Source organism: Pseudonocardia humida (genome assembly GCF_023898865.1).
GTDB classification, from domain to species: Bacteria; Actinomycetota; Actinomycetes; order Mycobacteriales; family Pseudonocardiaceae; genus Pseudonocardia; species Pseudonocardia humida.
The window spans coordinates 1-56782 of sequence record NZ_JAGSOV010000057.1 but is presented as its reverse complement, the minus strand read 5'-3'; the positions used below and the strand labels follow the sequence as shown (position 1 = coordinate 56782).

Sequence of the window (56782 nt, the reverse complement as noted above, 5' to 3'; positions counted from 1 at the left end):
CGGGCCACCGACCTCGGCCAGCAGCCGCAGGGTCTCCGCGGCGGGCCGACCGGCCGCCGTCAGCTCCTCGTCGAACGCGGCCAGCCCGGCCACCGCCGCCGCGGTCGGTGCGGCGGCCCGCTCGTCGACCCCGGCCACGTGGTCGATGGCGAGCTCCGCGGCGGTGCGCAGCAGCCCGATGTCGTCAGCACCCATGTCGTCGATCGTGCCCGCCCACCGTCGGTGAGCGCGCGCACCGTCAGGCCGGTGCCACGTCCACCCGGGTGTCGGAGAAGGTCGGCGCGTTGCCCAGGTCGGCGAACTCGACGGGGTTCACCGCGTTCACCGTGGTCAGCCCCTTGGCCTGGGCCCGCCAGCCGCCCATCGACGACAGCACGACCCCCTCGGCCACCTCGTCGGACACCACCGCCCGCACGACGAACTCGCCGCGCTCGTTGAACACCCGGATCAGATCGCCGTCGGCGATCCCCCGAGCGGCGGCGTCGCGGGGGTGCACCAGCGCGGTCGGCTCGCCCTGCCTGCGCTGCTGGACGGCCAGGTTCGCGTAGCTGGAGTTGAGGAACGCGTGCGCCTTGGGCGAGATCAGGCTCAGCGGGTAGGCGGGCGAGGCGGTGCGCGGCGGGATGTAGTGCGGCAGCGGGTCGACCTCGCCGCCGGGCTGGAACTCGGTGGAGCCCTGGCGGAACAGCGGGAGCACGAAGTTGCCGCCGGCGGCCGCGGCGGAGGCGAACTCCTGCTTGCCCGACGGTGTCGGGAACCCGCCCTCGGCGTGCGGGGCGTAGTGGTCGGCGTCGGGCAGGTTCAGCCGCGCCCAGCCCGTCTCGGCCAGGGTCTGCGGGGTGATCCCGGCCAGCGCGGGCGCCGACCAGTCGTAGGCGTCGACGATCATCTGCTCGTCGGTGCGCCGGAAGAAGGGGTCGTCGAAGCCCATGGCCGCGGCGAGCCTGCGGAACAGCTCGGTGTTGCTGACGGCCTCGCCGACCGGCGGGATCGAGGGCCGGTTGAGCCCGAGGTAGAGGTGCCCCCAGGAGAACATGACGTCGAGCTGCTCGAGCTGGGTGGTGGCCGGCAGCACGATGTCGGCGTAGAGCGCGGTGTCGGTCAGGAACTGCTCGCTGACCACGGTGAACAGGTCCTCGCGGGCCAGCCCGGCGAGCAGCCGCTCCTGGTCCGGGCAGACGATCACCGGGTTGGCGTTGTAGACCGTCAGCGCGTGGATGCCGGGGTCCAGACCCATCTCCCCGGTCAGCGCCCGACCCAGGTGGTACTGGTTGACCACCCGGGTGCCGGGGCGCAGCAGATCGGGCCGGGTCAGCGCGTCCCAGTTCACCGGGAACGCCCACAGCGGCAGGGCCAGCAGGCCGCCGCCGGGCCGCCGCCAGGCCCCGACCAGCCCGGGCAGGCAGGAGATCGCCCGGACGGTCTGCCCGCCGCCCGATGCGCGCTCGATGGCCACCCCGATCCGGATCATCGACGGCTGCGCGGCGGCGTACTCGCGGGCCAGTGTGCGGATGTCCGCGGCGGGGATCCCGGTCTCCCCCTCCGCCCACACCGGCGTCCAGTCGCGGGCCCGCTCGGCCAGCTCCTCGGCCCCGACGGTGTGCTCGGCGACGTACTCCGCGTCGGTCAGCCCTTCGGCCAGGATCACGTGGATCATCGCCATGGCCAGCGCGCCGTCGGTGCCCGGCCGGATCGGGATGTGCCAGTCGGCGCGGCGCGCGGTGCGGTGGCGCACCGGGTCGATCACCACGACCTTGGCTCCCCGGCGCTGGGCCTCCAGCACGTAGGGCCACAGGTGCAGGTTCGTGGAGACCATGTTGCAGGCCCAGATGACGATGTAGCGGGAGTGCACGAGGCTCTCCGGGTCGACGCCCGCGGTCGGGCCCAGGCTCATCACGTAGGCCGTGGAGGCGCCGGAGTCGCAGAAGGTGCGCTCGGCGACGGTGGCGCCGAGCTTGTTGAAGAAGGGGTCGCCGACGTTGAGGCCGTTGATCGTGCCCTGGGTCCCGAGGTAGCTGACCGGCATGATCGCCTCGGGGCCGTGCTCGGCGGCCACCGCCGTGAACCGGTCGGCGACGGTGGTGATCGCCTCGTCCCAGCCGATCGGCTCGAAGCGGCCGCTGCCCTTGGGCCCGGTCCGGCGCAGCGGTGTCGTCACCCGGTCCGGGCTGTACACCCGGTCGGTGTAGTTGTTGACCTTCACGCACAGCCCGCCGCGGGTGAACGGGTGCTCGGGGTCGCCGCGCACGCCGGTCGCCCTGCCGTTCTCGACCGTGACGAGCATCGAGCAGCCGTCCGGGCAGTCGTGCGGGCACACCGCGCGTCGCACACCGGACCCGCCCAGCTCGCTGACGTCGGTGAGGGGCAGGTCGGCGAGGGTCATGGCGGCTCCTGGCGTGGTGGTGTCCGGGAACCCCCAGCGTCGCCCGCCCGCACGCGGGCCCGGTTAGGCCGTCAGCGCCCGGTTGTTGGCGACCAGCGACCTGACCATCGCGTCGCGACCGTTTGACCGGGCCGCAACGCGCTGGGAACCTGCTGGTGGTGCGCTGTCCCACGGCACCGACGGGGAGCGCGGAGGTGGTGGCGTGGTCCTGGCCGCGGGATCGGCACCCGGCGACGGGCGCGTGCGCGCGACCCGTCGGTTCGACGAGTGGCGCGAAGCGATCCGCCACGACTTCGTCGCCCTCGACATGGCCCCGGACCGCCGCTTCGGCGAGTTCACCGGCGAGGTCCACAGCGCCACCGTCGGTCACCTGCAGGTCTCCCGGGTCCGCTCGGTGCCGCAGGTCTGCCGGCGCACCCCCGGCCTGGCCGGCGCGGACTCCCGGGAGTTCCTGCAGGTCGGGATGGTCACCCGGGGCATCGGCGTGCTCACCCAGGACGGCAGGCGCACCGTGCTGGCGACCGGCGACTTCGCCGTCTACGAGACCGGGCGCCCGTTCTCCTGGAACCTGAGCCACCGCTGGGAGCTCGACGTGTTCACCTGGCCGCGGGCCGCGATCGGGCTCACCGCCGCGGAGTCCGCCGGGGCCACCGCGATCCGGCTGCCCGGCGGGCACGGCCTCAGCGGCATCGTCGGCGGCGTCCTGCGGGGGCTGCTCACCGCGCCCCAGCTCAGCCCGGCCGGAGCCGTGCGGGTCGCCGACGAGGTCGGCGAGCTGGTGGCGACCCTGGCGATCGAGCACGCCGAGCCGTCGGCGCCGCCCGACGCGCCGCAGCGGGCCCTGCTGCGGGAGGTGTGCGCCCACATCGACGCCCACCTGGCCGACCCCGACCTGGGCCCCGACACCATCGCGCGGGCGCACTTCGTGTCGACCCGTCAGCTGCACCGGCTCTTCGCGGCCACCGGGGAGACCGTGGCCCGGCGGATCCGCCGGCTGCGCCTGGAGCGCTGCCGCCGCGAGCTCACCGACCGGCGCCGGGCGGGCGACTCGGTCACCGACATCGCCCGCCGGTGGGCCTTCGCCGACCTCGCCGCGTTCAGCCGGGCGTTCCGCACGACCTACGGCTGCTCGCCCAGCGACTACCGCGCCCGCCTCGCCCCCGCGGGGTGAGGCCCGCGGACTCCGACGACCGCGGCCGGGGCCGGCCCGCTGCGGGTCGAGCCCGCCGGGGTGACGCGCCGGGTCAGAACGGCACCGACGCCGAGTGCGCGGCACGGACGGCCCGCCCGATGCGGTCGCGCAGGCGGACGCCGTCCGGGGCCGCCTCCGCGGCGGGCCGCTCCCCCGGCTCGGCGGCGGGCACGTCACCGCCGGCCTCGGGCGGTGGGGACGGCTGCCTGCGGTAGGGGGCGGCGTCGGGTGCGGCGGGCATGGCGGGTCCTCCGGTGTCTGCGGGCGGTGGCGGCGCCACCCGGCCTCGCATCGGAGGGTCAGGGCAGCAGCGGCACCGCTCGACAGCGCCGGTCGTCGACCGAGAGCTGGTCGGCCGCCAGCAGGCACAGGCAGAAGCCGGGGCGCTGCTCGGGGCTCCTGCTCACCCGACCAGTGCACCACCGCCGCAGCCGGAGCCGCAACCCGCTCCCGACGGCGAGGTCACAGTCGCCGTCCTTGACGGCGTGCGCAAATGACCGGACATTGAAGGGGATTCTCCCGCGAGTTGGGAAGACTGCGACGCACCCGAGGAGGCCGGCCACGTGATCGGGCTGCTCGCGGCCGGCCTGGGACTCCTCGTCGGGGGCGTGATCGGCGGCCTGGGCGGCGGGGGCGGCGTGCTCACCGTGCCGGTGCTGGTCTACCTGCTCGGCCAGCCGGTACCGGACGCCACGACCGGCAGCATCGTGATAGTCGGGGCGGCCGCGCTGGTCGGCGGCCTCGCCCGCGCCCGCAGCGGCGACGTCGACTGGCCGACCGGGCTCGGGTTCGGGCTGGTCGGGATCCCCACGGCGGTGCTGGGCTCGCTGGCCAACCGCGCGGTGCCCGGACCGGTCCTGCTGCTGGGCGTCGCCGCGCTCACCCTCACCGCCGCCGCGGCCATGCTGCTCGACGCCCGTCGGCACCCGGCCGGGCCCGTCGACGAAGCCCCGTCCGGCGACGTCCGGACGGGGGGAGTCGCCACCCGGCGCGCGCGAGCCCTCGTGCCGATCGCGCTGTGGGGCGCAGGCACCGGGTTCCTCACCGGCCTCCTCGGGGTCGGCGGCGGCTTCCTGGTGGTGCCGGTGCTGGTGGTCGTGCTGCGACTGACCACGCCGCGGGCGATCGGGACGTCGCTGGTCGTCATCGCGGTCAACGCCGCGGCGGCACTGGCCCCGCGGATGGGCGGGCCGGAACCGGACTGGACGGTGGTGGGCCCGTTCGCGCTGGCCGCCGTCGTCGCCACGCTCGCCGGCAAGCTGGTCGCCGACCGCCTGCCCGGACCCACCCTCGCCCGGGCGTTCGCGGTAATGATCGGCGCGGTCGGCCTCGCGGTCGGGGTGCAGAGCATCTTCGCGCTCCTCGGGTGAAGAGCGCTCGACCCGAGGGCACCCGCGATGACCCCCGTCACACCGGGCTGGACCTCGACCCGAGTTGAGGTCGCAGGCTCGTGCCATGCCCGAGTACTCGCTGCCCGACCTGTCCTACGACTACGGCGCCCTCGCCCCGCACATCGCCGGCGAGATCATGGAGCTGCACCACTCCAAGCACCACAACACCTACGTCACCGCGCTCGACCAGACCCTCGAGAAGCTCGCCGCCGCGCGCGAGACCGGCGACTACGGCTCCATCGTCGGACTGGAGAAGACCCTGGCGTTCAACCTGGGCGGGCACGTCAACCACTCGATGTTCTGGCAGAACCTCTCCCCCGACGGCGGCGACAAGCCCACCGGCGAGCTCGCCGCCGCCCTGGACGAGCACTTCGGCTCCTTCGACGCCTTCCGCGCCCACTTCACCGCCGCCGCCACCACCATCCAGGGCTCCGGCTGGGCCGTACTGGCCTGGGAGCAGCTCGGCGGTCGGCTGCTGGTCCACCAGCTCTACGACCAGCAGTCCCAGCTGCCCGCCGGGCAGACCCCGATCGTCCTGCTCGACATGTGGGAGCACGCCTTCTACCTGCAGTACCGCAACGTCAAGCCGGACTACGTCGGCGCATGGTGGAACGTCGTCGACTGGGCCGACGCCGCGGCCCGCTTCGCCCGTGCGACGGGTCGCGAAGAGCGATCGTGACCCGGGCGCCGCTGGCGGCCGAGCACCCCGTCGCCGACGCGTTCCGAGCCGCGTTCCGGGCCCACCCGGCCGGGGTCGCGATCATCACGGCGCTGTCGGCGGACGGTCCCGTCGGCGTCACCGCGTCCTCGGTCGCCTCGGTGTCGGTGCGGCCGCCCGCGGTGTCCTTCTCACTGACGGCCGGGGCTCGCGCGACTCCGGGCATCGTGGGGGGCACGTCCGTGCTCGTGCACCTGCTCGACGCCGAGGACGCGCCGCTCGCTCGCCGGTTCGCTGCGCCCGGCGTTGATCGGTTCGGTCCGGGGACGCAGTGGGAGCTGACCGACGAGGGCGAGCCCCGCTTGCGCGGGGTCGGGACGGCGCTGCGGTGCCGCGTGCACCGCGTGCTCGATGTCGGGGACTCGGTGTTGGTGGCGGCGTTCGTCACCGGCGTGTCGGGGGCGGGCCATCGGGGGCGTCGTCTCGTCTACGCCGAGCGGTCCTTTCATTCGCTCGCTCCCGTGAGTGGTCCTGCTGCGATGACGAACGAATAGCGTGGTTGCCGCAGCCGGGGCCGAGGCCCCACCGGAGGTGCCGCCGGAGGCGAACAAGACCCGCCACCACACCTGGGCCGAGGCCACGGAGCACAACCGTGCCGGAGGCGCCGTAAGCGGTGCGCCCGACCGGGCGAACGCGCGGGACGATCAGCTCGCGAGCAGGCGCTCGCTGGCCTCGTAGACCTGCGCAGGCGGCCCGACCAGCAGCGGGTCGGGGGTGCCGACCGCGTCGAGGTCCTTGGTCGGGTAGTCCAGTCCGGAGAGCACCCAGCTCAGCGCGGCGATCCGGCCGCGCTTCTTGTCGTTGCTGCGCACCACCGTCCACGGTGCCGCGGGCGTGTCGGTGCGGGCGAACATCTGCTCCTTGGCCCGCGTGTAGTCGTCCCAGCGCTCCAGGGCGGCCAGGTCGACCGGGCTGAGCTTCCACTGCCGCAGCGGGTCGATCACCCGGATGGTGAACCGGGTGCGCTGCTCGGCGCGCGACACCGAGAACCACAGCTTGACCAGGTGGATGCCGCTGTCCACGAGCGCGGACTCCAGGCCGGGGACCTGGGTCGTGAACTCCTCGTGCTCGGCGGGGGTGCAGAACCCCATCACCGGCTCGACGACCGCGCGGTTGTACCAGGACCGGTCGAACAGGATGATCTCGCCGGCCGCCGGGAGCTGGCTGAAGTAGCGCTGGAAGTACCACTGCCCCTGCTCGCGCGCGGTGGGCTTCTCCAGCGCCACGACCCGGGCGCCGCGCGGGTTGAGGTGCTCCATGAACCGCTTGATCGTGCCGCCCTTGCCCGCCGCGTCGCGGCCCTCGAACAGCACGACGACCCGCTGGCCGGTGTCCTTGACCCAGGACTGCATCTTCAGCAGCTCGATCTGCAGCGCCCGCTTGCGCACCTCGTACTCCTCGCGGGGCATCCGCTCGGCGTAGGGGTAGTCCTGGCGCCAGGTGTCGATCTCCTGGCCGTCCGGGCCCAGCAGCAGCGTCTCGTCGTCGTCGAGCTCGCGCACGGTCAGCCCGTCGAGCCCGGTCAGCAGGTCGGCGGACTTCAGCGCGGCCCGCAGTTCGTGGCGGCTGCGCTGGGAGTGCCCGGCCGCCCGCGGCGTCCACCGGAACGACTCCACCACCTGGTCTGCTGACGTCACCCTGGTCCTCCCCGCGGTTCCGGTGCCCGGACGGCACACCTCGGTCGATCCTGCGCGGCGGGCGCCCCGACCGCCAGCGCAGGGTCGGACGGGCCCCATGGTTCAGCCGATGTTCACCCGCCACGGACCCGCCCCGCACAGGTGGGCCGTCGAGCGGGCAGGACGACCGAGCCGGGTCCTTCACAGGCGATGGCTCCTCTGCGAACGTCGGGGCATGGACTCCCGCCGCCCGGTCCGGTTCGCCGTCGTCGGCGCCGGGAGCCGCGGCTACGGCCACAGCGCCCGCATCGAGCAGGCCGGCGGGACGGTCGTCGCCGTCGCCGAGCCCGACCCGCGGCGGCGGGCGATCCTGGCCGAGCGGTTCGGCGTCGACGCGCGCTTCCCGGGCTGGCGCGAGCTCGCCGACGCCGCCCCGGCCGACGTCGACGCGGTGGTCGTCGCCACCCAGGACGCCGACCACGCCGACCCGGTGGAGCGCTTCGCCGCGCTGGGCCTGGACATCCTGTGCGAGAAGCCGATGGCCCCCACCGAGGCCGACGCCGTGCGCATGGCCGAGGCCGTCGAGCGGGCGGGCGTGCTGTTCGCCGTCTGCCACTCGCTGCGCTACACCGACTACACCCGCGCCCTGGTCGACCTCGTCGCGTCCGGGCGGATCGGGCGGGTCGTGTCGGTGCAGCACCTGGAGCCGGTGGGCTGGTGGCACTTCGCGCACTCCTACGTGCGCGGCAACTGGCGCCGCGAGGACGAGTCGTCCTCGCTGCTGATGGCCAAGTGCTGCCACGACCTCGACTGGCTCGGCCACGTCATCGGCTCGCACCCCACCTCGGTGGCCTCGTTCGGCCGGCTCAGCCACTTCCGCCCGGAGAACCGCCCGCCCGGCGCCGGCACGCGGTGCACCGACTGCGCGGTCGAGCCGGACTGCTCCTACTCCGCGCTGCGGCTCTACCCGAGCCGCCTGGGCGAGAGCGGCTGGGACCGGTGGCCGCTGGCCGTGCTCACCCCCACCCCGACCGCCGAGACCGTGCGCGCCGCGCTGGAGGAGGGGCCCTACGGGCGCTGCGTCTACGACTGCGACAACGACGTCGTCGACCACCAGGTCGTCGCCCTGGACTACGCCAACGGCGTGACCGCCACCCACACCGTCACCGCCTTCACCGACATGGGCAACCGGCGCACCCGGATCTTCGGCACCGACGGCTGCATCGACGGCGACGGCGCGAGCCTGACCGTCCACGACTTCCGTCGGGGCCCGCGCGCGCCGGTGCAGGTCCTCACGCCGGGCGAGACCGACTTCGACCCGGTCTCCGCGCACTCCGACGGCGACCGCAACCTGGTGGCCGCGTTCGTCACCGCCTGCGCCACCCGCGACCCCGCACCGATCCTGTCCGGGCCCCACGAGTCCGTCGGGAGCCACCGGATCGTCTGGGCCGCCGAACGCGCCCGCCGCACGGGGACCGTGGTCCACCTCGACGCGCAGTGATCGACGGGCTACTCGGGCGGCAGGGTGCGGACGTGGGCCAGACCGAGCCCGACCCACCGGTCCAGGTCGTCGTCATCGGCCGCGGCGTCGAGGTCGACCCGCAGCCACCCGGCCATCTCCCGCCCGCGCATCACCACCCGGCTCGCCCGCGGATCGGCGAGCAGGTCCTGGGCCCGGGCCGGGTCGACGCGCAGCATCAGCCCGCCGCGGCCGCTGGCGGTCACGGTCAGGTGGCCGGCCACCATGAACCCGAGCCCGCCGAACATCGGCTTCTCCACGACGTCGGGTTCGGCGGCCAGGATCTCGCGCAGCCGGTGGACCAGGTCGAGGTCGTACGCCATCGGCGCAGTATCGACGCGCGGCGGTATCGACGCGCGGGCGGGGCGATCAGCCGGCGGGTGCGCCCAGCGCCCGGCGCACGGCCGCCCCGACCGCGACGGCGTCGTCGATCCCGACCGCGGCGACGAGCCGCGACGCGGCGGCCCTGCGGGCGCGGGGGTCGCTGCCCGGACCCGCGGTCGCCACGGCGTCGGCCGTGCGGCCGGTGCCGGCCAGCAGCAGGACCGGACGCCCGCGGTCCACGCTGTGCTCCAGGTCGAGGTAGGCGATGTCCCCGCCGTTGGCCAGCAGCGTCACCGACGGACGCGTTCCCGCGACCGCGCCGGCCACGTCGGCCAGCCAGGGGGACTCGTCGCCCCACGCCGTGCCGGGCACGAGCACCGCGTGGGTGTGGTGGCGGTCCAGGGCCACCGCGTCGGCGCTGGGCGGCGGGTGGCCGGGGGCGACGACGGTGCCCTCGGCCGCCACCCCGATCAGCGGGAACACCGCGCCCGCCGCGGCCCGCGCCCGACCGACCGCCCGCATGACCCCGACCTCGGTGGCCCCGTCGACGACGGCCGCGCCCAGACCGGCCACCACCGGGAGCACCGCGTCGCGCAGCAGGGCCCCGAGCAGGCGCTCGTGCTCGTCGTCCATGTCGCCCGCGCCGCCGACCAGGACGAGCACCGGCACGCCCAGCGGGACGCCCGCGCCGGCGAGCACCGCGGCGATGTCGGGCACCCGGGCGACCCGCAGGACCGCGGGTCCGTCGCCGCCCATGCCCTCCCCCGTCGTCGCGCCGGCCCGAACTGTAGCCAGCGCCGACGGCCCGGACGTGATCACCACGCGGTCGGGTCGGGGGTCGCGGTCGGCGGTCTCAGGCGGCCTTCTCCAGGATGTGCACCCCGCACGCCGAGCCCAGCCCGATGACGTGCGCGAGCCCGATCCGGGCGCCCTCGATCTGGCGCGGGCCCGCCTCGTCGCGCAGGTGGGTGGCGACCTCCCAGACGTTGGCGATGCCCGTCGCGGCGATCGGGTGGCCCTTGGACTGCAGGCCCCCCGAGACGTTGACCGGCATCCGCCCGTCGCGCCACGTCGCCCCGGAGTTGAAGAAGTCGACCGCGCCGCCCCGCTCGCACAGCATCAGGTTGTCGTAGTGCACCAGCTCCGCGGTCGCGAAGCAGTCGTGCAGCTCCACCAGGTCGAGGTCCTCCGGGCCGACCCCGGCCTGCTCGTAGGCCCGGGTCGCGGCGTTGCGCGTGAGGGTGTTGACGTCGGGCAGCACCTGGCAGGCCTCCTGCCAGGGGTCCGAGGTCAGCACCGACGCCCGGATCCGCACCGCGCGGCGGCGCTGGTCGGGGTCCAGGGTGCGCAGCTTCGCGCCGCTGACCACCACGGCCGCCGCGGCGCCGTCGCAGTTCGCCGAGCACATCGGGCGGGTGTTCGGGTAGGCGATCATGACGTCGTTCATGATCTGTTCCAGGCTCATCCGCTTCGAGTACGCGGCCAGCGGGTTGAGCGTGGAGTGCGCGTGGTTCTTCTCGCTGATCCGCGCGAACAGCTCGAAGTCGGTGCCGCCGTAGCGGTGCCCGTACTCCATGCCGACCTGCGCGAACACGCCGGCCATCGTCTCGGTGCCGATGAACCCGTCGATCGGGGCGACCGCGCCGAAGCGGCCCGAGCGCTGCCACGGTCCCTCCTGCTCGGTGCGCGGGCGCGCGCCGAGCAGGCCCGCGCCGGACAGCTTCTCCACCCCGACGGCCAGGCCCATGTCGGCCTCGCCCGCCTTGATCGCCATGCACACCGTGCGCAGCGCGGTGGCCCCGGTCGCGCAGGCGTTCTGGACGTTGTAGACGGGGATGCCGGTCTGCCCGATCTGCTTCTGCACCTGCTGACCGATGCTGCCCGCGCCGCCGAGCAGGTTGCCAGCGGCCAGCACCTGCATGTCGGCCATGGCGACCCCGCCGTCGGCCAGCGCGGCCAGCGCGGCCCGACCCGCCAGGTCGACCAGGTCGAGGTCGGGGTGCTTGCCGAACTTCGTCATGTGGATGCCGAGGATCCACAGCTCGTCGGACATGCTCAGGCCTCCACCGGTGCGAATCCGTAGTTGACCGCGTCCACGCCGGTCCCGTCCGTGCCCGCGACGTATGTCGTCAGCGCGACCTTCATCCCCAGGTGCACGTGCCCGGGGTCGGGCGGCACGCCGACCAGGTTGCCGCGCACGCTCGTGCCGTCGCAGTCCACCAGCGCCGCCACGAACGGCACCGGCACCCCGGGCGCGGCGAAGGTGACGATCGTGAACGCCCGCACCTCCCCGGTCCGCGCGACGGGCACCGGGCTGAAGTCGCGGGTGCCGCAGGCCGCGCAGGCGATCCGGCGGTCGAAGTAGCGGGCGCCGCAGCCCGCGCACTCCCGCGCCACCAGGTGCGGCTCGTCGCCGAGGACCAGGTAGTCGACGAACGGGATCTGATCGGCCATCCGACCGGGCCTCCCTCCGCAGCAGCAGCGTCGGTGCTGTCGCCGGTGCGGCCCGCAGCCGGGCGCACCCCATACCACCACGGCGCCGGGCCGCGGTCGAGATCCTCGGTGATCCGCCCCCGCGCGGGCGCCGCGCGCGGCATGCTGGGCGGGCTCGGTCACGCGACGTCGCCGGGGTAACGACGGAGAGTGCGCCGGCGACCACAGTCCACAGCCGGACGGGGAAGGCGGTGACGATGGCGCACGGACCGGGTGCGGGCCGGCGGCGAGCCGCACTGTGGGTCGCGCTCACGGGCGCCGTCTACGCGACCGGTGTGTCCGGCTACCTGAACCTCCGCCAGCTCACCGACGACCCGCGCACCCTGTCCTGGCCCGAGGCGCTCTACCGGGGAGCGCGACTGTTCACCCTCAACGTCGACCTGCCCGAGGGCACGCAGGCGCCGTGGTGGCTGTGGGTCGCCGCGCTGCTCGCGCCCCTGCTGCTGGCCCGCGGGGTGCTCGTGCTGTTCCGCGACCGCATCGGCGGCGCGCTGGTCCGGTTCGCCGCGCGGCCGGCGCTGGTGGTGTTCGGCGCGGGTGAGCGGGCCGCGGCCCTGGTCGCCGCGTCCACCGCCGGCGCCGACACCGGGCCGGCGTGGCGGCGGGCCTGGCGCAGGCGGTGGTGGCGCCGCGACGTCGTGGTCGTCGTCGACCCCGACCCGCAGGCCCTGGAGAGCATCGACGGGCCGCTCGTGCACACCGTCGTGGGCGACGGGACCGGCCCCGGGTCCCTGCGCGCCGCGGCGGTCGCGCGGGCGGCCGAGGTCGCGGTGATCACCGGCGACACGGTCCGCAACTCCGCGGTCGCCGCCGCGCTGCTGGGCCTGGGCCCGCCCGTGCGCGACATCCACGTCGAGGTCGACGACCCGGGGCTGGCCGGCACACTCGAACAGGGCGGCGTGCGCACCGGGGTCGCGGTCAACACGTTCAACGCCGCCACGCTCACCGCGACCGACGTGCTCGACGAGCTCGACCTGGTGCCCGACCGACCGCCCGCGCGCGCCGGCGAGCCCGGCGAGGCCGTGCTGCTGTTCGGGACGGGCCCGCTGGTGGACGCGTTCGTGCTGGAGCTGTACCGCCGCCAGCGCGTCCGGCTGCTCGACGCGCCGTGGGCCCCGCCGCCGCGCATCGCGGTGTTCGGCCCCGACTCCGCGGTGCGCTGCGCCGGGCTGGCCCGGCTGCTGGGCAGCGAGCTGCAGCTGCTCGAGCTGGAGCCCTTCGAGGTCCAGCTCGCGCAGGCCGTCGAGCTGGACCCCGACACCACCCGCCACCTGCACCGCTACCGCCCGGTGCGGCAGGTGGTCGTGGCCGTGCCGACCGACCTCGCGGGCGGTGGCATCGCGCTGACCCTGGCCCGCCATTTCGGCCCGCCGGTGCCGGTCGCGCTGGTCACCGAGTCCGCGTCCAACCCGTTCGGCGAGGAGATCGCCCGGCAGGCCCGCCAGCGCCGCGACACGCTGTCGTCGCTGCGGCTCCACCCCGCCCCCGAGCGGGCCTACACCCTGCCCGCCCTGCGCGCGAACCGCGACGTCGCACGGTTGGGCCGCGCCCTGTTCGAGGCCGAGCCCCGCGGTCCGGTGCCGGCGCGGAGCAGCGTCGCGACGTGGAACGCGCTGGACGAGGCCGACCGGCGGAGCTGGACCGGGAAGGCGGAGGAGCTGCTGGAGCGCACCGCGTCCCGGGGCGCGCCGCTGCGCCGCAGCGCGCTCGTCCCGGTCGACTCCCCCGAGCTGGCGCTGCTGCACGCGCTGGGGGTCGAGCGCCCGGCCGCGCTCGTCCGCGCCGGCCTGCGGATCGACTTCACCGACCCGACCGCGCTGCGCGCCGCGGCCGACGCGCTGGGCGAGTCCGACCGCGCGTTCGAGGTGTGGTGCGAGGTCGCCCGCCTGCGCACCGACGCCGCGCTGCTCGGCCGCGACCACCGCGCCGTCGACCCCACCGACGACGTCGACCGCCTCGTCCTGCTGCGACGCGCGGTGCTCGGCGACACCGACGCGCGACGGGCCCTGCCGCCCGCGGGCGGACTCGACGTCGGCGACCGCCCGGTCGTGCTGCTGGGCGACCCGGACCAGCTCGACGAGCAGGCCCACCACCTGCTCACCACCGCCCTGGACCAGCGGCTCGACCCGCCACGGGTCTTCGCCACCGGCACGGCCCAGGATGCGGCCGGGTTCGGGACGGGGGTGGCGGCCGTCGCCGGCGACGACCACCGTCGCGGCCGCACCCGCCTGCTGGACCTGCTCGGGGCCGCCGTCCGGGCGCGGCATGCCGCCGCCTCGGTCCGCGTCCTCGTGCTGCCCGGGGCGGCGACCGACGAGGTGCTGCTGGCCCGCGCCATCGGCGCCACCGTCGGCTGGGTCCAGCTCCCCGGTGGCCCCGACCTGGCCCGCACCCTGCTCAACGGGGCCGTGGGCGTCGTCCCGCTGCCGGTCGACCGGACGACCGTGCGCGCGTTCCTGCACCCGGGCCGCTGGCCCGGCCCGGCCGACGAGCGCGACGGGATCGCCGAGGAGCTGCACCGCCGCTACACCGCCCGCCGCCGCGACCGGCGCGCCATCAACGACCCCTCGATGCGGCCGTGGTCGAAGCTCTCCCCGTGGCTGCGCGAGTCCAACCGGGCCGTGGTCGACGACATCACCACGAAGCTGGCCGCGGTCGGGCTGCGCATCGACCCCGGCGCCCCCGGCCCGCTGCCCACCGGTTGGCCGTCGACGGTGACCGCGGACCAGCGCGAGTTCCTCGCCGAGATGGAGCACGGCCGCTACACCGCCGAGCGCCTGCAGAGCGGCTGGACGCTGGCCGCCCGCGCCCCCGCCCGGTTCGCCTCGCCGTGGCTCGTGCCGTGGTCGGAGCTGGACGAGGACGAGAAGGACTACGACCGCTTCACCGTCTCCGTGCTGCCCGAGGTGCTCGCCGCGTGCGGCATCGGTCTGCGCACCCTCTGACGCGCCCCCGCGAGGCGGGCGCGGGCGCGCTCACGCAGGATCGGGGTGCACAGCCGCCCGAACCGGAGGAGACCCCGTGCCCGACCCCGTCGCGATCGTCACCGGTGCCGGCAGCGGACTGGGCCGCGTGATCGCCGCCGCCCTGCTCGCCGACGGCTGGCGCGTCGGCCTCGCGGGCCGGCGGGCCGAGCCGCTGGCCGCGACCGCGCAGGGCCACGACGACGCCGCGCTCCCGGTGCCCACCGACGTCGCGGACCCCGCCTCGGTCGCCGCGCTCTTCGGCGCCGTCGTCGACCGCTGGAGCCGGCTCGACCTGCTGGTCAACAACGCCGGCGGCTTCGGCCCGGCAGGCACCCCCGACGAGATCGGCGTCGACGCGTGGCTGGCCACCGTCGACACCAACCTGACCGGCTCGTTCCTGTGCGCCCGCGAGGCGTTCGCGGTGATGCGCGCCCAGCGGCCCGGCGGCGGCCGCATCATCAACAACGGCTCGATCTCCGCGCACGCGCCGCGCCCGGGCAGCATCGCCTACACCGCCACCAAGCACGCGATCACCGGCCTGACGAAGTCGCTCTCGCTCGACGGGCGCCCGTTCGGCATCGCCTGCGGCCAGATCGACATCGGCAACGCCGCCACCGACATGACCGCAGGCATCGCCACCGGCGCCCGGCAGGCCGACGGCTCGGTGCGCCCCGAGCCCACGTTCGACCCGGTGCACGTCGCCGACGCCGTCCGCTACATGGCCGGGCTCCCCCTCGACGCCAACGTCCAGTTCCTGACGATCACCGCCACGGCGATGCCCTTCATCGGCCGGGGCTGACCCGGCCGGTTCAGCCGGGCCGGCGCGCCTCGATCAGCACGCGGCTCGACCAGGCGACGAACGAGCCGTCGGTGCGGATGCGGTCGTGCAGGCCGCGCAGCTGCCGGTCGTCGCGCTCGACGTCGAAGTCGGGCACCCACCAGATCACCTTGCGCAGCAGGTGCACGACGGCCGCGATGTCGAAGAACTCGACCCGCAGCCGCTCGCAGCGGACGTCGAGCACCTCCAGCCCGGCCGCCCGGGCCTGCGCGGCCTCGACCTCGGGGTCGCGGTCGTGCCGGTCGACCGCCGGCAGCGGCCCCCGCATCCACTCGATCAGGTCGAGCATGCTCGCCGGACCCACGTGCTGGGCCAGGTAGCGCCCGCCTGGGCGCAGCACCCTGGCGATCTCAGCCCACCACGGCCGCACCGGGTGCCGGCTGGTCACCAGGTCGAACCGGGCGTCGGCGAACGGGAACGCCGGCGCGTCGGCCACCGCGACCACGGCGACCCCGCGGGGTCGCAGCAGCCGGGCCGCCCGCGCCGCGTTCGGGGGCCAGCCCTCGGTGGCCACCATGACCGGCGGGTAGGCCGGCACCCCGGCCAGCACTTCACCGCCGCCGGTCTGCACGTCCAGCGCGGCCGCCACCCGCGGCAGCCGGTCGGCGATCGTGCGCTGGTAGCCCCACGAGGGCCGCTGCTCGGTGGCCCGGCCCTCGAGCCAGGAGAAGTCCCAGCCCTCGACCGGCGCGGCCGCGCCCTCGGCGACCAGGTCCTCGTACGTGCCCATCGACCGATCCTCCGACCGCCCCCACCTCGGCGCCACCGAGTTCAGGGGCTCGGTGGGATCAGCCCGGCACCGAAGACCGCGAGCCCAGCGCGACCGGCATCGTCTCGTAGCCGCGCAGCACCCGGGTGCCCCTGCGCCGCGCCGTCCCCGCGGGCGCCAGCCCCTCGAACCGCTCGAACAGCGCCCGCAGGGCCACCTCCCCCTCCATCCGCGCCAGCGCGGCGCCCAGGCAGTAGTGCACGCCGCTGGAGAAGCTGACGTGGTCCTTGGCGTTGGGCCGGGTCACGTCGAAGGCGTGCGGGTCGGCGAAGACCTTCGGGTCGCGGTTGGCCGCCGCCAGCAGCGTCACCACCAGCTCCCCCTCCGCGATGTCCACGCCCCCCACGGTCGTCGCCCGACGGGCCCGGCGCGCGGTCCGCTGCACCGGCGACTCCACCCGCAGCACCTCGTCCACCGCGTTGGGCCACAGCTCGGGCCGCCGGGCCAGCAGCGCGCGCTGCTCGGGGTGGGCGAACAGGAGCGCGGCGCCGTTGCCGATCAGGTTGACCGTGGTCTCGAACCCGGCGCCGAGCACGAGGCTCGCGGTGGCCACCAGCTCGGTCTCGGTCAGCCCGCTGCCGTCGTCGTCGGTCAGCCCGACGAGCGTCGAGAGCAGGTCGTCGCCGGGATCGCGGCGCAGCCTGCGCAGGTGCCCGCGCATCCACGACTCGATCGCGCCCAGGTTGGCCTGCACCTCCTCGAACCGGGCCCGGTCCAGGCCCAAGTCCAGCGAGGCGGCCGCGCCGTCGCCCCAGGCGAGGAACTGCTCGCGCATCGACACCGGCACCCCGAGCATCTCCGAGATCACCGTGACCGGCAGCAGGCTGGCGTAGCCCGCGACGAGGTCGACGCGGCCCCCGCCGCCGCGCCCGGCGCGCTCGAGGTCGTCGAGGAGCTCGCCCGCGATGACCTCGGTGCGCTCGCGCAGCGCGGCGACGGCCCGCGCCGTGAACGCGCGCGTGACCAGGCGCCGGTAGCGGGTGTGCGTGGGCGGGTTGACCGCCAGCATCGACGGCGGGTCGAGCGGCCCGATGTGCGGCGAGGGCCCGGCCAGCCGCAGCGCCAGCCGCAGCGACGCCGGCACCGGCATGTCCTGGGCCAGGACGCCGAAGTCGTCGCTGCGCAGCACCGCCGTGCAGATGTCGTGGTGGACGCTGAGCCTGCTCAGCGCGCCTACCGTGAACGGCGCGTCGGTGCGCAGCTCCTCGTACCGGGCGTAGGGGTCGGCCTGCTGCGCCGGGTCGACCAGGAGCCGGGCGTCGGGGTTGCCTGCGCGGGCCCGCCGCGCCGTCGCCACCCGCATCACCCCGTGCGTCGCGGCCCACCGGACCGTGCTGCGGATCGTCATCGCCCGCTCCCCCGCTCGCCGTCGTCATCGGTGTCGCCATCGGTGTCGTCGATGGTGTCGCCGTCCATCGTGGCCACCGCACCGACCGGCTCCAAGGGCGTCGCGCACCGGTTTGCGCCCGGTGCTGGTGCGGTTCGCACCACCTGCGTACCGTGGTCCGGTGGCCTGGACGCGCCCCGCCGAACCGATCCGCAGGCTGCTGCGCCGCGGGGCCGAGATCGCGCTGGACGCCCCGCCGGAGTGGCTCACCGAGATCGAGGACTCCACCCTGGCCGGTCCGGGCATGCGCCAGGTCGCCGACGACCCCGTGCTCAACGCGGCCATCCGGCGGACGCTGCGCTCGAGCCTGCGGCACTGGGCGCTGTCCAACCAGCGCGACCCGGGCGCGCCGGTGCCGGCGAGCATCGGTCCGGACACCCCCGGCATCGCCCGCGACCTGGTCCGCCGCGGGCTCGACGAGTCGGTCCTGCACGCCTACCGGCAGGGCCAGAACGCGGCCTGGCTGCGTTGGATGTCGGTCGCGTTCACCCTCACCTCCGACCCCGACGAGCTGCGCGAGCTGCTCGACGTCTCGTCGCGCTCGATCGCCGGGCTGGTCGACGCCACCGTTGCGGCGATCTCGGCGCAGATGCGCTCCGAGCGCGACGCCATCGCCGGGGGCACCCACGCCGACCGGCGGGAGGTGGTCTCCCTCGTGCTCGACGGCGCACCCATCACCCCGGACCGCGCGTCGGCCCGGCTGGGCTACCGGCTCGACCGCTCGCACACCGCCGCGGTCGTCTGGAACGACACCGACGACTCCGACCTCGCCGACCTCGAACGCGCCGCCGAGGCGCTGGCCGGCCCGGACCGGACCGCGCGCCCGCTCGCCGTGGTCGCCCGCGCCGCCACCGTCTGGGCCTGGATTCCCGGCCGTCCCCCGTCCACCGACGGCCTGCACGCCGCACTCGCCGGGCTGCCCGGCGTCCGCGTGGCCCTCGGCCCGACCGCCCACGGCGTGGAGGGCTTCCGCCGCAGCCACCTCGATGCCCTCACCACCCAGCGCCTGATCGCCCGCCTGCGCTCCGACCAGCGCGTCGCCGCGTTCGACGCCGTGCAGCTGGTCTCGCTGGCCACCACCGACCCCGAGGCCGCCGACCGCTTCGTCACCGACACCCTCGGCGACCTCGCCACCGCCCCACCCGAGCTGCGCCGCACCGTGCGCACCTACATCCACGCCCGCTGCCACGCCGCGCAGGCCGCCGCGGCGCTCTACACCCACCGCAACACCCTGCTGCGCCGCCTCGCCCGCGCCGACGAGCTGCTGCCCCGGCCGATCCGGGAGAACAGCGTGGCCGTGGCGGTCGCGCTGGACATCGTGCACTGGCACGGCAGCGGATCCCGTGTCGTCACTGCCGGTGATCCTGCTGTCGCCCTTCGCGGCACGACGCTCCGGGGCCGGCCGAACATCACCCGATAGCCGACATCGCAGCCACCTTGCGCGCGCAATCACCACGCCGTCGCCGTGGCGGCGGAGACGACCGTCACCCGACCATCGGTCGAGGTGGGCAGCCCGTCCGCCCGAGCGGCGGATGCGGATTGCGACATCCGTCGCGGCGCGGGCCGCCACGCACGGTGCAGGACGACCGTCAATGGTCCGTGGTGTCGCGCGGATCACCACTCCTACCCCTCCGGCGATCATTCGATCACCCTCGCGCCGCACCGCTGCCGCGCAGAGAGGAGGTCGCACCGATGCGCTCCCCCGACGCGATGGTGCTTCGTCCGGTCCCCCGCGACCACGCCCCGGTCCGTCGTCGAACCGGGTGGGCGGCGTCGGCCGCCGCGCTGGCCGTGGTGCTGGCCGGCTGCGGCGGGGCCTCCCCGGCCCGGGCCACGGCCGATCGGCCGGTCCTGTTCCCGGTGACGTTCATCAACGTCGTGCCGATCCAGAGCCTCACCTACACGCCGGAGATGATCGCCGACATCACCGGGCTGTTCGAGCGCGAAGGGCTGCGGGTCGAGTTCCAGTACGTCCAGGGCTCGGCAGGCGCGATCCAGAACGTGCTCGGCGGCACCGGGCTGGTCACCCGCATCGGCGACAGCGAGGCGATGGCGGCCATCGGCGGGCGCGGCGACGCGGTGACCGCCGTGGCCCAGCCGTCGCAGCGCTCGACGCTGCGCGTGGTGTCGCTGGCCGACGACCCGGTGCGCACCCCCGCCGACCTGCGCGGACGGGTGGTCGGGCTGGCCTCGCTCGGCGGGGCCAGCGAGGCCCTGGTCGACACGCTCGCCGCCGCGGGCGGGGTGGCCGAGAGCGACGTGCGCAAGCAGACCGTCGCGCTCGGCCCCGGCGTGCTCGACAACGTCCGCAACGGTCGCGTGGACGCCTACGTCGACACGATGGACAACGCGATCCTGCTGCAGCAGCAGGAACCCGACGCGGTGGTGCTCGACCCGTTCGACTCGACGGCCTCCGGCACCCAGATGTACATCGCCTCGCAGCGCGCGCTGGCCGACCCCGCCCGGCGCGACGCGGTGGCCCGCTACCTGCGCGCCATCCGGGCCGCGATGCAGACGGTGATCGAGGACGAGTCGCTGGACCGCACGCTGGAGCAGCTCGGCACGCACTACGACATCCCCATCCTGGGGCAGCCGGAGCTGGCCAAGGCCACCCTGCGCGACTACATCGCCAGCTGGCAGGCCAACGGCGACCTGCTGCGCACGGTGCCGGAGCGCTGGGAACGGATATACGACGAGTCCGCGCGGGTCGGGCTGGTGCCCGCCGGGCTGGAGCCGGCCGACTGGTTCACCAACGACCTGCTCACGACGACCCCGTCGTAGCCGCCCCGGGGCGGCCAGGGCTTGCCCCGGGAGCCCCGGCGTGGGAGGACAGCACGATGAAGATCCTGGTGCCGGACACCGTCCCCCTCGACGACGCGGCGATCAGCGGCGCCACCGTCGTCGTCTACTCCGCCACCGAGCCCGTCCCCGAGGAGCACACCGACGCCGAGGCCCTGGTGGCCTGGGGGAACTCCGCCGACCAGTTGCGCGACGCGGCCGGCAGGCTGACCGGGCTGCGGTGGGTGCAGGACCTCGCGGCCGGCCCCGGGGCCACGCTGAGCGCGGGATTCGCCGCCGACGTGCCGATCACCTCCGGCCGCTCCCTGCACGACGCGACCGTCGCCGAGCACACGCTCGCGCTCGCCCTCGCCGCCGCCCGCCACCTGCACCTGGCGGTGCGGGCCCAGATCGGGCACCGCTGGGCCCGCGAGATCGGCGGACTGCAGCCGCTGGACAACTCCCGGGGCCTGACCACCCTGCGCGACGCGCGGGTCGTCGTCTGGGGCTTCGGCAGCATCGGCAAGACCGTCGCGCCGCTGCTGCGCGCGCTCGGCGCCGAGGTCGTGGGCGTGGCGCGCTCGGCCCGGACCGTCGACGGCTACCAGGTGGTCGACGACGTCGACGCGGTGCTGCCGACCGCCGACATCCTGATCATGATCCTGCCCACCGCCCCGTCGACCGACAAGGCGCTCGACGCCCGCAGGCTGGCGCTGCTGCCCCCGGCGGCGTGGGTGGTCAACGTCGGGCGCGGCAGCACCGTCGACGAGCAGGCCCTCCTCGAGGCCCTGCGGGGCGGCCGGCTGGCCGGGGCCGCCCTCGACGTCACCGCCACCGAGCCGCTGCCGGCCGACTCGCCGCTGTGGGACGAGCCGCGGATCATCATCACCCCGCACGCGGCCGGGGGACGCCCGCTCGGGGCGGCGGCGCTGATCCAGCAGAACCTGGACGCGCTGCAGGCGGGCGAGCCGCTGACGAACCTCGTGGAGCGCTGAGCGGCGGGTGCTCACGCCACCGGGAATTGAGCGCGGGGCGCTCATGTTTACTCCAGTGACGGCCGGAGAGGTCCGGCCGGAAGCAGGAGGAGGCAGAGACACCATGAGCACGCTCTCGCTGTGGAGCCGCCCGTTCGCGTTCGACCGCGAGTTCGACTCGCTCGTCCGCCGGGCCTTCAGCCAGGCTCCCGGTGGCTTCACCCCCGCCGCCGACGTCACCCGCGACGGCGACGACGCCCTGGTCCGGCTGGAGCTGCCGGGCCTGGACGTGCAGAAGGACGTCGAGGTCTCGGTCGACGGCGACCGGCTGGTCGTGCGCGGCGAGCGCCGTGACGAGCACGACGAGGACCGGGACGGGCGCACCGTCCGCGAGGTCCGCTACGGCTCGTTCCGCCGCACCTTCACCCTGCCGGCGCACGTCGGCGCCGACGCGGTCACCGCGTCCTACGACGCCGGCGTCCTGACCGTCCGGGTGGCCGGCGCGCACGCCGACGCGCCCGGCGCGCGGCGCATCCCGGTGACCGGGTCCGCCCCGGCCGCCGTGGAGTCCGGCGAGGGGACCGCGTCCGAGGCGGCCTGACCCGCAGTCGAACGGGCCCGTCCCACCGGGGACGGGCCCGTCGTCGTGCACGGGGCACCCAGGGGCTCGCCCCTACCGTCACGGGTGGGCAGGGCCCGGGGGACGCCAGGGATCCGGCCGGCGCTCGGAGGAGTCCGCAGGTGGCTCTCGACCGGTGTTGATCTCGCTCGCCGGCGCTCCGGAGCTTCCTCGCAGGGTCTGTGTGGTCCTCGCAGATGCGGCAACCCCTGCGAAGACCACACCCCTCTGCGAGGACGCCCGCCCCCCGCCCTGGGACCGTCCGGGCCCGGTCGAGGGCCGCGGGAGCGGCACAGCCGGTCACCTCGGTCCGGCCGGATCAGCGGGGAGCCCGTCCGGATCGGCGAGCCGTCGCGGCGGTTCAGCGCATCAGCGCGTCCACCACGTGGGCGCCGATGCCGACCGCTTCATAGTGCTCGCGGCAGAGCGCGATGTAGTCGAACACGTCGAACGTGCCGTTCGGCTCGCCCCGCTCGTCGAGCCAGATCAGCGGCCCGGTGACGTTGAAGGTGACCTTCATCGGCTGCTCGTGCTCGTAGGCGACCAGCGTGTGCGCCTCGCCCGGCGCCTCGTAGACCCAGTCGCCCGCGGTGGCCACCCAGTCGTGCTCCAGGTAGCCCCACTTGCCCGAGATCGTGTAGGCGAAGACCTGCTGCGGGTGGTAGTGGCGGTTGACCAGTCCGGCGCCGCGCGCGTAGAGGACGTCGCACCAGCGGTTCTGGCTCGGCGAGATCCACAGCGGCCGCGAGCCCACCGTCTCGGAGAACGGCACGTAGTAGCGCTCGTCCTCGGTCGGCGCGTCGGCGATGTAGGCCTCGGGCAGCGCCCCGGGCCGGAACACCTGCTCGATGGGCGTGAGGTCGCGCCAGAACTCCCGCTGCGGTGCGGTCCCGGTCAGGTCGGTGCTGGGTGTCTCGGCCACGTCGCGCTCCCCTTCCGCTCGCCCTCGGCTGCGAGGGTCGACCCCACGCTCGCGCCGGTCCGCACCGGCCGTCAACCCGGGCCGGACGGCGCGCCCGGACCGGCCGGGTGGGCGCGGCGGTCGCGCTCAGGCCGGGCCCACCGCCATGCCGTCGCCGAGCAGCGCCCCGCGCAGCTCGCGCAGCGTGCGCGTGAGCAGCCGGGAGACGTGCATCTGGGAGATGCCCAGCTGGGTGGCGATCTGGGTCTGGGTCCGGTTGCCGAAGAAGCGCAGCATCAGGATCGTGCGCTCCCGCTCGGGCAGGGCGTCCAGCAGCGGGCCCAGCGCGTGCAGGTCCTCGACGTGGTCGAGGGCGGGGTCGGGGCCGCCGAACCGGTCGCCGGTGCCGGTCTCGGGGTCGAGCAGGGCGTCCAGGCTCGTCGCGTGCCTGCTGTCCTGCGCCTCCAGCGCCTCCACGACCTCGGCCACGTCGACCCCGATGCGCTCGGCAAGCTCGCTGGGCTTGGGCGGGCGGCCCAGGCTCTGCGCCAGCGGCCCGAGCGCCTGGTTGATCGCCACGCTGAGGTCCTTGAGCCGGCGCGACACCCGCACCGCCCACGTGCGGTCGCGGAAGTGGCGCAGCATCTCGCCGCGCACGCACGGCACGACGTAGCCCAGCACGTCGTCCGGGGACAGCTCCGGGTCCCAGCGGTCGATCGCCGTGATCAGGCCCACGGTGCCGACCTGGACCAGCTCCTCGCGGGCGGCGGGCACCGCGGCGGCGTGCCGGTTGGCGATGTTGCGCACGACCGGCAGCAGGGCCAGCACCACCTCGTTGCGCAGGCCGGCGCGCAACGGGTCGGACGCGGGGAGCTCAGCCATCCGCCGCAGCAGGGGGCTCAGATGGGCGTAGCCCGACCCGCGCTGCGGGGCCGGGCGTAGCTGGGTGGCACCGGCTGCGGACACGTCGCCTCCGTGCTCGGCGAGGGGCGGCGATTCTGCACCCGGTGCGCGCTGTGGTGGGCCCGCGAGCTCGACTGTAGTTCGATGTCGGAGAAGGCGCGCCCCGAACGGACGACCGCGGGCGCCGACCGGTGCCCGATAGGGTCTCGCGGTCGCAACGACAGCCGGACGGACCTGGAGGACGGGCGATGCAGGAACCGCGGGGGCAGGCGGGTGCGGTCCGCGACGCCGTGGCCGGCCTCGGTCTCGAGCATGGCGGCGCCGGGCACGACGGGATCGTCGAGTACGACGGGAGCAGGCGCGACGGGGCCGGGCACGACGGGGCCGGGCCCGGCCGGACCGAGCCGGTGCGCGCATGGTCCATCGCCGAGCGGCTGGCCCGCACGCTGCGCGTGCCGGCCACCGGCCCGCGCGAGCTCGTCACCACCGTCACCAGCGAGGCGGTCAGCCTGGTCGAGGCGGCCCACAGCTGCGGGGTCATCGTCACCGGGCAGCGCGGCGACATGGAGATCGTCGCCACGACCGACGCCGTTCCCCGCACGCTCGACGAGCTGCAGCAGGACCTCGGCTCCGGCCCCTGCCTCACCGCGGCGCGCAAGCAGATCGTCGTGCGCCTGCACGACGTCCCCGCCGACACCCGGTGGCCCCGGTTCCGCGAGGTCGCCTCGGAGCTCGGCGTCGCCACCATGCTCTGCCTCCCCCTCTACGTCGACGACGACGTGCTGGGCACGCTGAGCCTCTACGGCACCGAGCCCGGCGCGTTCCGCGAGGGCGCCGAACCGGTGGCCCGGCTGCTGGCCGCGCTGACCGCGATCGCGCTGGCCGAGTCGCGGCTGGCCGAGCAGATGCGCGTGGCCATGGCCAACCGCGACCTGATCGGGCAGGCCAAGGGCATCCTGATGCGCGAGCACCGGATCACCGCCGAGGAGGCCTTCACCCTGCTGCGGCTGCGGTCCCAGCACACCAACACCAAGCTGGTGGACGTGGCCCGCCGGGTCAGCGAGACCGGGACCCTGGACGGGTGAACCCGCTCGGGTGAGGTTTCGGGTCGGCGCGCCGAGGGGAGTCCGGTCGGTAGCGACGCGAGAGGTCCGCTCATGCCCGTCCCGCACCCGTCCGGCCCGGACGACCACCACCTGTCTCCCCGCGAGCGCAGCGCGCTGGAGCGCATCGAGCAGGACCTCGCCGGCAGCGACCCGGCCTTCACCCGCCGCATGCGCGGCGACGGCTACACCACCGTGGCCCTACCCCGCGGGCGGCGCCCGGCGGTCGTCGCGGCGGTCATCGGGGTCGTCCTCGTGCTGGTCGCGGCGCCGCCGTCGTGGTGGGTGCTGTTCGGCCTGCTCGCGCTGATGGGCGTGGCCACGTGGGTGCTGGTGCGCCCCTCGGACCCGGCCCGCTGAGGGTCACCCGGGCGGGTTCACCCGGCGCCGGTGTTCTCGATGTCCTCGAAGATCAGTGACGTGCGGGTGGACAGCACGCCCGGGATCGCCTGCAGGCGCTCGAGCACCACCCGGCGCAGCGCGTCGTTGTCGGCCGCCCGCACCAGCAGGATCACGTCGAACTCCCCGCCGACCAGGGCCATGTGCCGGACCTCCGGGATCGCCCGCAACCGCTCGCGCAGGTCGCGCCACACGTGCTGGCGCACCGACAGGGTCACGTAGGCCGAGGTGCCCAGCCCGACGCGCACCGGGTCGACGGTCGCGGTGAAACCGGTGATGACTCCGGTGGTGGTGAGCCGCTGCAACCGGGCGTAGGCGGCGGCGCGGGAGATGTTGACCCGTTCGGCGAGCGCGCGCACCGACAGCCGCCCGTCGGCCCGCAGCGCGGCCACGATCCGCCGGTCGACGTCGTCGACCGCGCGCCCCGCGGCCCCCGGCTGCGCCATCCGTCTCGTCCCTCCCCGCCTGGCACCGGCTCCCCTGGACGAACGGTCGCCCCCCGGTGCCACTGCGACCATCCGTCCGCGACCCGGGCCTGATTGTGGTCGATCGACCGGTCGGCCGGACAGGATTCGGCGCATCGTCTTCTCAGCTCGATCGGCGCAGCGGGAGGTGGCCTGGTGGAGACCGGGACGGTCCGGTTCATCGAGCGGGACGGCGGGTTGGCGCCCGGTGCGGGTGCCCCGCCGCCCACCGCCGAGCTGCTGGCCGGCTACCGGGCCATGGTGCTGGCCCGCAGGCTCAACGAGCAGGCCGGAGCGCTGGTGCGCCAGGGCAGGCTGGCCGTCTACCCCTCCTCGCGGGGCCAGGAGGCCTGCCAGGTCGCGGCGGTGTCGGTGCTGGAAGCGCGGGACTGGCTCTTCCCCACCTACCGCGACGCCGCCGCCATCGCGGCCCGCGGGGTCGACCCGGTCGAGGTGCTGACCATGCTGCGCGGCGACCGGCACTGCGGGTACGACCCCGTCGCCCACCGGGTGGCGCCGCAGGCCACGCCGCTGGCCACCCAGCTGCCCCACGCCGTGGGCGTCGGGCACGCCGCTCGCCTCAAGGGCGAGGACACCGTGGTCATGGCGCTGTGCGGGGACGGCGCGACCAGCGAGGGCGACTTCCACGAGGCGTGCAACTTCGCGGCCGTGTTCGCCGCCCCCGTGGTGTTCCTCGTGCAGAACAACAAGTACGCGATCTCGGTCCCGCTGGCCCGCCAGTCGGTCGCGCCGTCGCTGGCGGCCAAGGCCGTCGGCTACGGCATGCCGGGGGTGCGGGTCGACGGCAACGACCTCGCCGCGCTGACCGTCGTGCTGGGCGAGGCCGTGCGGCGCGCCCGCGAGGGCGGCGGTCCGACCCTCGTCGAGGCCGACACCTACCGCGTGGAGGCCCACACCAACGCCGACGACGCCAGCCGCTACCGCGACGACGACGAGGTCGCCGAATGGGTTCGGCGCGACCCGCTGCTGCGCCTGCGGGCCCACCTGCTCGCCGAGGGCGCGCTGACCGACGCGCTGGAGGCCGAGTGCGCCGCCGCGGCCGAGGAGCTGGCCGCCCGCGTCCGCGACGGGATGAACCGCGAACGCGCCGCCGATCCCGACGAGATGTTCGCGCACGTCTACGCCACGCCCACCGCGCAGCTGGTCGAGCAGCGCGCCGGGCTGCGCGCCGAGCTGGAGCTGGAGGGGTCGTGACGGGGGCGCGGAAGCGGACCATGGCGCAGGCGATCAACGACGCGCTGCGCGACGCGATGGACGCGGACGGCACGGTGGTCGTCTTCGGCGAGGACGTCGGCCCGCTCGGCGGGGTGTTCCGGGTGACCGACGGGCTGACCCGCGACTTCGGCGAGCAGCGCTGCTTCGACACGCCGCTGGCCGAGTCCGGGATCGTCGGCCTGGCCGTGGGGATGGCGATCAACGGGCTGCGCCCGGTGGTGGAGATGCAGTTCGACGCGTTCGCCTACCCGGCGTTCGAGCAGGTCGTCAGCCACGTGGCCAAGTTCGCCAACCGCACCCGCGGACGCGTCCGGCTGCCGCTGGTGATCCGCATCCCCTACGCCGGCGGGATCGGCGGCGTCGAGCACCACTGCGACTCCTCCGAGGCCTACTACGCCCACACCCCGGGGCTCACCGTCGTCACCCCGGCCACCAACGCCGACGCCTACGGCCTGCTGCGGGCCGCGATCGAGCTGCCCGACCCCGTGGTGTTCCTGGAGCCCAAGAAGCACTACTTCCACACCGAGGAGGTGGACTCCGCGGTGGCCGTGCCGCCCATCGGGCGGGCCGTCGTGCGCCGGGCGGGCCGCGACGCGACGCTGATCGCCTACGGACCCTCGGTGGCGGTCGCGCTGTCGGCCGCCGAGCAGGCCGCCACCGAGGGCCGCGACCTGGGCGTGGTCGACCTGCGCTCGATCGTGCCCTTCGACGACGAGACGGTGTGCGCCGAGGTGCGCCGCACCGGCCGGGCCGTCGTCGTGGCCGAGGCGCCCGGCTTCGCCTCGGTCGCCGCCGAGGTCGTCGCCCGGGTCACCGAGCGCTGCTTCCACCACCTGGAGGCCCCGGTGCGCCGGGTGACCGGCTTCGACGTGCCCTACCCGCCGCCGAAGCTGGAGAAGCACTACCTGCCCGGCGTCGACCGCGTCCTCGACGCGGTCGACGAGCTGCAGTGGGACGCCGCGTGAGCCGGCGCGTGTTCACCCTGCCCGACCTGGGCGAAGGGCTCACCGAGGCGGACCTGGTGCGGTGGCTGGTCGCGGTGGGCGACGCGGTCGAGGTGGACGCGCCGGTGGCCGAGGTCGAGACGGCCAAGGCGGTGGTGGAGGTGCCCACGCCGTACGCGGGGACGATCGCCGAGCTGCACGGCGAGGAGGGCGCGACGCTGGCCGTCGGGGCGCCGCTGGTGTCGGTCGAGGACGGCGCCGACGCCGGTGCCGACCCCGGTGAGCTCGACCCGGCCGCCGAGGCGTACCGGCGGGAGGAGCGCGCGGGGTCGGGGAACGTGCTGGTCGGCTACGGCACCGTGGAGGCGCCGCTCCGCTCCCGGCGGCGCCGGGCGGCGGCCCGACCGCAGCCCGCCCCCCAGCGCGGCGCGGAGCGCCCGGCCGTCAAGTCGCCGATCGTGCGCAAGCTGGCCCGCTCGCACGGCATCGACCTCGCCGCGCTCACCGGCTCCGGCCCCGGCGGGCTCATCGTCCGCGGCGACGTCGAGGCCGCCATCGCCGCGGCGCGACCGCCCGCTCCCCCGCAGGCCCGGGACGCCCCGGACGCCGGCGCCGACCGGGACGCTCGCACGGGCCTGCCGGTCCGGGCGCGCGTGCCGCTCACCGGGGGGCGCCGGACCACGGCCGCGGCGCTGACCCGCAGCCGCCGGGAGGTCCCGGAGGCCACCACCTGGGTCGACGTGGACGCCACCGCGCTGCTGGAGTTCCGCGCCGCGCTCGCCGACGACCGCCCGCGCCCGGGCGTGCTGGCCGTCGTGGCCCGGTTCGCGGTGGCCGGGCTGGCCGCGTTCCCCGCCCTGAACTCCCGGTTCGACCCCGATCGCGGGGAGGTCGTCGAGCTGGACGGGGTCAACCTCGGCATCGCCGCGCAGACCGACCGCGGCCTGCTCGTGCCCGCCGTGCGCGGTGCCCACCGGCTCGGCATGCGCGCCCTGGACGCCGAGATCCGCCGGCTCACCGCCGCCGCGCGCGACGGCTCGGCCACCGCCGCGGAGCTGACCGGCGGCTCGTTCACGCTGAACAACTACGGCGTGCTGGGCGTGGACGGCAGCGCCGCGATCGTCAACCACCCCGAGGTCGCCATCCTGGGCCTGGGCCGGATCCTGGCGCGGCCATGGGTGGTGCGCGGCGAGGTCGTGCCCCGCAGCATCACCCAGCTCTCGTTGGTCTTCGACCACCGGGTCTGCGACGGCGGCACCGCGGCGGGGTTCCTGCGGTTCGTGGCGGACGCGATCGAGGACCCGCTGTCGGCGCTGGCCGAGCTGTAGGGATCGCGCTCACCCCTGCGCGGTGCGCACCTCGGCGGTGTCGCCGCGGCGCACCGTGCCCGGGCGGTCGATGTCGGCGTACACGCCGGCGCACGCCCACCGGCCCATCCCCTCGATGGTGCGCCGGTTGAGCCGGGCGATCGTGCGCAGGGTGTCGCGGTCCTCGGGCAGCTCGCCCTGGGCGAGCGTGGTCATCACGCACCGCATCGTCGACATCCGCACCGCGATGCCCGCGCCGCCGACGTCGATCGCCCCGCCCACCCACTCGTCCTCGGCGAAGGCGGCGTCGGGCACGTCGAGCAGCACGTTGGGCCGGTAACGGCGCGGGTCGAACGACGAGCCCGGCGCGGCCGCCGCGAGCGCGCGCAGCGTGGCCGTGGTCAGCACGTGCAGCACGGCCAGGTCGACGAAGCTGCCCTTCGGCGCGAGCGCGGCCAGCTGCAGGGTGCTGACCGGCTCGCCGTCGGTGTGCGAGGACGTCGTGCCGGTGATGAACTCCGCGGGCGCGAGCCCCTCGATCTCCGGCCACTGCTCCTCGAACACCGGCTTCTCCGGCGCCGTGGCCGTCAGCCGGACCGGGCGCCCCACGATCGCCGAGACCGCCTCGTCGACGGCCGGGTCGTCGCTGCGCCGCGTGCCGCCGTCGGGGAAGGTGATCGCCACCGGCGGCAGGGGCTCTCCCTCGCGGGGCTCCTCGACGTAGGCCGCGCGCAGGTCGAGCAGCCGGGCCCACTTGCGCGGGTGCTTGGCGCTGGCGACCGTGCCGTCCTCGGCGTCGATGACGGCGTACCCGCGGTCGCCGATGACTCCGGCCGGGCCCAGCACCGCCTGCTCCAGCGTCTCGCCCAGCATCGACTTGACGGGGTAGCGGTGCAGGGAGCGCACGGTCGCGGTAGCGGTCATGGGATTTGTCTACCCGGCGGCGCTCCGGTTGTCGCGGTCCGGCGCGCGGCTCAGCGGCGCGAACCGGCGGACGCGAGCGCGGCCCGCCAGAGCTTCCCGGCGGCGCGCCCGCCCGGGATGCCGTCGACCCCGGGCCACTCCTGGGTGTTCTGCGGCTGCAGGAAGGAGAAGCGGTAGGGCGCCTCGGCCACCGCCAGCTTCATCCCGCCGCCGAAGTAGTACCAGGGGAACGTGACGTCGCCGACGACCTCCAGGGGCGCGTCGAACAGCACGACCGAGCTGCCCCGGTCGAGCTCGGCGGCCAGCCCGGCCCGCCCGGTGCGGCGCTCGAGCTCGGCGAGCTGGCCGCTGGTCAGCGCGCCGCGGCCGGCGGCGGTGAAGCGCAGGTGGCCACCGACGACCTCGAGCACGCCCGGGGTGCTCCCGGTCGAGCCCATGATCAGCCAGGCGGCGGTCCGCGGAGCGTCGTTGTGCAGCATCTGGAGTTCCCCTTGTCGACCCGGCGCGGGGTGCGTCCGGTGAGCACGACGGTGCCCGAGCGCGCTGAAGGTCCGCTGAAGGCGGTGCGGTGCGTGCGCCAGCGTCCGTCCCGGGTCGAACTACCGGTTCCGAGGTCGTCGAAAGGCGAGCTGCGCGCCCGGCGCTCATGCCCCCGGGCGCGGGTTGTCGGCCAGGTAGGCGCGCACGATGTCGTCGAACGACTCCTCGGGCACCAGGCCGAGGCCTTCCGCGCGCGGGGTGCGGAGGACGGCGGGCCAGCTGCGCACGATCGGGGCGATCGTCGGGTCGTCGGTCCAGTCGATCAGATCGGCGGTCTCGGGGCCGGCGACCCGGGCCAGGGCCCCCACCATCTCGGCCGGTGTGGTGCTGAGTGCGGGCAGGTTCATCGCGGTGCGGCTACCCCATGTCGCGTCGTCGACGGACGCCGCGCACAGGATCCCGTCCATCGTGCGGCGGGGCGACGAGAGGGCGACGGGGGTGTCGGCGGGCACCGGGCAGACGGCGCGCTGGCCGGCCAGCGGCTCGCGGACGATCCCGGACAGGAAGCTCGACGCCGCGGCGTTGGGCCGGCCGGGTCGCACCGACACCGTCATCAGCCGCACCGACCGCCCGCGCAGGAAGCCCTTGCGGGTGTAGTCGGCGACCAGCTGCTCGCCGATGAACTTCTGCACGCCGTAGCTGGACTGCGGGCGCGGGAGCGTGTCGTCGTCCACCACGCCGAGCGGGCCGATCGCCGGGTCGCTGCCGAACACCGCCAGCGAGCTGGTGAACACCAGCACCGGTGGGACGCGGTGGCGGCGGGTCCACTCCAGCAGCGCGCGGGTGGCGTCGAGGTTGGTGCGCATGCCGAGGTCGAAGTCGGCCTCGGCGGCGCCGCTGACGACCCCGGCGAGGTGGAACACCGCGTCGACCTCCCCGATGCCGCCGGTGTCACCGCCCCCGTCGAGCACGGCGTGCAGGTCGCCGACGACGGCGCGGACGCGGGTGTCGGCCACGAGGTCGGACGGCGGTTCGACGATGTCGACCAGCAACAGCTCGTCGACGTCCGCCGGCTCGGCACCGCCCACCGCGAGCGGCCCGGCCAGCAGCCGCCTCGCCAGCATCGCGCCAAGGAACCCCGCGCCCCCGGTGATCACCACCCGGATGCCCATGCCGCCTCCCCACCGATCGGAGCCAGGACCCGCCGAGCCTACGATCCGGGCCCGCATCGTGCTGACGTCGCAGGTCTACCGCACCTGACGGCGAGGACGGCACTGCCGGCCCGCTCCATCCCGGACCGGCGCTACCTCACAGCGGTCCACCTCGTCCGGCGCATGTGGGCGTGCTCGGTGGCACCTCCCTGGAGGCCGCTACCAGGCCCGTGACTTGATCACTCGGTGGACGCACATCCGTCCTGCCCCACGTGTTCGCCCTCGCCTGCGGTCGACTTCGGTAGCGCTTCTCGATCACCGAGCAGCCACGGCGCAGCCACCACGAGGCGAGCCGGCACGCGGCGCGCCCGAGGCGACCGCCTGTCGGGCGGACACCATGCGGCGAGCGAAGCCCTCGCCGCGACCTTCACGTCCCGGCGGTCGCCGTTGCGGGCAGAAACCTTCGGGACTTGCCGGGACCGTTTCCGGACGGCGCACGACGACATCGGTTGATCCGGGCCAGATGCTGACGTCCGCTGACAAGTTCCGACGGTTGGAGGCCGATCGAGCTGGGCAGGCTGCGTCGACCCCATCTCCCACCCGGACCACTCGCCGATCTCGTCCGCGAACTCCACGACCTCCACGCGCGTGCGGCGCAACCAGACGTGTTGCGCAGCATCGGTGTGGACGCCTACCAGGGGCACCTCATCCAGCGACCGGCCGCACCCGAGGTCCTTCGATCCCTCATGGCAACGGGCGCGCTGCCGGTGCTCAGCAGCCACCTCCGCTGAGCGGCCGGGTCGGGACCGCGGCCACCGGACGGCAGGATCTCCCCGTCCGGTGACCGCGTCGACTGGTGGTCCCCGCTCGCTCAGGCCGGGACGCGGGAGAAGAACTCCGATATCGCCTCGGCCATCAGCGCCCGGTAGGACGCCCCGGAGAGCACCACGTCGACCATCGTCATCGACGTGTGCGTGTGCCCGCGCGCCTGGACCAGCCGCACCTGGTTGCCGGCCCGCTCCAGGGCCTCGCCGTAGGCGTTGCCCTCGTCGCGCAGCGGGTCGAACTCGCCGGTGACGATCACCGCGGGGGGCAGGCCCGCCAGGTCCGCGTGGAGCGGTGCGATGCGCGGGTCCTTGCGGTCGGCCGGGTCGACGTAGTGGTCGAAGAACCACTCCATCAGCGGCTTGGTCAGCACGTAGCCCTCGGCGTTCTCGGTGTAGGAGGGCCGGGACATGTCGCTGTCGGTCACCGGGGTGAGCAGCAGCTGGCCGGCCAGCTCCGGACCGCCTGCGTCGCGGGCCTGCTGGGCGACCACCGCGGCCAGGTTGGCCCCGGCCGACCAGCCGGCCACGGCCAGCTGCCCGGGGATGCCGCCGAGCTCCGGGACGTGCGCGGCGACCCACTGCAGCGCGGCCCACGCGTCGTCGTGGGCGGCGGGGAAGCGGGCCTCGGGGCCGTGCCGGTAGTCGACCGACACGATCGCCACGCCGCTGCGCGCGCACAGGTCGCGGCACAGCGGGTCGTCGGAGTCGTGGCCGCCCAGCACCCAGCCGCCGCCGTGGTAGTACACGACCAGCGGGTGCGGGCCGGGGGTGTCGGGCCGGTAGATGCGGTAGTCGAGGTCGCCCGCCGGTCCGGGCAGCACCCCGTCGACGATCTCCCCGACCTCGGGCCCGGTGGGGCGGTCGGCGCTGGTCGCGTCCATGAACGCGCGGGCATCGGCCGGCGTCATCGACTCCAGCGGCGGCAGCCCCAGCGAGGCCATCATGTCCAACACCATCGCCACGTCGGGCTGGAGGCGGCGGATGACGCCGTCGTTCTCCTGCTCGCGCTCGGCGCCGTTGAGCCGGAATCCCAGGTAGCCCTTCTCGCGGACCTCGTCGCAGACCGCGCGGTAGGCGTCGACGCCGCCGATGTAGGCCAGGAACACCCGCGGCTTGCCGGGCACGTTCGCGCCCATGTACCAGGAGTTGGCCGTGGGGTGCAGGGTGATCGCGGCGCAGTCGCCGTTGTGCAGGCCCCAGCCGTCCTCGGCGGTCTGCGTCGGCTCGATCGTGGTGAAGCCGGCCTCGCGCATGTCGCGCAGGCAGTCGGCGACCCACTCGACGTGCTGCTCGATCGACACCGCCATGTTGGACAGCACCGACGGGCTCTCCGGGCCGGTGATCAGGAACAGGTTCGGGAACCCGGTGCTCTGCAGGCCGAGGTAGGTGTGCGGGCCGTCGGCCCACTTGTCCTTGAGCGTCTGCCCGCCCACCCCGGTGATGTCGACGCCGACGATGGCGCCGGTCATCGCGTCGAAGCCGGTGGCGTAGACGATCGCGTCGAACTCGTAGGAGGCCTCGGCGGTCTCGATGCCGGTCTCGGTGACCGTGGTGATCGGCTGCTTGCGCAGGTCGACCAGCGTGACGTGCGGCTTGTTGAACGTCTCGTAGTAGCCGGTGTCCAGGCAGGGCCGCTTGGTGCCGAAGTAGTGGTCCTTCGGGCACAGCGATTCGGCGGTCTCGGGGTCGCGCACGATCGACCGGATCCGGTCGTGCATCAGGTCCCGCACCATGTCGTTGGCCTCGGGATTGGTGCCCATGTCGGCCCACAGGGCGAGGATCCCGCCCAGCGTGCCCTCCGCGACGGCGGCGTCGAAGCGGGCCTTGCGCTCCTCGGGGGTCAGCTGGGCGGCGGTCTCGGTGGCCGGCTCGCGCGGCACGCCGATCCGCGACCACTTCGCCCGGTCGCGGTAGCCCTCGCGGTCGGTGGCGATCTCCTCGAGGCTCTGCTGCGGGGGCGGGCCGTTGTGCGCGGGGATCGAGAAGTTCGGGGTGCGCTGGAAGACCGTCAGCTCGGCGGCCTGCTCGGCGATCAGCGGGATCGACTGGATGCCCGACGACCCGGTGCCCACGACGCCGACCCGCTTGCCGGTGAAGTCGACGCCCTCGTGCGGCCAGCGGCTGGTGAAGTACACGTCGCCGCGGAACCGGTCGGCGCCGGGGATGTCGAGGTCCTTGGGCACCGACAGGCAGCCGGTGGCCATCACGTAGTACCGCGCGGTCAGCCCCGGCCCGGGGTCGGTGCCGATGCGCCACAGCCGCGCGGTCTCGTCCCAGGTTGCCTCGGTCACCTTGGTGGAGAACCGGATGTCGCGGCGCAGGTCGTAGCGCTCGGCCACGAACTGCAGGTAGCGCAGGATCTCCGGCTGCGCGGCGTACTTCTCCGACCAGGTCCAGGCCGACTCCAGGTCGGGGTCGAACCCGAAGGTGTAGTCGGTGGTGGGGATGTCGCAGCGGGCACCGGGGTAGCGGTTCCAGTACCAGGTGCCGCCCACGTCGTCGGCGGTCTCGAGCACGGTCGCGGTGAAGCCCAGCCCTCGCAGCTTGTGCAGCATGTAGAGCCCGGCGAAGCCGGCCCCGACGACGACCACGTCGACGTCGGGCTGGGTCGGCGCCCCGTTCGTTTCGGCCATTCCTGCTCCTCTTCTCCGACCGCAGCTCTGCGGCGATCACCGTGATCGTGGTTCCGACCGCGCGGAACACCGGATCCGGTGGATGGATCAGCCGTACTGAGGCGACTCTAGAGGAGTTCGGGCCGCATCTGGAGTAGTCGAGCGGCCCTTGGCGACCGCGATGCGGTCGCCGCGCCGCGTGCTCCTGACCGGGAGGTGAGGCTCGCCCTACGAGAGGTGCACCCAGACGCCCTCGGACGGCACGCCGGCCGTGGTGGCCACCACGAGCTGGTACCAGCCGGGCGGGGCCAGCCCGGCCGACGCCGGCAGCGCCAGCTCGACGGTGGTGGCGCCGGTCGGGCGCATCGGCAGGTCGACCAGGCGCTGCTCGACGTCGCAGGAGTGGGTGGTCGCGCCGGGGCGCAGCAGGCTGGCCTCGCGCAGCGACTCGACGTCGTCGACCCGGGCGGCGACGGTGTCGCCGTAGTGCAGGCGCTCGGTCTCCGGCTCGACGGTCGGGCGGGGGCCGGCGAAGAGGTAGGGCGGCCAGAACACCTCGATCCGCAGCTCCTCGTCCTTGCGCTGGGGGTTCGAGCCCGCGGTGACGACCCGGCCGTCGGGCACGAGCAGCGCCACCGAGTGGTAGAGCCGGTCGACCCGGGACGCGGCCGCGCCCCGCCAGGTGCCGGTGGCGGGGTGGTAGATCTCGGCGTGCGGGGAGGCGTGGTGGTGGCTCTCCTCCATCCCCGACCCGCCGCTGACCAGCACCGTCCGGTCGGGCAGCAGGGTCGCGCACAGGTGCATCCGCGGGTGGTGCAGCGGCGGGGCGGGCGCGTAGGTCGGGTGCGTGGCGGTCAGGTCGACGATCGCGGCCGACCCGGTCGTCCCGATGGCGTGCACATCGGCTCCGCCCCCGCCCACCACCATCACCTTCTGGTCCTGGGCGGGCGGCAGCAGCACGCTGGCGGCCTGGTTGCGGAACTGCGGCTCGGGCAGGCCGTCGACCCGGACGACGGACCCGGTGACCGGGTCCCACACGGCCGGGCGCTGGCCGTTGTTCGCGCCGTACTGGGCACCGCTGTAGAACAGCCTGCCGTCGGCGAGCGCGAACAGGTGCCCGTACATCGGCCACGGCGGGGAGGTGGGCAGCGCGGTCCAGCCCGCCCCGTCGAAGCGCTCGGGGACCAGGCTGAGGAACCCGTCGGCCCCCAGCCCGGACACGGCCAGCACGTCGCCGTCGGCCAGCGCGACGAGCGTCGGGTACCAGCGGCCCTCCCCCATCGCCTGCTCGGCCACCCACTCCCCCGCGCGGCCCGTCGGGCTCGCCGCCGAGGCCGGCCCGCCGGCCGGGTCGAACACGACGCACTGCCGCAGCCCGACGAACGGGTCGTAGCGCTCGGTGCCGCCCGCGGCGAGCACCCGCCCGTCGGGCAGCTGGGCGTGGCCGCAGCAGAACAGGTCGACCGGGGTGTCCGGGGCGCTCATCGCGGGCGTGGGGTAGTGCCAGACCCGCGTGCCGTACCGCCGCTCCGCCGCGGCGTCGGGGTCGTTGCTGGAGCCGGCGAACAGCAGGACGTCGCCGGTGTGCAGCAGCACGGCGTGCACGGCGAGGACCTGCGAGTCGGTCTCCAGGATGCGCCAGACGCCCTCCGCGGCGGCGGCGCCCAGGTCGGTCTCGACCGGCACCACCCGCACGAGCCCGGCGTTCGGGCCGACCGGGTCGTCGACGGCGAGCACGACGAGGTCCGGGCCCCCGTCGCCGTCGCCGTCGCCGTCGCCGTCGCCGTCGCCGTCGCCGTCGCCGTCGCCGTCGAGCAGGGTCACCGCGCAGCCCTGGTTCTCGTGGAACCGCCACCCGGGCACCGTCCGCCAGGGCCCCCACCCGTCGGCCGGTCGCCCGCGCCCGTCGAGCCGCCACCCGACGCAGTAGTGGGCGTCGTTGCGGCCCTCGGCGACGTCGACCACGCACACCAGCAGCTCCGGGGTGCCGTCGCCGTCGAGGTCGCCGACGGTCACCCCGACACCGGCGTTGGCGGTGCCCACCCAGTCGGGCACCGCGACCCACGGGCCCCACCCGCTCGCCGTGCCGTCGCCGGCCAGCGCGGCCGTGCGGTACAGCCCGACGTTGGGCCCGACCGGGGCGTCCGCGATCAGCAGCACCAGTTCGGGGCGGCCGTCGCCGTCCACGTCGGCGACCGCGCAGTCGGCGCCGTGGTTCTCCCAGAACGGCCAGTCCGGAACGGTCTGCCACGGCCCCCAGCCACCGGTGGGCGCGCCGTCGCGGTCGAGGCCGCGGGCGACGCGCACCAGCCCGACGTTGGGCCCGGCCGGGGCGTCGACGACGAACAGGACGAGGTCCGGTGCGCCGCTGCCGTCCAGGTCGGCCAGCGCGATCCCGCCGCCTGCGTTCTCCCAGAACGGCCAGTCCGGCACCTCCTGCCACGGCCCCCACCCGCTGGTCACCTCGCCGTCGACGAACCCGCGCCCGACCCGGTAGCGACCGGAGTTGGGGCCGGCCGGCGCGTCGATCGCGAAGACGACCAGGTCGACGAGGCCGTCGCCGCTGAGGTCGGCCACGGCGACGCCACCGTCGACGGTGGTGGTGCCGGGCCAGCCGGGCACCGCGGTGAACTCCGTGAGCATGTCCGACTCCCCCGCCGACGGTTCCGGGCCCGGCGGGTCCGAGTGCACCACAGGAGGCCCGCCGCGCCCCCGGAGATACCCCACGGCCCGCCGCGCGTCCAGCCGGGTCCTCGACCTACCGGGCCCGGCCCCTCACACGGCGGGGGCGTCCACCCCGAGCAGCTCCAGCGCCGCCGCCGCGTTGGCGCGGGCCGCTCCGTGGGTCGCGAGGTACGCCCCGGCGTGGCGGGGCCGCCAGACCGGCAGCCCCATCTCGACGACGACGGCGTCCGGCCGCTCGGCGACCAGCCGCTCGATCAGCCCCACCATCCACGGGTACCGGTGCGCGTCGCGCACGACGACCACCAGCGACCGGTCCGCGGCCCGGGCCAGCAGCTCGCCCGGGCGCGGGTCAGCCGCGTCGACGTCGAGGACCTCGCCGTCGTTCGGCGACAGCCACGGCGCGATGCCCCACGGAACCGGTCCGGCGGCGATCGTCGCCGGGGCGTGCAGCTGCAGGACGAGCGGGCGGCGCAGGGCGGGCGCGGCCCCGCGCACCAGCAGCGCCGCGCGGGCGGCGCGCAGGGCGGCGGTCCGGTCGACCGGCACCCCGCCGCCCGGCGGGCGGCGCAGCGCGGCGATCCGGGCGCCGGCCTCGTCGAGGCGCTCCCGCGGCGCACGGCCCTCGCGCACGGCCTCCGCGACGGCCGCCACGGCCGCGGCCACGACCTCGGGCCCGGGCTCGGCGCCCAGGCACAGCAGGTCGGCGCCGGCCACGAAGGCGTCGGCGGCGGCCGCGGCGATCCCGGCCCGGGCGCTGGCCGCGTGCATGTCCAGTGCGTCGGTCACCACGACGCCGGCGAAGCCCAGCTCGCCGCGCAGCAACCGTTGCAGCGCCGCGCTCGACAGCGTCGCGGGCAGCTCGCCGGTCAGCTCCGGGACGCGGATGTGCGCGGTCATCGCGCACGGCGCACCGGCCTCGATCGCGGCCCGGAACGGCACCAGCTCCCGCTCGCGCAGCACGTCCAGCGGCACGTCGACGGTGGGCAGCGCGAGATGGGAGTCCTCGCGGGTGGCGCCGTGGCCGGGGAAGTGCTTGACGCAGGCCGCGACGCCCGCGTCGTGCAGGCCGGCGACCGCGGCCACCCCGTGCCGGGCGACCAGGTGCGGGTCGTGGGAGAAGGCCCGGGTGCCGATGATCGGGTTGTCGGCGGCGGTGTTGACGTCCACGCTCGGCGCCAGGTCGAGGGTCACCCCCACGGCGGCGAGCTCGGAGCCCAGCGCCCGGTAGACCTCCCGGGTCAGCACGACGTCGTCGGCGGCGCCGAGTGCGGCGTTGCCCGGATAGGGGCTGCCGGTCGCGTGCGCGAGGCGGGTGACGTCGCCGCCCTCCTCGTCGATCGCGACGACGGGGTCGTCGCCCGCGGCGCGCAGCGTCGTCGACAGCCGGGCCAGTTGCTCGGGGTCGACGACGTTGCTGCCGAACAGCACGACGCCGGCCAGGCCGTCGGCCAGCCCGCGCAGCACCCAGGGCGGCGGGGTGGGACCGGCGAACGAGGCCAGCACGACCCCGGCCGCCGCGCGGGACAGCTCGTCGTCGCCCACGACCGAGGAGAGCGACTCCGGGGACGGGGACCGGGTCATCCCTTGACCGCCCCGGCCGAGAGCCCCGCCACCAGCCTGCGCTGCACGATCAGGAAGAACACCAGCACCGGGAGCGTGAACAGCGTCGAGGCGGCCATCGTGCCGCCCCAGTCGGTGCCGAACGCGGTGCGGAAGGTGGCCAGCCACACCGGCAGGGTCAGCTTGTCCTGCTCCTGCATGATCACCAGGGCGAACATGAACTCGTTCCACGCGGTGATGAACGCGAACACGCTCGTCGCGACCAGACCGGGGGCCAGCAGCGGGAACACGACCCGCCGGTAGGCGCCCAGCCGGGTGCAGCCGTCGGTCATCGCGGCTTCCTCCAGCTCGACGGGGATCGCCGCCACGAACCCGCGCAGGGTCCAGATCGTGAACGGCAGGGTGACCATGAAGTAGGTGAGCACCAGCGCGGGCAGCCGGTTGAGCAGCCCGGCGTCGCGCAGCACCAGGAAGGCCGGGATCAGCAGCGCCTCCAGCGGCGCGGTCTGGGCCAGGATGATCAGCAGCAGGTAGGCCCGCCTCCCCCGCCAGCGCATGCGCGCGACGGCCAGCGCGGCCGGTGCCGCGGTCAGGATGGACAGGGCCACCGCGGCCAGCACAACGACCAGGCTGTTGCGCAGGTAGTCCAGGAAGAACGGCCTGGTCACCGCGGTGTGGAAGTGCTCGAGGGTCAGCGGGAACGGCAGCACGTGCGGGGTCGTGGACAGGATGTCGCCGCTGGGCTTGAGCGCCGTGGAGGCCATCCAGTAGACGGGGAAGGCCATGACCAGCGCCACGGCGATCCCGACGAGGTTCATCGCGGTGCGGCCGCCGCGCCTGCGGATCACTGCTCCTCCTCGGCGCTGCGCACCATCATCCGCGCGTACCAGGCCAGCCCGGCGGTCAGCATCAGCATCATGATCACCGAGATGGCCGCGGCGGTGCCGAACTCGCGGCTGCCGATGCCCTTCTGGTAGGCGTAGAGCGCCATGGTGACCGTCTCCCGGTTGGGGCCGCCCTGGCGGATGCCGTAGACCTGGGTGAAGACCTTGAAGTCCCAGATCACCGACAGGAAGGTCAGCACCAGCGCCATCGGCCGGACCGCGGGCCAGGTCACCGCGGTGAACCGGCGCCACGGGCCGGCGCCGTCCATGGCCGCGGCCTCGTAGAGCTCGGTGCTCACCGAGGTCATCGAGGCGAACAGGCTCAGCGCCACCAGCGGGATCGCCTGCCAGACGACCAGCGCGGTGATGACGCCGAAGGTGGAGACCCCGGTGGCGAACCACGAGTGGTCGGCGAAGTCCAGGCCCAGCCCGGTCAGGACCTGGTTGACGATCCCGAACTGGGTGTCGAACAGCCACTGGAAGATCACCGTCGCGGAGATCGGCGGCACCGCCCAGGCGAGCACCAGCGCCACCGACAGCCCGATCTGCACGCCGCGCGAGACCGCCGCCAGCAGCAGCGCCACCGCGAGCCCGAGGGCCATCGTCAGCGCGACGTTGACCACCGTGAACAGGACGGTGCGCACGACCACGGTCCAGAAGAACGGGTCGGTGAGCACCTCGCGGTAGTTCTCCAGACCGATCCACACCGTGCGGCGTTGGACCAGCTCGGCCAGGCCGAGGCGCTGGAAGGAGATGGCGACGTCGCGGACCACCGGCCAGCCCAGCAGCACGAGCAGCGCCAGCACGCTGGGCGCGACGAGCGCGTAGGGCAGCCAGCCGCCGCGGCGGCGACCGCCGCCCGGCGGCGCCGGGACCGGCCCCGCGGGACCCCGACCGGGCGGGGTCGTCACGGGGGCCGGCACCGGCGCCGCCTGCGACGTGGTCGTCACGGGCCGCACGGTCAGGAACTCATCCGCTCGGTGATGAGCTCGTCGGCGGCCGTGGCCGCCTGCTGGACCGGGACGCCCTGCAGGACCTGGGTCAGCATGTCCTTCAGCGGGTTGGGCGCGGTCTCCACCGAGGCCCACGTCGGGTCGACCGGCGTGGCCCGTCCGACGGCGGCCGCCTCGATGCCGGTCTGCAGCACCTCGTTGTCCGCCGCGGCGCCCGCGAGCGCGCTGGAGTTCGGGATCGCCCCCGCCTCGGCCAGCTTGGTCTGCGTGTCGGTGCCCGCGACCATGCCGATGAACTCCCGCGCCAGGTCGGGGGCGTCGCTGCCGAGCGGGACCGACAGGTCCGAGCCGCCGACGAACGGCGGGGCGGGCTTGCCCGCGGTCTTGCTGGGCAGCGCGAACACGGCGAGCTTGCCGTCCAGCTCCGGCGCGGCCTCGACCGCGCTGGCCAGCTCCCAGGGCAGCCCGATCATCATCGCCGCACCGTCCTGGGACAGGATCTCGTACTGCTGCGGCGTGGCCTCGTCGGTGTCGGCGGGCGCCGTCGACAGCGCCGAGTACAGCTGCTGGTAGCGGGCGATGCCGGCCTGGCCCTGCGGGGTCGACAGCGCGCCCTTCCAGCCGTCACCGGCCGGCACGGCCAGGTCGCCGCCCTCGTCCCAGATCAGGCTGGCCAGCGTGTACCACTGCTGGCCGGGCAGGTAGAGCGGCATGAACTGGGGGTTGCTCGCCCCGAAGGTGGCGCGCAGCGGCTCGCCGAGCGCGAGCATCTCGTCCCACGTGGTCGGCACCGCCACCCCGGCCTGCTCGAACATGTCGGTGCGGTAGATGACCGTGCGGGTGCCCGCGTAGAACGGCACGCCGTAGGTCTTGCCCTCCCACTTGCCCGGCTCGGCCAGGCCCGGCAGCCACGAGTCGCTGTTGTCGAAGGTCCCGACGGCGTCGCTGAGGTCGGCCAGCCCGCCGGCCGCGGCGTACTGCGCGACCTGGGTGTTGCCGATCTCCAGCACGTCCGGCGGCTGGTCGCCGGCCAGCGCGGTGGTCAGCTTCTCGCCGATGCCGTCCCACTGCTGGACCTGGTACTCGACGGTCACCCCGGGATGGGTGCCCTCGAAGTCCTTCTTGAGCTGTGCGGCGACGTCGTCGGGCAGCGATCCGGTCATGTACCAGACCGTGAGCGTCGACGGAGCGGCCGCTTCGGGTGTCTCGGATGCGGGTGCGCCGCATCCCGCGATGATCACGACGGTGGCTGCGGACAGCGCGGTCACCAGGTGCCGGATGTGCATGGCCCTCCCGTTCGCCAGGGGGTACTGCTGCGGAGGATGTCTGTCCCGTCCACCCGATCGTGGGCGAGTTGGTGGCAAACTAATAGGAAAGTTTCCTAACAGCAAGACACCAGCCATGATCGGCGCATACTCTCCACACCGGGACGATCAGCAGCCGGAGCGCGCCGGCCAGCCACGAGGAGCCACCGAGTGTCACGACCGGGCACACCCAGCCTGCTGCGGGCCATGAACGACCGCGCCGTGCTGGACCTGCTGATCTCCGAGGGGCCGCTGACCCGCACCGACCTGGGCGGGCGCACCGGGCTGTCGAAGGTGACGGTCTCCCAGCTGCTCGGCAGGCTGGAGGCGCGCGGGCTGGTCGAGGTGGTCGGCGCGCAGACCGGCAGCCGCGGACCCAACGCCGCCCTCTACTGCGTGGTCCCCACCGTCGGCTACGCGGCGGGCGTCGACGTCGGCCCGGACGGCATCACCGTCGCGGTCGCCGACATCACCGGCGCCGTGCGCGGGCGGGGCGCGGTCCCGGGCGGGTCCGACGACCTGGTCGACGGCCTGCACAAGGCGCTGTCCGCGGCCACCGCCGAGGCCGGCGTGCCCGAGGACGGGTTGCAGGCCGTCGTGATCGGCACCCCCGGCGTCGTCGACCCGGAGACCGACTCCGTCGACCTCGCCGTCGACGTCCCGGCGTGGAGCCCCGAGCTGCCCGAAGCGCTGCGCAGGCGGCTGCGCTGCCGGGTCGGCGTCGAGAACGACGTCAACCTGGCCGCGCTGGCCGAGCAGGCGCACGGCGGCGCCGCGGGCGCCGACGACTTCGTGCTGCTGTGGGTCAGCCGCGGGCTGGGCATCGGGATCGTGCTGGGCGGGCGGCTGCACCGCGGCGCCAGCGGCGGCGCCGGCGAGGTCGGCTACCTGCCGGTGCCGGGCACGGCGCTGCCGACGGTGGTCAGCGACCCGCGCGCGGCGGCGTTCCAGTCGCTGGTCGGCGGGCACGCCGTGTGCGCGCTCGCCGCCCGGCACGGCCTCGACGACAGCGACCCGGCGGCCGCGGTGGCCGCCGCGGCGGCCACCGCCGACCACCCCCTGCTCGACGAGCTCGGCGACCGCCTCGCCGTCGGGGTCGCCGCCGTCTGCGTCGTGCTCGACCCGAGCCTGGTGGTGCTGGCCGGCGACGTCGGCCGGGCGGGCGGCGCGGCGCTGGCCGGGCGCATCCAGCGGGCCGTCCCGAAGATCGCCCCGGTGCACCCCGCCGTGCGCACCACCGAGGTCGCCGGGGAGGCCGTGCTGACCGGCGCGATCCACGTCGCCGTCGCGACCGCGCGCGACGCCGTGTTCGACGCACCCGCGTGAAGGTGCTGAGGGGCCTCCGGCGGCTCCTGCGCGGCGTCGCAGAGCCAAGTGCGTCCTCACCGCACGAGGGTGGTCCTCACAGCGCGCCGGCGGGCTGTGAGGAGCACCCTCGGGCTGTGCGGTGCGCCGGAGGCCACCACCGAGGTCAGGGTCCGGGGACCACAGCGTCCAGCAACTCGTGGAGGTGCTCGTCGAGCAGGGCGCGCAGCACCGCCGAGTCCCGCAGCTCGTCGTCGAACACCTCGGGCACCGCGAGCAGCCGCTCGGCGAGCCCGCGGCGCGGCCCGGCCGCCGACGCGCGCAGCCGGTCGGCCAGCGGGTCGTCCAGCGGGAGGGCTCGCCCGGCGACGTCGCGACCCCGGGCCACGTAGGCCATCCACGCCGCCACCGCGAGGGCCGCCCAGCGCGGCTCGGCCCCGGCGCGCAGCCGCTCGCGCACCGTGGGCAGCAGCCGGACCGGCAGCTTGGCCGAGCCGTCCATGGCGACCTGGGTGGTGCGGTGGCGCAGGGCGGGGTTGGCGAAGCGGTGCAGCACCGAGCGCCGGTAGTCGGCCAGGTCGACGCCCTCGGGCGCGACGAGGGTCGGCAGGGCGTCCTCGTCCATGAGCGCCGCCGCCGCGGCGGCGAGCCGCTCGTCGCGCACGGCCTCGGCGATCGTCGCGTACCCGGCCAGGGCGCCGGTGTAGGCCAGCAGCGAGTGGGTGGCGTTGAGCAGGCGCAGCTTGACCGCCTCGTAGGGGGCGACGTCCGTGGTCAGCGTGGCGCCGGCGCGGTGCCAGGCCGGGACCGGCCCGGCGAACGCGTCCTCGATGACCCACTGGCGGAACGGCTCGGCCACGACCAGCGCCTCGTCGCGAACACCGAGCAGCTCGGCGGCGCGCTCCCGGTCCTCGTCGGTCGTCGCGGGCACGATCCGGTCGACCATCGTGCCCGGGAAGCGCACCGCGGTCCGCACCCAGTCGCCCAGCGGCTCGCCCTCCGCGAGCGGCAGCGCGGCGCAGAAGTCGGCGACCAGCCCGGCGAGCACCGCGCCGTTGCCGACGAGGTTGTCGCAGGAGACGACGGTCAGCGGGGTGCCCTCCCGGGCCCGCCGCTGCAGGCCGCGCACCAGCTGCCCGACCGCCGTCGACGGCGCGTCCGGGCGCTCCAGGTCGGCGCGGACCGCCGGGTCGCGCAGGTCGAGGCGGCCGTCGCCGCCGCGGCGGTACCCCTTCTCGGTGACGGTCAGGCCGACCACCCCGACCGCGGGGTCGGCGATGGCCGTGAGCACCCGGTCGGGCTCGTCGAGCGCCGACACCACGTCCGCGACCGCGCCGACGACCCGGGCCGACGCGGCGCCCTCGTCCAGCTCCAGCACGCCGTAGTAGCCGTCCTGCGGGCGCATCCGCTCCACGACGGCCCGCGAGCGCTGGGTCACCCCGAGGATCGCCCAGCCCCCGTCGCCGTCGGCGGCCATCGCCTCCTCGGTGAAGACGGCCTGGTGGGCGCGGTGGAACGCGCCGATCCCCAGGTGCACGACCCCGATGCGGGCATCCGGGTGGCGCCGGATCCGGGCCACGCCCTGGCGCAGCCGGTCGAGGGTCGCCGCGGAGAGCCGCGGGAGGTCGGTACCGGTCCCGGCCGCGCTCACAGGACCGCACCGAGCTGCCAGGGCACCATCTCCTCGCCGCCCAGCCCGAGCTCCTCGCTGGCGCTGGGCTTTCCGGAGGCGACCTCCAGCAGCACGTCCAGCACGCGCTCGCCCATCTCGGGAAGGGCGACGCCGCCGGTGGCCACCGGCCCGCAGTCGAGGTCGATGTCCTCGGCCATCCGGGCGGCCATCGCCGAGTTGCTGGCCAGCTTCACGGTGGGCACCGGGCGGCTGCCGAACACCGAGCCGCGCCCGGTGGTGAACGCGATCAGGGTGGCGCCGCCGGCGACCATGCCGGTGGCCGAGACGGGGTCGTAGCCGGGGGTGTCCATGAAGACCATCCCGGCGCGGGTGGGCGTGGCGGCGTAGTCGACGACCTCGACCAGCGGGCTGCGCCCGGCCTTGGCCACCGCCCCCAGCGACTTCTCCAGGATCGTGGTGATGCCGCCCGCCTTGTTGCCCGGCGACGGGTTGCCGTCCAGCGTGGTCCCCTGGTCGGCGGTGTAGCGCTCCCACCAGGTGATCCGGTCGAGCAGCGCGGCGGCCACCGCCTCGTCGACGGCACGCGCGGCCAGCAGGTGCTCGGCGCCGTAGATCTCCGGGGTCTCCCCCAGCATCGACGTGCCACCCGCCGCCACCACCAGGTCGGAGGCGACGCCGAGGGCCGGGTTGGCGGTCAGCCCCGACCAGCCGTCGGAGCCGCCGCACTGCAGGCCCAGCACCAGGTTCTCCATCCCGACCTCGGTGCGGGTGTCGCGGGCCAGTCGCTCGGCGATCGACCGGACCAGGCGGTCGCCCTGGGCGACCGCGGCCGCGGTGCCCCCGACGTCCTGGATCGAGTACGACTCGACCGGCACGTGCTCGCCCACCCCGAGCCCGGCCACCAGGCTCGACAGGTCGTTGACCTCGCAGCCCAGCCCGACCACGACGATCCCGCCGATGTTGGGGTGGCGCGCGTAGCCGGCCAGGGTGCGGCGCAGCACCTCCCAGCCCGGGCCCCGGTCGGCCATGCCGCAGCCGCTGCCGTGGGTGAGGGCCACGACGCCGTCGACGCCGGGCAGCGGCTCGAACTCGAAGCGCCGCGCGATCTGGCGGGCCACCGTCGCCGAGCAGTTGACCGAGGTCAGCACGCCGATGAAGTTGCGGGTGCCGACGCGCCCGTCGGCGCGGAGGTAGCCCCGGAACGTGCGCGCCTGCGCGTCGGCGGCCCGGACGTCGGGGGCGCCGGCCGGCGCCGCGGCGCGCAACCGCTCCCCCGGCATCGCCAGGTTGTGCGTGTGGACGTGCTCGCCCTCCCGGATCGGTGCCGTGCTCACCCCGATCACCTGACCGTACTTGTGCACGAGCGTCCCGGCGGGAAGGGCGCGGCGGGCCACCTTGTGCCCGGCCGGGACCCCGGCGCGGCCGTCGGTCAGCACGACCGCAACGTCGTCGTCGGGGTGCAGCGTGAGCAGATCGGTCGTGCTCGTCGTCGGGGTGGTCATCGCCGGGCTCCTCTCACCAGGAATGCAGCGTGCCGTCGGCCAGCCGGTTCACCGGCAGCGACGCCGCCCGGTAGGGGTGGCGGGCGGCCAGCTCCTCGTCGATGTCGATGCCGAGGCCCGGCTCGTCGCCGGGGTGCAGGTAGCCGTCGGCGTAGTGGTAGGCGTGCGGGAAGACGGCATCGGTCTCCGCAGTGTGGGGCATGTGCTCCTGCAGCCCGAAGTTCGGCACGCTGATGCCGAGCTGCAGCGAGGCGGCCATGCACACCGGGGACATGTCGGTGGCGCCGTGCGCGCCGGTCCGCACGTGGTGCAGGGCGGCGAGGTCGTAGATGCGCCGCAGGTGGGTGATCCCACCCGCGTGCACCACGCTGCAGCGGATGTAGTCGATGAGCTGCTCGCGGATGAGCTGGGCGCTGTCGAAGACGGTGTTGAACACCTCGCCGACCGCGATCGGTGTGGTCGTGTGCCGGCGGATGAGCCGGAACCCCTCCTGCAGCTCGGCCGGGACCGGGTCCTCCAGCCAGGTCAGCGCGTAGGGCTCCAGGCTCTTGCCGAGCCGGGCGGCCTCGATCGGGGTGAGCCGGTGGTGCACGTCGTGCAGCAGCTTCGGGCCGGGCCCGAACTCCTCGCGCACCCGCCGGACGACGCCGGGCAGGTGGTCCAGGTAGGCCTCGGTCGACCAGACGGTCTCGGTGGGCACGGCCGAGTCGGCCGGCTCGTAGCCGGCGCCGTCGCTGACGCCGTAGACCTTCTCCAGGCCGGGGATGCCGCTTTGCACGCGCACGGCCCGGTAGCCCTCGCCCAGCAGCCGGTCGACCTCGACGAGCAGGGCGTCGACGTCGGCGGCGTTGGCGTGCCCGTAGACGGTGACGCCTTCGCGGCTGCGCCCGCCGAGCAGCTGGTGCACGGGCAGCCCGGCCCGCTTGCCCAGGATGTCCCACAGCGCGGTGTCCACCGCGCTGATCGCGGCCATGGTCACCGGGCCGCGCCGCCAGTAGGCGCCCTTGTAGAGGTACTGCCAGGTGTCCTCGATGCGGGTGGCGTCGCGGCCGATGAGCGCGGGCAGCACGTGCTCGCTGAGGTAGGCCGCGACCGCCAGCTCGCGGCCGTTGAGCGTGGCGTCGCCGACCCCGGTGAGCCCCTCGTCGGTGATGATCTTGAGGGTGACGAAGTTGCGGCCGGGGCAGGTGACGATCACCCGGGCGTCGGTGATCCTCATGCTCGTCCCCCCGGTGTCACTGGGGGGTCTCCTTGACCCGGGCCACCAGCTGGGTGGGGTTGACGTAGCGCAGCGCGACGACCAGCAGCACCAGCATCGTCGAGGTGTAGATGACGGCCATCGCGTCGACCGACTGCTGGGCCCGGATGCCGGCCGCGGACATGGCGTAGTAGAGCGACACCACCAGGGTCTGCGAGTCCGGCCCGGCGGTGAGGAAGGTCAGCTCGAACATGCCCACCGTGCGCACCAGCACCAGGATCGCCGCGGCCAGGATGCCCGGCACCAGCAACGGCCCGAGCACCCGCAGGAACATCGCCCGCACCCCGGCCCCGCACATCCGCGCGGCCGCCTCGATGCTCGGGTTGATCTGCTCGATGAACGGGGTCATGGTCAGGATGACGAACGGAACCGACGGCACCAGGTTGGCCAGCACGACCCCGGACATGTTGCCGGCGAAGCCGTACTTGTAGAGCACGGTGGCCAGCGGGATGCCGTAGGTGATCGGCGGCATCAGGATCGGCAGCAGGAACGCGAAGTAGACGAGCTTCTTGCCGGGGAAGTCGCGGCGGGCCAGCACGTAGGACGCCGGCACCCCGATCAGCACCGAGATCAGCACGACCAGCAGCGAGACCTGCAGGGTCACCCACACGACGTCGAACAGCCCGAACTCCCGCCAGGCCGAGGCGTACCAGGAGCCGGTGAAGCCCTCGGGCAGCCAGGTGCCGAACCACCGGGTGCCGAACGAGCTGACCAGCACCGAGCCGACCACACCGGCCAGGTTGACCAGGAAGAACGCCACGACGCCCCAGACCAGCCAGCTGCTCGGGGTGCCCACGATCCGCCGGCGCGCCCGCGCCGGTGCCCCCAGGGTGGTCGCCATCAGCCCTTCCCTCCAGTGCTGCCGGCGTAGAGCCGGGAGCGCCACACCAGCACCACGGCGATGACCAGCAGCTCCACCGCGCCCATCACCATCGCGATCGCCGAGGCCAGCGAGTAGTCGTACTGCTCGTAGGCGGCCTGGTAGGCGGCCAGGGCGAGCACCCGGGTCTCGCCTGCGGGGTTGCCGACCAGCACCGCCGACGGGAACACGCTGAAGGCCAGCACGAACGCCAGGCAGAACGTGGTGGCCAGGCCGGGCGCCAGCAGCGGCAGGGTGATCCGGCGGAAGCGCTGCTTCCAGTCCGCGCCGAGCGTGGCCGCGGCCTGCTCCAGGGTCGGGTCGATCCCGGACAGGTAGGACAGGATCAGCAGGAACGCGAACGGGAACCCGGTGATGACCAGCGAGAAGAACACGCCCCAGTAGTTGTTGACCAGCTGCACCGGCGCGTCGGCCAGCCCGAGCCCGACGACGGCCTTGTTGAACCAGCCGGCCGGGCCGAGGAAGTTCAGCAGGCCCTGCGCGGTGAGCACGGTGCCCAGCGTGATCGGCACCACCAGGACGATCGTCAGCAGCCGCTTGCCGCGGAACCGACCGCGCATCTTGTAGGCGATCGGCACCGAGGCCAGCACGTTGAGCAGCGCCGCGGGCAGCGCCAGCCCGAGGGTGATCCAGATGGTGTTGTACTGGTAGGGGTCGGAGAAGAAGGTGGCGTAGCTGGCCAGCGGGCCGCCCTCGGCCGGGGCGAAGGACAGCTGCAGCCCGTAGCCGAACGGGTAGACGAACAGCAGCGCCACGAACAGCACGGCCGGCACGAGCAGCAGCAGCGTCCGGTCCACCCCGCGCTCGGCCAGCCGGTGGCTCAGCCCCGGGTCCCGGGGGCCGGTTGGCGTCGGGTCGGTCCGCTCGACGGTCAGGCTCATGTCGTCCCGCTCATGTCGTCACCGCGTCCACCAGCGGCGCGGGGGCCTGCTCGCCGGGGGCCAGCGGGTAGACCAGCAGCCGCTCCCGCTCGACGGTCAGGGTGACCTCGTCGCCCGGGGCCAGCCGCCGCTCGGTGCGCAGGTGCAGCGCCCGGCCCGCGGCCGTGCGGACCTCGACGGCCAGCTCCCGGCCCTGGTACTCGACCACCTCGACGGTGGCCGCGATCCGGTTGTCGCCGCCGGCCTCGTCGACGACCACGACGTCCTCCGGGCGGACGGCGGCGACCACCCGGTCGCCCGCCGACACCGGCCCGGTGGCCGTGCCGAGCAGGGTCAGCCCCTCCCCGCGCACCGCGGCCTCGGCGTCGACCCCACCGCCGGAGACGTGCGCGACCTCCAGTTCCAGCAGGTTGCGGAACCCCATGAAGTCGGCGACGTGCCAGTTGACCGGGCGGGCGTGCAGCTCCTCGGGGGTGCCGACCTGCTGCACCCTCCCGTGGCGCAGCACGACCAGCCGGTCGGCCAGCGACAGCGCCTCCTCCTGGTCGTGGGTGACGTAGACGGTGGTCAGCCCGAGCGACTGGTGCAGTCGCCGGATCTCGGTGCGCATCTCCAGGCGCAGCTTCGCGTCGAGGTTGCTCAGCGGCTCGTCCATCAGCACCAGCGACGGCTCCAGCACCACCGCGCGGGCGATCGCCACCCGCTGCTGCTGGCCTCCGGAGAGCTGGCCGGGCAGCTTGTCGGCGTGCTCCTCCAGCTGCACCAGCCGCACGCCCTCCTCGGTGCGCCTGCGCACCTCGGCCCGCGGCAGCCGGCGCATCTGCAGCCCGAAGGCGATGTTGCGGCGCACGGACATGTGCGGGAACAGCGCGTAGCTCTGGAACACCATCCCGAACCCGCGCTTCTCCGCCGGCAGCGTGTCGATGCGCCGCTCGTCCTGCCAGATGCTGCCCGTGGTCAGCGGCAGCAGCCCGGCCAGGCAGTTCAGCGCGGTCGACTTGCCGCACCCGGAGGGCCCGAGCAGCGCGATGAACTCCCCGGCGCGGATGGTCAGGTCCAGATCGACCAGCGCGTCCTTGCCGGCGAAGCGGCGCCCGACGCCGTCGAGGCGCAGCTCGGTGAACCGGCCGGGCGAGGCCGCCTCGGCCGAGCTCACGGTGCGCCGCCGATCTCGCGGTCCCACCGGTCGAACGCGGCCACGATGTCCTTGGTGGCCAGCGGGGTGGCGGTCGGGTGCTCGGCGATGAGCGCGTCGTACTCCGGGCGGCCGAACTGGGCGATGACCTGCTGGCTCTCCGGCGGGGCCATGTCCAGCGTGACGTCCTTGATCGCCGGGCCGGGGTAGAAGTAGCCCGAGTCGTAGGCCTTGGCCTGCTGCTCGGGGGTGAGCATGAACTCGATCAGGGCCAGCAGCGCGGCCTGCTTGTCCGGCGAGACGCCCTTGGGGACGGCCGCGTAGTGCGCGTCGGTGACCCAGGTGAAGCCCTCCAGGGTCCCGACCTGGTACTCGGCGGGCACGGTGCCCAGCGCCCGGGGGTTGATGTCCCACCCGGTGGTGGTCACCACGATGTCGTAGGTGCCGTTGGCCAGGTTCTTCATCGTGTCGGTGGTGCCCGACGGGTAGGACTGGACCGTCTTGTCCAGCTCGGCGAGGTAGGCCCAGGTCTTCTCCCAGCCGTTGACCGGGTCCTTGGGGTCGGAGTCACCCAGGATGTAGGGCAGCCCCATCAGGAACGTGCGCCCGGGCCCGGAGTTCGCCGGCCGGGCGTAGCCGACCTTGCCCGGGTTGGCCTGGGCGTAGGCCAGCAGCTCCTCGGCCGTCTTTGGCGGGGTCGGGACGCGGTCGGGGGCGTACTCGATGAGCGGCCCGGACGGGTAGTAGGTGACCACGACGCCCTGGTTGTCGGCCAGCTCCTGCATCGCAGCGGCAGGCTCCAGGTAGTCGGCCATCCCGGAGAGGCGGTCGGCGAAGTCGGGCAGCAGCGGGGTGAACAGGCCCTGCTCGGAACCGGCCGACAGCCCGTCGGTGCCGGTGAGCACCAGGTCGATGCCCAGGCGCCCGGCGTCCTGCTGGGCCTTGACCTTGCCCGCCATCTCCGGCGCCGTCGCCTTCTCGGTGGTCACCCGCGACACGATGTCGGGGTTCCTGGCCACGAAGTCGTCGATCATCGGCTGGGTCAGCTGCAGGTTGCCGGCGACGTCGAGGATGTTGAGGGTCACCGGCTCGGCCGGGCGGTCCGGCACCTGCCCGGCGGGCACCGGGGCGGCGGGCCCGGCGCTGGGGGCGCCGCACGCGGTGAGCACCAGCAGTGCCGAGATCCCGCCTGCGGCGAGGGCCTTGCGCCATTGCACGGTCATCGTGGTGTCCCCTTCATCGGGATCGGTCGGCGGTGCCGGGTTCGGGATCGGGAGCGACGCCGGTGGTGGCGCGCACGGTGAGCTGGGTGGGCAGGTCGCGGTGGGTCGTGACCGGACCGGTGTCGGCCAGCAGGGCCAACAGCATCGCCACGGCCGCGCGACCGGCCTCGTGCTGCGGCACCGAGACGGTGGTCAGCGCGGGGTGGGTCATCGCCGACATCGGGATGTCGTCGCAGCCCAGCACGCTGATCCGGTCCGGGACCGCGACGCCGCGGGCCCCCAGGCGGCTCAGCAGCCCCAGCGCGACGATGTCGTTGTAGGCGACGACCGCGGTCGCCCCGCAGGCGAGGGCGAGGTCGGCGGCGGCCACCCCGCCGTCGAAGCGGGGCGGGAAGTGGCCCAGGTGCACCAGGTCGACGCCGAGTGCCCCGGTCGTGACGCGCAGCCCGTGCTCGCGCTGCCCGTTGGACCACGACGAGCGCGGACCGGCCACGTAGGCGATCCGCCGGTGGCCGAGCGCGGCCAGGTGCTCGACCGCCTGGCGCATCCCGTCGGCGTTGTCGACGGTGACGGCCGGGTAGCCGGGCACCTGCCGGTTCATCAGCACCACCGGCGTGTCCGCGCCCACCTCCGTGAGCTCGGCGTCCGGGGAGCGCGGTGAGCAGAGCACGATGCCGTCGACCTGCTTGGCCAGCGCGCGCAGCAGGCCGGGCTCGGTGCTGGCGTCCTCGTCGGTGTCGGCGATGAACACCGAGTAGTCGGCGGCGCGCGCCGCGGCCTGCACGCCCTTGACCACCGCCGCGAAGAGCGGGTTGGCCAGGTCCGGCACGATCAGGCCGAGGTTGGCCGTGCGCCCGGTGATCAGCCCGCGGGCGGCCCGGTTGGGCTGGTAGCCCAGCTCCCGGGCGACGGCCTGCACCCGCGCGCGGGTGCCGGGGTTGACCAGGTCGGGCGTGGACAGCGCCCGCGACACCGTGGACTGCGAGACGCCGGCCGCCGCGGCGACGTCCTTGATGGTGACGGGCACGCTGTCCTCCATCGGTGGTCGGGCTGCGGCGTGGGGAGAGTCTGAAACCGTTTGCGGTTGCGGTCAAGACCCAAATCCGGACTAGCGCGCTGGCCCAGGTGCCCGCTGATAGACAGGCCTTGCCTCGGGACCGAAGTTCTTGCAATCCTTTTCAGCACCAACGCCGGGAGGTCGAATGCGTCCGCTGCTCCTCGACGAAGACCGGGCCCTGCCCGCCGACCCGGCGACGCGCGTCATCGCCCGCCGGATCCACCGGGAGGTGCGGGAGCTGCCGCTGGTCTGCATGCACGGCCACGTCGACGCCGCCGTGCTGGCCGCGGACCGCCCCTTCGCCGACCCGGCGAGCCTGCTCGTCGTGCCCGACCACTACCTGCTGCGGATGCTGGTCTCGCAGGGCGCCGAGCTGGCCGAGCTGGGCGTGCGACCGGTCGACGGCGAGTCCGCGCAGACCGACCCGCGGGAGATCTGGCGGCGCTTCTGCGCCGGCTGGCACCTCTTCCGCGGCACGCCCACGCGGTTCTGGCTCGAGCACGAGCTCGCCGACGTCTTCGGCGTCACCGTGCAGCCCGGGCCCGACACCGCCGACGCGCTCTACGACCAGATCGCCGAGCAGCTGGGCAAACCCGACTTCCTGCCCCGGGCGCTGTTCACCCGGTTCGGCATCGAGGTGCTGGCCACCACCGACTCCCCGCTGTCCGCGCTGCCCGACCACGCCCTGCTGCGCGAGCAGGGCTGGGGCGAGAAGGTGGTGCCGACCTTCCGCCCGGACGCCCTGCTGCACGTGCGGCGCCCCGGCTGGCGCGCGGACGTCGACGCGCTCGCCGAGCTCAGCGGCGTCGACTGCGGTTCCTACGACGGGTTCCTGCAGGCCCTGCGGGAGCGCCGCCGGGCGTTCGCCGCGGCCGGGGCGCTGGCCACCGATCACGGCCACCTCGCCACCGCGATCACCGCGCTGCCCCCCGCCGACGCCGCCCGCGTCTACGCCGACGCGCTGGCCGGGCGCGCCGACGACCGCGACGCCGGGGCCTTCGCCGGGCACATGCTCTTCGAGATGGCCCGGATGAGCCGCGAGGACGGCCTGGTGATGCAGCTGCACCCGGGTGTGCTGCGCGACCACGACACCGACGTGCACGCCCGCTTCGGCCCGGACATGGGCTTCGACATCCCGGTGGCCGCCGAGTTCACCCGCGGGCTGCGCCCCCTGCTGGAGGCCTTCGGCCGCGACCCTGGGTTCCGGCTGGTCGTGTTCACCGTCGACGAGACGACCTACTCCCGCGAGCTGGCCCCGCTGGCCGGCGCCTACCCGGCGATGCGGCTGGGCGCGCCGTGGTGGTTCCTGGACAGCCCCCACGGCATGCGCCGGTTCCGCGAGGCGGTCACCGAGACCGCGGGCTTCTACAACACCACCGGCTTCGTCGACGACACCCGCGCCTTCGTGTCCATCCCCGCCCGCCACGACCTGGCCCGCCGCATCGACGCCGGCTACCTGGCCGCGCTGGTCGCCGAGCACCGGCTGGGCATGGAGGAGGCGCTGGAGACCGCCGTCGACCTGGCCTACAACCTCCCGCGGGCGGCCTACCGGAAGGCGGGTGCGGACGCCGGCTGATCGGCGTCCCGGCCGGGTTCGGAGCGCTCGGCGCCTGCTCCGGCGAGCAGGAACCCGGCCAGCGCGTCCGACACGGGCTCGGCCCCGACGCCGCGCTGGATGCCCGCGAACATCGGCGACGGGTTGCACTCCAGCACCGCGAACCCGCCGTCGGGGCGGCGCCGCAGGTCGATGCCGGTGAACGGCATCCCGCACGCGGCGGCGGCCCGCAGGCAGGCCGCGTCCTCGGCGCCGGTGAGCTCCGCGGGCCGCACGTCGGACTCGGCGCCGCGGTAGTCCAGCTCGTCGGACACGATCTCGTAGGCCGCCGCGACCGCGCCACCGACCACGTACACCCGGATGTTGCGCCCCGGCACCTCGGCCTGGAACAGCACCGGGGCCGCCGCCAGCCGACCCAGCCGCTCGGGCACGAGGTCGGCGGCGGCCAGCCGCCGGCACCGCCCGCCCCCGGCCAGCGGCTTGTAGACCACGGCGCCCACCTCGGCGGCGAACGCGGCCACGGCCAGCGGGTCGTTCGTGGCCAGCGTCGAGGGCACCGGCACACCGGCCCCGCGCAGCGCGTCGAGCTGCTCGGGCTTGCGGAAGTGCTGCGCCATCCGCTCGGGCGGGTTGACCAGCGCGGCCCCACCCGCGGCCAGCGCCGCGGTGAATCCGGCCAGGAACGAGCGCCGCTCGCGACCGGCGGCGTAGTCGCGCCGCGCGACCGCCGGATCGCCGCCCTCGGCCACCCGGAACGGCAGCGGCAGCGGCAGGCTGCGGACGTACCAGGCGCCGACCGCCGCCAGGTCGACGCCGTCGGCGACCGGCGCCCCGTCGCGCAGGCTCAGCCGCAGCGCGCGCGGGAACCCCCCGAGGTCGAGCACGGTGGTCGCCGCGCCGCGCCGGCGCAGGGCCGCCGCCACGCACACCACCTGCGGGTCGCCGGCCGGACCGATGATCCCGATCATCGCGCGCTCCGCTCCCGGGGCGCCCGTCAGACCGGGATCTCGGCGTCGTAGTCGTCGGAGGCGTCCCCGGTGAGGTCGTCGGGCTCGTCGTCGGACCACTCGTCGTCGACCTCGTCGAAGCCGGCGTCGCCGGGCCCGGGGTCGAACGGCATGGACCCGATGGGGACGTCGAACGGCAGGTCCTCGGGCTGGTCGCCCTCCTCGCCGACCGCGTCGCTGGTGACGACGACCGGCTCGCCGGTCCCCCAGCCGGGGTCGATCGGGACGTCGATCGGCGGGTCGTCGGGCTGGTCGCCCTCCTCGCCCACCGCGTCGCTGGTGACGACCTGGTCGTCGAGGTCCTCGACGTCATCGACGTCGGGGTAGTCCTCGATCTGGTCGCCCTCCTCCCCCAGCGCCTGGGTGGTGACCACGTCGTCGCCGGGCTGGTCGCCCTCCTCGCCCACCGCCTGCGACGTGACGTCGCCCGGCGTCGGCTCGACGGCCGGCGGGCGCAGCCCGCTCACCGTCTCGGCCAGGTCCTCGATGAACAGCCGATCGCGCTCCATGTGCGCCTCCCCCCCAGCGGTCCGGGCCGCATCCCGGACCGCACCGACGGTAGGTCCGCCGGCACGCTGCGACATCGGGGATTCGGCCGACACCTCGCGCGGCGGACTAGTGCGGTGACCACATAGGTTCACCGGGTCAGGCTGCCGCAGGTCGGCCCCAGCGGCGTTGGCGTTCGCTGCGGACCCGGGCGCGTTCGCGGCGTTGGGCGGCGAGGACGTCGGGGTGGCGTGCG

Annotated in this window: 50 protein-coding genes (1 of these 50 cut by a window edge); 18 read left to right on the top strand and 32 right to left on the bottom strand. The window is 74.8% G+C overall.

Annotated elements, in window-relative coordinates; all coding sequences use genetic code 11:
• On the bottom strand, positions 1-195 hold the beginning of the coding sequence (locus KDL28_RS26895) for a pyridoxal phosphate-dependent decarboxylase family protein (RefSeq protein WP_252442875.1). 1176 nt of this gene lie to the left of the window's left edge; the window shows 195 of its 1371 coding nt (coding positions 1-195); the start codon lies at positions 193-195; its stop codon lies beyond the left edge, outside the window.
• Between the two features lie 43 nt (positions 196-238).
• Complete coding sequence (locus KDL28_RS26890; RefSeq protein ID WP_252442873.1) at positions 239-2383, bottom strand: molybdopterin-containing oxidoreductase family protein; 2145 nt, start codon at positions 2381-2383, stop codon at positions 239-241.
• A 202-nt stretch (positions 2384-2585) separates the two neighbouring features.
• On the opposite strand from KDL28_RS26890, the gene KDL28_RS26885 reads away from it, so the two are divergent.
• The gene (locus KDL28_RS26885) at positions 2586-3554 is read left to right on the top strand and encodes a helix-turn-helix domain-containing protein (protein WP_252442871.1); all 969 of its coding nucleotides are present in this window, start codon (positions 2586-2588) and stop codon (positions 3552-3554) included.
• Positions 3555-3627: 73 nt separating this feature from the next.
• Here KDL28_RS26885 and KDL28_RS26880 read toward each other — a convergent pair whose 3' ends face one another.
• On the bottom strand, positions 3628-3816 hold the full coding sequence (locus KDL28_RS26880; RefSeq protein ID WP_252442869.1) for a hypothetical protein: 189 nt from the start codon (positions 3814-3816) through the stop codon (positions 3628-3630).
• A 322-nt stretch (positions 3817-4138) separates the two neighbouring features.
• On the opposite strand from KDL28_RS26880, the gene KDL28_RS26875 reads away from it, so the two are divergent.
• The 3 genes from KDL28_RS26875 to KDL28_RS26865 all read left to right on the top strand — a co-directional run bounded on the left by KDL28_RS26875 (position 4139) and on the right by KDL28_RS26865 (position 6178).
• Complete coding sequence (locus KDL28_RS26875; RefSeq protein ID WP_252442867.1) at positions 4139-4945, top strand: sulfite exporter TauE/SafE family protein; 807 nt, start codon at positions 4139-4141, stop codon at positions 4943-4945.
• Between the two features lie 85 nt (positions 4946-5030).
• Positions 5031-5645 carry a superoxide dismutase gene (locus KDL28_RS26870; protein WP_252442865.1) on the top strand — a complete coding sequence of 205 codons (615 nt, stop codon included), beginning with the start codon at positions 5031-5033 and terminating at the stop codon, positions 5643-5645.
• Entirely contained in the window at positions 5570-6178 is a 609-nt protein-coding gene (locus KDL28_RS26865; RefSeq protein WP_252443014.1) for a flavin reductase family protein, read from the top strand. Before KDL28_RS26870 ends, KDL28_RS26865 begins: the two co-directional genes overlap by 76 nt.
• 150 nt (positions 6179-6328) lie before the next feature.
• Here the strand turns inward: KDL28_RS26865 and ppk2 are convergent, their stop codons facing one another.
• Positions 6329-7321 carry a polyphosphate kinase 2 gene (gene ppk2 / locus KDL28_RS26860; protein WP_252442863.1) on the bottom strand — a complete coding sequence of 331 codons (993 nt, stop codon included), beginning with the start codon at positions 7319-7321 and terminating at the stop codon, positions 6329-6331.
• A 214-nt stretch (positions 7322-7535) separates the two neighbouring features.
• Here ppk2 and KDL28_RS26855 point away from each other — a divergent pair, with 214 nt between their 5' ends.
• On the top strand, positions 7536-8801 hold the full coding sequence (locus tag KDL28_RS26855; protein ID WP_252442860.1) for a Gfo/Idh/MocA family protein: 1266 nt from the start codon (positions 7536-7538) through the stop codon (positions 8799-8801).
• A gap of 8 nt (positions 8802-8809) precedes the next feature.
• Here KDL28_RS26855 and KDL28_RS26850 read toward each other — a convergent pair whose 3' ends face one another.
• From KDL28_RS26850 to KDL28_RS26835, 4 genes are all read right to left on the bottom strand, one after another.
• Complete coding sequence (locus KDL28_RS26850; RefSeq protein WP_252442856.1) at positions 8810-9142, bottom strand: TfoX/Sxy family protein; 333 nt, start codon at positions 9140-9142, stop codon at positions 8810-8812.
• 46 nt (positions 9143-9188) lie between these two features.
• Positions 9189-9899, bottom strand: a complete 711-nt coding sequence (locus tag KDL28_RS26845; protein WP_252442852.1) for a hypothetical protein — start codon at positions 9897-9899, stop codon at positions 9189-9191.
• A gap of 97 nt (positions 9900-9996) precedes the next feature.
• Entirely contained in the window at positions 9997-11196 is a 1200-nt protein-coding gene (locus KDL28_RS26840) for a thiolase family protein (protein WP_252442849.1), read from the bottom strand.
• A 2-nt stretch (positions 11197-11198) separates the two neighbouring features.
• The gene (locus KDL28_RS26835; RefSeq protein ID WP_252442847.1) at positions 11199-11597 is read right to left on the bottom strand and encodes a Zn-ribbon domain-containing OB-fold protein; all 399 of its coding nucleotides are present in this window, start codon (positions 11595-11597) and stop codon (positions 11199-11201) included.
• A 236-nt stretch (positions 11598-11833) separates the two neighbouring features.
• Here KDL28_RS26835 and KDL28_RS26830 point away from each other — a divergent pair, with 236 nt between their 5' ends.
• Together KDL28_RS26830 and KDL28_RS26825 are read left to right on the top strand one after the other, a co-directional pair.
• Positions 11834-14581, top strand: coding sequence for an NAD-binding protein (locus KDL28_RS26830; RefSeq protein WP_252442844.1), 2748 nt, complete (start codon positions 11834-11836; stop codon positions 14579-14581).
• Positions 14582-14657: 76 nt separating this feature from the next.
• Positions 14658-15401, top strand: a complete 744-nt coding sequence (locus tag KDL28_RS26825; protein ID WP_252442842.1) for an SDR family oxidoreductase — start codon at positions 14658-14660, stop codon at positions 15399-15401.
• Between the two features lie 10 nt (positions 15402-15411).
• Here the strand turns inward: KDL28_RS26825 and KDL28_RS26820 are convergent, their stop codons facing one another.
• Both KDL28_RS26820 and KDL28_RS26815 read right to left on the bottom strand, forming a co-directional pair.
• Complete coding sequence (locus KDL28_RS26820; RefSeq protein ID WP_252442840.1) at positions 15412-16170, bottom strand: class I SAM-dependent methyltransferase; 759 nt, start codon at positions 16168-16170, stop codon at positions 15412-15414.
• A gap of 58 nt (positions 16171-16228) precedes the next feature.
• On the bottom strand, positions 16229-17557 hold the full coding sequence (locus KDL28_RS26815) for a cytochrome P450 (RefSeq protein WP_252442838.1): 1329 nt from the start codon (positions 17555-17557) through the stop codon (positions 16229-16231).
• Positions 17558-17717: 160 nt separating this feature from the next.
• Here KDL28_RS26815 and KDL28_RS26810 point away from each other — a divergent pair, with 160 nt between their 5' ends.
• The 4 genes from KDL28_RS26810 (at position 17718) to KDL28_RS26795 (ending at position 21949) form a co-directional block, all read left to right on the top strand.
• Entirely contained in the window at positions 17718-19016 is a 1299-nt protein-coding gene (locus KDL28_RS26810; protein WP_252442836.1) for a PucR family transcriptional regulator, read from the top strand.
• 272 nt (positions 19017-19288) lie between these two features.
• Complete coding sequence (locus KDL28_RS26805) at positions 19289-20377, top strand: ABC transporter substrate-binding protein (protein WP_252442834.1); 1089 nt, start codon at positions 19289-19291, stop codon at positions 20375-20377.
• 56 nt (positions 20378-20433) lie between these two features.
• Positions 20434-21369: an NAD(P)-dependent oxidoreductase gene (locus KDL28_RS26800; RefSeq protein ID WP_252442832.1), complete on the top strand. Its 936-nt coding sequence runs from the start codon at positions 20434-20436 to the stop codon at positions 21367-21369.
• Between the two features lie 103 nt (positions 21370-21472).
• The gene (locus KDL28_RS26795; RefSeq protein ID WP_305882246.1) at positions 21473-21949 is read left to right on the top strand and encodes an Hsp20/alpha crystallin family protein; all 477 of its coding nucleotides are present in this window, start codon (positions 21473-21475) and stop codon (positions 21947-21949) included.
• Positions 21950-22328: 379 nt separating this feature from the next.
• Here KDL28_RS26795 and KDL28_RS26790 read toward each other — a convergent pair whose 3' ends face one another.
• Positions 22329-22889 carry a 2,4'-dihydroxyacetophenone dioxygenase family protein gene (locus tag KDL28_RS26790; protein WP_252442830.1) on the bottom strand — a complete coding sequence of 187 codons (561 nt, stop codon included), beginning with the start codon at positions 22887-22889 and terminating at the stop codon, positions 22329-22331.
• Between the two features lie 126 nt (positions 22890-23015).
• Complete coding sequence (locus KDL28_RS26785) at positions 23016-23834, bottom strand: sigma-70 family RNA polymerase sigma factor (protein WP_252442828.1); 819 nt, start codon at positions 23832-23834, stop codon at positions 23016-23018.
• A 185-nt stretch (positions 23835-24019) separates the two neighbouring features.
• On the opposite strand from KDL28_RS26785, the gene KDL28_RS26780 reads away from it, so the two are divergent.
• A complete protein-coding gene (locus KDL28_RS26780) occupies positions 24020-24856 on the top strand; it encodes a GAF and ANTAR domain-containing protein (protein WP_252442820.1) in 837 nt (278 codons plus the stop codon).
• 72 nt (positions 24857-24928) lie between these two features.
• Positions 24929-25234, top strand: a complete 306-nt coding sequence (locus KDL28_RS26775) for a DUF3040 domain-containing protein (RefSeq protein WP_252442818.1) — start codon at positions 24929-24931, stop codon at positions 25232-25234.
• Between the two features lie 17 nt (positions 25235-25251).
• Here the strand turns inward: KDL28_RS26775 and KDL28_RS26770 are convergent, their stop codons facing one another.
• Complete coding sequence (locus KDL28_RS26770; RefSeq protein ID WP_252442816.1) at positions 25252-25719, bottom strand: Lrp/AsnC family transcriptional regulator; 468 nt, start codon at positions 25717-25719, stop codon at positions 25252-25254.
• Between the two features lie 171 nt (positions 25720-25890).
• Here KDL28_RS26770 and KDL28_RS26765 point away from each other — a divergent pair, with 171 nt between their 5' ends.
• Genes KDL28_RS26765 through KDL28_RS26755 form a run of 3 tightly spaced genes read left to right on the top strand, consistent with a single transcriptional unit; the run spans position 25891 to position 29245 of the window.
• On the top strand, positions 25891-26952 hold the full coding sequence (locus KDL28_RS26765) for a thiamine pyrophosphate-dependent enzyme (RefSeq protein ID WP_372497080.1): 1062 nt from the start codon (positions 25891-25893) through the stop codon (positions 26950-26952).
• A gap of 20 nt (positions 26953-26972) precedes the next feature.
• Positions 26973-27938 (top strand): alpha-ketoacid dehydrogenase subunit beta, encoded by a 966-nt coding sequence (locus tag KDL28_RS26760; RefSeq protein ID WP_252443010.1) that lies wholly within the window; start codon positions 26973-26975, stop codon positions 27936-27938.
• Positions 27935-29245, top strand: coding sequence for a dihydrolipoamide acetyltransferase family protein (locus KDL28_RS26755; RefSeq protein ID WP_252442814.1), 1311 nt, complete (start codon positions 27935-27937; stop codon positions 29243-29245). The genes KDL28_RS26760 and KDL28_RS26755 overlap by 4 nt, the downstream gene beginning before the upstream one ends.
• A 9-nt stretch (positions 29246-29254) precedes the next feature.
• Here KDL28_RS26755 and KDL28_RS26750 read toward each other — a convergent pair whose 3' ends face one another.
• From KDL28_RS26750 to KDL28_RS26710, 9 genes are all read right to left on the bottom strand, one after another.
• Positions 29255-30148, bottom strand: coding sequence for an MOSC domain-containing protein (locus tag KDL28_RS26750; protein ID WP_252442812.1), 894 nt, complete (start codon positions 30146-30148; stop codon positions 29255-29257).
• Positions 30149-30198: 50 nt separating this feature from the next.
• Positions 30199-30627 carry a hypothetical protein gene (locus tag KDL28_RS26745; protein ID WP_252442810.1) on the bottom strand — a complete coding sequence of 143 codons (429 nt, stop codon included), beginning with the start codon at positions 30625-30627 and terminating at the stop codon, positions 30199-30201.
• A 165-nt stretch (positions 30628-30792) separates the two neighbouring features.
• Positions 30793-31800, bottom strand: coding sequence for a D-erythronate dehydrogenase (gene denD / locus KDL28_RS26740; protein ID WP_252442808.1), 1008 nt, complete (start codon positions 31798-31800; stop codon positions 30793-30795).
• 850 nt (positions 31801-32650) lie between these two features.
• Entirely contained in the window at positions 32651-35239 is a 2589-nt protein-coding gene (locus KDL28_RS26735) for a flavin-containing monooxygenase (RefSeq protein WP_252442806.1), read from the bottom strand.
• A gap of 207 nt (positions 35240-35446) precedes the next feature.
• Positions 35447-37861: a galactose oxidase-like domain-containing protein gene (locus KDL28_RS26730; protein ID WP_252442804.1), complete on the bottom strand. Its 2415-nt coding sequence runs from the start codon at positions 37859-37861 to the stop codon at positions 35447-35449.
• A 132-nt stretch (positions 37862-37993) separates the two neighbouring features.
• A complete protein-coding gene (locus KDL28_RS26725) occupies positions 37994-39484 on the bottom strand; it encodes a glycoside hydrolase family 3 N-terminal domain-containing protein (protein WP_252442802.1) in 1491 nt (496 codons plus the stop codon).
• Complete coding sequence (locus KDL28_RS26720; RefSeq protein WP_252443008.1) at positions 39481-40281, bottom strand: carbohydrate ABC transporter permease; 801 nt, start codon at positions 40279-40281, stop codon at positions 39481-39483. Before KDL28_RS26720 ends, KDL28_RS26725 begins: the two co-directional genes overlap by 4 nt.
• A 26-nt stretch (positions 40282-40307) precedes the next feature.
• Positions 40308-41297 (bottom strand): carbohydrate ABC transporter permease, encoded by a 990-nt coding sequence (locus tag KDL28_RS41710; RefSeq protein ID WP_252442800.1) that lies wholly within the window; start codon positions 41295-41297, stop codon positions 40308-40310.
• An 11-nt stretch (positions 41298-41308) separates the two neighbouring features.
• Positions 41309-42463, bottom strand: a complete 1155-nt coding sequence (locus KDL28_RS26710; RefSeq protein WP_252442798.1) for an extracellular solute-binding protein — start codon at positions 42461-42463, stop codon at positions 41309-41311.
• Between the two features lie 312 nt (positions 42464-42775).
• On the opposite strand from KDL28_RS26710, the gene KDL28_RS26705 reads away from it, so the two are divergent.
• On the top strand, positions 42776-43930 hold the full coding sequence (locus tag KDL28_RS26705) for an ROK family transcriptional regulator (protein ID WP_252442795.1): 1155 nt from the start codon (positions 42776-42778) through the stop codon (positions 43928-43930).
• A gap of 145 nt (positions 43931-44075) precedes the next feature.
• Here KDL28_RS26705 and KDL28_RS26700 read toward each other — a convergent pair whose 3' ends face one another.
• The 8 genes from KDL28_RS26700 to KDL28_RS26665 are packed head-to-tail and all read right to left on the bottom strand — an operon-like array spanning position 44076 to position 53448.
• On the bottom strand, positions 44076-45560 hold the full coding sequence (locus KDL28_RS26700) for a mannitol dehydrogenase family protein (RefSeq protein ID WP_252442788.1): 1485 nt from the start codon (positions 45558-45560) through the stop codon (positions 44076-44078).
• Positions 45557-47044 carry a UxaA family hydrolase gene (locus KDL28_RS26695; RefSeq protein WP_252442786.1) on the bottom strand — a complete coding sequence of 496 codons (1488 nt, stop codon included), beginning with the start codon at positions 47042-47044 and terminating at the stop codon, positions 45557-45559. Before KDL28_RS26695 ends, KDL28_RS26700 begins: the two co-directional genes overlap by 4 nt.
• A gap of 13 nt (positions 47045-47057) precedes the next feature.
• The gene (manD, locus tag KDL28_RS26690; protein ID WP_252442784.1) at positions 47058-48263 is read right to left on the bottom strand and encodes a D-mannonate dehydratase ManD; all 1206 of its coding nucleotides are present in this window, start codon (positions 48261-48263) and stop codon (positions 47058-47060) included.
• Between the two features lie 16 nt (positions 48264-48279).
• The gene (locus KDL28_RS26685; protein WP_252442782.1) at positions 48280-49143 is read right to left on the bottom strand and encodes an ABC transporter permease; all 864 of its coding nucleotides are present in this window, start codon (positions 49141-49143) and stop codon (positions 48280-48282) included.
• The gene (locus tag KDL28_RS26680; RefSeq protein WP_252442780.1) at positions 49143-50063 is read right to left on the bottom strand and encodes an ABC transporter permease; all 921 of its coding nucleotides are present in this window, start codon (positions 50061-50063) and stop codon (positions 49143-49145) included. Before KDL28_RS26680 ends, KDL28_RS26685 begins: the two co-directional genes overlap by 1 nt.
• Before the next feature lie 10 nt (positions 50064-50073).
• Positions 50074-51219, bottom strand: coding sequence for an ABC transporter ATP-binding protein (locus KDL28_RS26675; protein ID WP_252442778.1), 1146 nt, complete (start codon positions 51217-51219; stop codon positions 50074-50076).
• Positions 51216-52421, bottom strand: a complete 1206-nt coding sequence (locus tag KDL28_RS26670) for an ABC transporter substrate-binding protein (RefSeq protein ID WP_252442776.1) — start codon at positions 52419-52421, stop codon at positions 51216-51218. Before KDL28_RS26670 ends, KDL28_RS26675 begins: the two co-directional genes overlap by 4 nt.
• 13 nt (positions 52422-52434) lie before the next feature.
• Complete coding sequence (locus KDL28_RS26665) at positions 52435-53448, bottom strand: LacI family DNA-binding transcriptional regulator (protein WP_252442774.1); 1014 nt, start codon at positions 53446-53448, stop codon at positions 52435-52437.
• Between the two features lie 175 nt (positions 53449-53623).
• On the opposite strand from KDL28_RS26665, the gene uxaC reads away from it, so the two are divergent.
• Positions 53624-55054 (top strand): glucuronate isomerase, encoded by a 1431-nt coding sequence (uxaC, locus tag KDL28_RS26660; RefSeq protein WP_252442772.1) that lies wholly within the window; start codon positions 53624-53626, stop codon positions 55052-55054.
• On the opposite strand, the gene KDL28_RS26655 is transcribed toward uxaC, so the two are convergent.
• A complete protein-coding gene (locus tag KDL28_RS26655) occupies positions 55024-56001 on the bottom strand; it encodes an ATP-grasp domain-containing protein (RefSeq protein ID WP_252442770.1) in 978 nt (325 codons plus the stop codon). The two genes, uxaC and KDL28_RS26655, sit on opposite strands and share 31 nt — an antisense overlap.
• A gap of 26 nt (positions 56002-56027) precedes the next feature.
• Positions 56028-56549 carry a hypothetical protein gene (locus tag KDL28_RS26650; RefSeq protein WP_252442767.1) on the bottom strand — a complete coding sequence of 174 codons (522 nt, stop codon included), beginning with the start codon at positions 56547-56549 and terminating at the stop codon, positions 56028-56030.
• Positions 56550-56782 lie beyond the last annotated feature (233 nt).

Excerpts from the sequence above, each read along its gene's own strand:
- KDL28_RS26840 (WP_252442849.1), bottom strand. The coding sequence starts at position 11,196 with ATGTCCGACGAGCTGTGGATCCTCGGCATCCACATGACGAAGTTCGGC.
- KDL28_RS26780 (WP_252442820.1), top strand. The coding sequence starts at position 24,020 with ATGCAGGAACCGCGGGGGCAGGCGGGTGCGGTCCGCGACGCCGTGGCC.
- KDL28_RS26835 (WP_252442847.1), bottom strand. The coding sequence starts at position 11,597 with ATGGCCGATCAGATCCCGTTCGTCGACTACCTGGTCCTCGGCGACGAG.
- KDL28_RS26855 (WP_252442860.1), top strand. The coding sequence starts at position 7,536 with ATGGACTCCCGCCGCCCGGTCCGGTTCGCCGTCGTCGGCGCCGGGAGC.
- KDL28_RS26655 (WP_252442770.1), bottom strand. The coding sequence starts at position 56,001 with ATGATCGGGATCATCGGTCCGGCCGGCGACCCGCAGGTGGTGTGCGTG.
- KDL28_RS26880 (WP_252442869.1), bottom strand. The coding sequence starts at position 3,816 with ATGCCCGCCGCACCCGACGCCGCCCCCTACCGCAGGCAGCCGTCCCCA.
- KDL28_RS26865 (WP_252443014.1), top strand. The coding sequence starts at position 5,570 with ATGGTGGAACGTCGTCGACTGGGCCGACGCCGCGGCCCGCTTCGCCCG.
- KDL28_RS26805 (WP_252442834.1), top strand. The coding sequence starts at position 19,289 with ATGCGCTCCCCCGACGCGATGGTGCTTCGTCCGGTCCCCCGCGACCAC.
- KDL28_RS26730 (WP_252442804.1), bottom strand. The coding sequence starts at position 37,861 with ATGCTCACGGAGTTCACCGCGGTGCCCGGCTGGCCCGGCACCACCACC.
- manD (WP_252442784.1), bottom strand. The coding sequence starts at position 48,263 with ATGAGGATCACCGACGCCCGGGTGATCGTCACCTGCCCCGGCCGCAAC.
- KDL28_RS26870 (WP_252442865.1), top strand. The coding sequence starts at position 5,031 with ATGCCCGAGTACTCGCTGCCCGACCTGTCCTACGACTACGGCGCCCTC.
- denD (WP_252442808.1), bottom strand. The coding sequence starts at position 31,800 with ATGGGCATCCGGGTGGTGATCACCGGGGGCGCGGGGTTCCTTGGCGCG.
- KDL28_RS26845 (WP_252442852.1), bottom strand. The coding sequence starts at position 9,899 with ATGGGCGGCGACGGACCCGCGGTCCTGCGGGTCGCCCGGGTGCCCGAC.
- KDL28_RS26735 (WP_252442806.1), bottom strand. The coding sequence starts at position 35,239 with ATGGCCGAAACGAACGGGGCGCCGACCCAGCCCGACGTCGACGTGGTC.
- KDL28_RS26770 (WP_252442816.1), bottom strand. The coding sequence starts at position 25,719 with ATGGCGCAGCCGGGGGCCGCGGGGCGCGCGGTCGACGACGTCGACCGG.
- KDL28_RS26720 (WP_252443008.1), bottom strand. The coding sequence starts at position 40,281 with ATGAACCTCGTCGGGATCGCCGTGGCGCTGGTCATGGCCTTCCCCGTC.
- KDL28_RS26650 (WP_252442767.1), bottom strand. The coding sequence starts at position 56,549 with ATGGAGCGCGATCGGCTGTTCATCGAGGACCTGGCCGAGACGGTGAGC.
- KDL28_RS26775 (WP_252442818.1), top strand. The coding sequence starts at position 24,929 with ATGCCCGTCCCGCACCCGTCCGGCCCGGACGACCACCACCTGTCTCCC.
- KDL28_RS26815 (WP_252442838.1), bottom strand. The coding sequence starts at position 17,557 with ATGACGATCCGCAGCACGGTCCGGTGGGCCGCGACGCACGGGGTGATG.
- KDL28_RS26685 (WP_252442782.1), bottom strand. The coding sequence starts at position 49,143 with ATGGCGACCACCCTGGGGGCACCGGCGCGGGCGCGCCGGCGGATCGTG.
- KDL28_RS26830 (WP_252442844.1), top strand. The coding sequence starts at position 11,834 with ATGGCGCACGGACCGGGTGCGGGCCGGCGGCGAGCCGCACTGTGGGTC.
- KDL28_RS26890 (WP_252442873.1), bottom strand. The coding sequence starts at position 2,383 with ATGACCCTCGCCGACCTGCCCCTCACCGACGTCAGCGAGCTGGGCGGG.
- KDL28_RS26760 (WP_252443010.1), top strand. The coding sequence starts at position 26,973 with ATGGCGCAGGCGATCAACGACGCGCTGCGCGACGCGATGGACGCGGAC.
- KDL28_RS26745 (WP_252442810.1), bottom strand. The coding sequence starts at position 30,627 with ATGCTGCACAACGACGCTCCGCGGACCGCCGCCTGGCTGATCATGGGC.
- KDL28_RS26850 (WP_252442856.1), bottom strand. The coding sequence starts at position 9,142 with ATGGCGTACGACCTCGACCTGGTCCACCGGCTGCGCGAGATCCTGGCC.
- KDL28_RS26710 (WP_252442798.1), bottom strand. The coding sequence starts at position 42,463 with ATGACCGGATCGCTGCCCGACGACGTCGCCGCACAGCTCAAGAAGGAC.
- KDL28_RS26695 (WP_252442786.1), bottom strand. The coding sequence starts at position 47,044 with ATGACCACCCCGACGACGAGCACGACCGATCTGCTCACGCTGCACCCC.
- KDL28_RS26800 (WP_252442832.1), top strand. The coding sequence starts at position 20,434 with ATGAAGATCCTGGTGCCGGACACCGTCCCCCTCGACGACGCGGCGATC.
- uxaC (WP_252442772.1), top strand. The coding sequence starts at position 53,624 with ATGCGTCCGCTGCTCCTCGACGAAGACCGGGCCCTGCCCGCCGACCCG.
- KDL28_RS26820 (WP_252442840.1), bottom strand. The coding sequence starts at position 16,170 with ATGGGCACGTACGAGGACCTGGTCGCCGAGGGCGCGGCCGCGCCGGTC.
- KDL28_RS26725 (WP_252442802.1), bottom strand. The coding sequence starts at position 39,484 with ATGACCCGGTCCCCGTCCCCGGAGTCGCTCTCCTCGGTCGTGGGCGAC.
- KDL28_RS26680 (WP_252442780.1), bottom strand. The coding sequence starts at position 50,063 with ATGAGCCTGACCGTCGAGCGGACCGACCCGACGCCAACCGGCCCCCGG.
- KDL28_RS26670 (WP_252442776.1), bottom strand. The coding sequence starts at position 52,421 with ATGACCGTGCAATGGCGCAAGGCCCTCGCCGCAGGCGGGATCTCGGCA.
- KDL28_RS26795 (WP_305882246.1), top strand. The coding sequence starts at position 21,473 with ATGAGCACGCTCTCGCTGTGGAGCCGCCCGTTCGCGTTCGACCGCGAG.
- KDL28_RS26750 (WP_252442812.1), bottom strand. The coding sequence starts at position 30,148 with ATGACCGCTACCGCGACCGTGCGCTCCCTGCACCGCTACCCCGTCAAG.